Below are 55934 nucleotides of genomic sequence, written 5' to 3' on the forward strand. Positions count from 1 at the left end.
TTCTCATAGTTAGCAAGCAGTTGATCCAGCAGTTCAGGTGTAATCGTCGTGTCGGTCGTCATGTGAGTCTCCTCGGTAAGGTAAACTCACAGAAACCTGCTTACACATTCTTTCTGACACCCTCCGAGGCCACAGGCGGGGCCTCATCCTTCGAGACGCGGCGAAGAGGCCGCTCCTCAGGATGAAGGTCTAGCAGCACCCACCAACCCTCTCACGACAGCTTGCGCTTGCTGCGCAGCCGCAGCCGCTCTTCGGCCTCGAGCTTCGCCATGCCCAAGAGATGGCTCAAGACCTCCAGGCGGTGGCGCTCCGCGAGTTTCACCAACTCGGTAACAGTCTCCGCAATGAAGGCCGCAGCCTCGTCAGGGCCGCCCTCCTCGCCGGTCTCATCCAGTTGCGATCGCTTTTCCCGACCGGAAGCCGAGCGCTTCCGGCGGCCTCCCGCCCTAGCCAAAAATTTTTTCCAAAGGCACCATTTTGAATCAAGGATAGGCCCTTTTCGGCCGCAACTCTAGGACGCATTCTGCAACTTCCTAGATATTAAGTCGTAGACCCGCTCCACCCTCTCAATATCCTTCGATTTGACAGGGGGCCCCTCAACACCCATGTTCGCCCCGACAGAGCGGATCGCGAGTCTCGCGGAGCTCGCTTTCAGTTCCTCCCCTAAGCTATTGGAATGACATGAATATCGTCATTGTGGAGTCGCCGGCCAAAGCCAAGACTATCAACAAATATCTGGGCTCCTCCTACGAGGTCCTGGCCTCGTTCGGCCATGTCCGCGACCTCCCCGCCAAGAACGGATCGGTCGATCCGGACGCCAATTTCCAGATGATCTGGGAGGTCGATCCCAAGGCTGCCGGCCGACTCAACGACATCGCCAAGGCGCTGAAAGGTGCCGACCGCCTGATTCTCGCGACCGACCCTGATCGCGAGGGCGAGGCGATCTCCTGGCACGTGCTGGAGGTGTTGAAGGAGAAGCGCGCGCTGAAGGATCAGAAGATCGAGCGCGTGGTGTTCAACGCCATCACCAAGCAGGCGGTCTCGGAAGCGATGAAGGCGCCGCGCCAGATCGATGGCGCGCTGGTCGACGCCTACATGGCGCGCCGCGCTCTCGACTATCTCGTCGGCTTCACCCTCTCCCCTGTGCTCTGGCGTAAATTGCCGGGCGCGCGTTCCGCCGGCCGGGTGCAGTCGGTGGCGCTGCGGCTGGTCTGCGACCGCGAGCTCGAGATCGAGAAATTCGTGCCGAGGGAATATTGGTCGCTGGTCGCGACGCTTCTGACCCCGCGCGGCGAAGCCTTCGAGGCACGGCTCGTCGGCGCCGATGGCAAGAAGATCGCGCGGCTCGACATCGGCTCGGGCGCGGAAGCCGAAGATTTTCGTAAAGCCATCGAAGCCGCGCTGTTCAAGGTCGCGACTGTCGAGGCAAAGCCCGCGCGGCGCAATCCGCAGGCGCCCTTCACCACCTCGACGCTGCAGCAGGAGGCCAGCCGCAAGCTCGGCTTCGCGCCGGCCCACACCATGCGCATCGCGCAGCGGCTCTATGAAGGCATCGACATCGGCGGCGAGACCACCGGCCTCATCACCTATATGCGTACCGACGGCGTGCAGATCGATCCGTCCGCGATCACCCAGGCGCGCAAGGTGATCGGCGAGGACTTCGGCAACGCCTACGTGCCCGATGCCCCGCGCCAGTACCAGGCCAAGGCCAAGAACGCACAGGAAGCGCACGAAGCGATCCGCCCGACCGATCTCTCGCGCCGGCCCAACGACCTCCGCCGGCGCCTGGATAACGATCAGGCTCGGCTCTACGAATTGATCTGGACCCGCACCATCGCGAGCCAGATGGAATCGGCGGAACTGGAGCGCACCACCGTCGACATCGAAGCCAAGGCCGGCTCGCGCGTGCTGGAATTGCGCGCCACTGGCCAGGTCATCAAGTTCGACGGCTTCCTCGCACTCTACCAGGAAGGCCGCGACGACGAGGAAGACGAAGACTCCCGCCGCCTCCCCTCGATGAGCGCGGGCGAGCCGCTGAAGCGGCAGGATCTTGCCGTCACCCAGCATTTCACCGAGCCGCCGCCGCGCTTCTCGGAAGCGTCGCTGGTCAAGCGCATGGAAGAACTCGGCATCGGCCGGCCCTCAACCTATGCCTCGATCCTGCAGGTGCTGAAGGACCGCGGTTATGTGAAGCTCGAGAAGCGGCGCCTGTACGGCGAGGACAAGGGGCGCGTCGTGATCGCGTTCCTGGAGAACTTCTTCCGCCGCTATGTCGAATACGACTTCACCGCCGATCTCGAGGAACAGCTCGACCGCATCTCGAACAATGAGATTTCCTGGCAGCAGGTGCTGAAGGATTTCTGGCGCAACTTCATCGGCGCGGTCAACGACATCAAGGATTTGCGCGTCGCCGAGGTGCTCGACGTGCTCGATGAGATGCTGGGTCCGCACATCTATCCGCCACGCGCGGATGGCGGCGATCCCCGGCAGTGTCCGACCTGCGGCACCGGCCGGCTGAACCTCAAGGCCGGCAAGTTCGGCGCCTTCATCGGTTGCTCGAACTATCCGGAATGCCGCTACACAAGGCCGCTCGCCGCCGATTCCGAGGCCGCCGCCGACCGCGTTCTCGGCCAGGATCCGGACACTGGCTTCGACGTCACCGTGAAGGCGGGCAGGTTCGGCCCTTATATCCAGCTCGGCGAGCAGAAGGATTATGCCGAAGGCGAGAAGCCGAAGCGCGCCGGCATTCCGAAGGGCACCTCGCCCAACGACGTCGATCTCGAGCTCGCGTTAAAACTTTTGTCGCTGCCGCGTGAGATCGGAAAGCATCCGGAGACGGGTGAGCCGATCACCGCCGGCATCGGCCGCTTCGGTCCGTTCGTGAAGCACGAGAAGACCTACGCCTCGCTGGAAGCCGGCGACGAAGTCTTCGACATCGGCCTCAACCGTGCGGTGACGCTGATCGCCGAGAAGATCGCGAAAGGTCCGAGCGGCCGGCGCTTCGGCGCCGATCCCGGAAAACCGCTCGGCGATCATCCGGCGCTTGGCGCGGTCGCACTGAAGAACGGCCGCTATGGCGCCTACGTTACCGCTGGTGGCGTCAACGCGACGATCCCGAGCGACAAGACGCCCGACGAGGTGACGCTTGCGGACGCGATCGCGCTGATCGACGAGCGCGCAGCCAAGGGCGGCGGCAAGGTGAAGGCGAAGAAAGCCAAGGCGGCGAAGCCTGACGGCGAAGCCGGGGCAAAGCCAGCCAAGAAGGCAGCGGTTAAGAAGGCCGCAAGCAAGCCGAAATCGGATGCCGCCAGCAAGGCGCGCGAGCCGGTGAAGGCAGCGAAGACATCAGCGGCAAAACCTGCCGCAACATCGAAAACGCCCGCGAAGAAAAGCGCGGGCAAGGCTCGAGGGTAAGTGAAACAAAAGCATGACCATGGCTTTCCGGCCCGGGACGCCATTGTCGCCTTTATCCGATCCAATCCCGGAAAAGTCGGCACGCGGGAGATCGCGCGCGAATTCGGGTTGAAGAACGCCGATCGCGTCGAGCTGAAGCGCATGCTGCGCGAGCTCGCCGACGACGGCACCATCGCCAAGCGCGGCCGCAAGATTCACGAGCCGGCCGCGCTGCCGCCGACGGTCATGGCCGACGTCACCGGCCGCGATGCCGACGGCGAGCTGATTGCGACGCCCACCGAGTGGGATACGGAAGAGAACGGCACAGCGCCGAAAATCCGCATCGTCACACCGCGCCATCAGAAACGCGGCACCACCGCCGGCGTCGGCGACCGCGCGCTGCTCCGCATCGAGATGACGGATGAAGCCGACGGCACGCCCTATCGCGGCCGCATCATCAAGGTCATCGACCACGCCAGGACCCGCGTGCTTGGCATCTTCCGCGCGCTGCCAGAGGGCGGCGGCCGGCTGGTGCCGGTGGACAAGAAGCAGGCCGGGCGCGAACTCAACATCGCCCAGGCCGACGCCGCCGGCGCCAGGGATGGCGACCTCGTCAGCGTCGATCTCGTCCGCAGCCGCGGCTTCGGCCTCGCGTCGGGCAAGGTGAAGGAGCGGCTCGGCTCGATCGCGAGCGAAAAGGCGATCAGCCTGATCGCGATCCACGCCCACGAGATCCCGCAGGAATTTTCGCGTGGCGCCTTGCGCGAGGCCGAGGAAGCTAAACCTGCGACGCTGCAGGGGCGCGAGGACTGGCGCGACGTGCCGCTCGTCACCATCGACCCGCCGGATGCCAAGGATCACGACGACGCGGTGCATGCGGAAGCCGACCCCGATCCGCACAACAAGGGCGGCTACGTCATCCACGTCGCCATCGCCGACGTCGCCTATTATGTGCGTCCGGGTTCGGCGCTCGATCATGATGCGCTGATCCGCGGCAATTCGGTCTACTTCCCGGACCGAGTGGTGCCGATGCTGCCCGAGCGCATCTCCAACAATCTCTGCTCGCTGGTGCCGGGCGAGCCGCGCGGCGCACTCGCGGTGCGTCTGGTGATCGGCGCCGATGGCCGCAAGCGCTCGCACACGTTCCACCGCGTGCTCATGCGCTCGGCCGCCAAGCTGCATTACGCGCAGGCGCAGGCGGCGATCGACGGCCGGCCGGACGATGTCACCGGCCCCCTGCTCGATCCGATCCTGGGGCCGCTCTGGACCGCCTATAGGCTCGTGAAGCTGGCGCGCGACGAGCGCGATCCGCTCGACCTCGATCTGCCCGAGCGCAAGATCCTCTTGAAGGCGGACGGCACGGTCGACCGCGTCATCGTCCCCGAACGTCTCGACGCGCACAAATTGATCGAGGAGTTCATGATCCTCGCCAATGTCGCCGCGGCCGAGACGCTCGAGAAGAAGGGCCTGCCGCTGATCTATCGCGTGCATGATGAGCCGACGCAGGAAAAGGTTTACAACCTCCAGGAATTCCTCAAGACGCTCGATCTGCCCTTCACAAAGGCCGGCGCGCTGCGGCCGTCCGTGTTCAACAGCGTGCTGGCGCAGGTCGAAGGCGAGGATTACGAGACGCTGGTCAACGAGGTGGTGCTGCGCTCGCAGGCGCAAGCCGAATATTCCGCCGAGAATTACGGCCATTTCGGCCTGAACCTCAGGCGATACGCGCATTTCACCTCGCCGATCCGCCGCTACGCCGACCTGATCGTGCACCGTGCGTTGATCCGCGCGCTTGGGCTCGGCGATGGCGCCCTACCTGACAGTGAGACGCCGGAGACGCTTGCGGAGATCGCCGCCGAGATTTCGATGACGGAGCGGCGCGCGATGAAGGCCGAGCGCGAGACCGCCGACCGGCTGATCGCGCATTATCTTGCCGATCGCGTCGGCGCGAGCTTTCAGGGTCGCATTTCCGGCGTCACCCGCTCCGGACTGTTCGTCAAGCTGGATGACACCGGCGCCGACGGCTTGATCCCGATCCGGACGCTTGGCACCGAATATTACGACTATGATGAGACACGGCATGCCTTGATCGGCTCCCGCAGCGGTGCCATGCACCGATTGGGTGACGTGGTCGACGTGCGTCTGGTAGAAGCTGCTCCGATCGCAGGCGCCTTGCGCTTTGAATTGCTGTCGGGCGGACAAGCCATTCCGCGCGGCAGAAAAAGCGAGGGCCGGCGCGAACGGAAGAAAGAAGTGCGTGGCGCGAAAGCGGGGCGCGCACCGAGCAAGAAGGATCGCAAGCCGGGCAAGCAGAAGTCCGACAAATCGAAGCGAGGCAAGTCATGGAAACGCTGAAGCCCGCAACGACGGTGTGGACCCGCGACGCCGCGTCGATCGAGCGGCGGGACCTGTGGACGGCGTTGAAGCGCGGCTTTCGTTGCCGCTGTCCGCGCTGCGGCGAAGGCAAATTGTTCCGCGCCTTCCTCAAGGTCGATGGTCACTGCCCGGTCTGCGACCTGGATTTTTCGCACCATCGCGCCGACGACCTGCCGGCCTATCTCGTCATCGTCATCGTCGGCCACTTCGTCGTGCCGCTCGCGCTGTGGATCGAGACCAACTATTCACCGCCGATCTGGCTGCAGCTCTCGATCTATCTGCCGCTGACCCTGATCTTGTCGCTGCTGCTGTTGCAGCCGATCAAGGGCGCAGTCGTGGGTTTCCAGTGGGCGATGCGGATGCACGGCTTCGATGAGAACGCGCCGGACGATATTCCGCCGGTCTGACAGCCTTAAGTTCAAAAAATAACAAACGGGGATGGAATGACTGAAGCAACGACCGCGCTCAAGCAAGTCGAGGAAGGAAAAGAGGCCGATCATCACCCGTATTTCCGGCCCAAGGATGCCGCGACGCTGATCCTGATCGATCGCTCCAGCGCGAGGCCGAAGGTGCTGGTCGGCAAGCGCCACGACAAGGTCGTGTTCATGCCCGGCAAATATGTCTTCCCCGGCGGCCGGGTCGACAAGGCCGACAACCGCGTGCCGGTCGCCGCTCCAATCAGCAATGAACTTGAAGCCAACCTGCTCAAGGGCAGCCCGAAGATCACGCCCGGCCGAGCTCGCGCGCTGGCCAATGCGGCGATCCGCGAGGCCTGCGAAGAGACAGGTCTGTGCCTCGGCCGCAAGGTCGAGAAGCCTGGCAAGCTCGATGGTCCCTGGGCGCCGTTTGCCGATGCCGGCCTATTACCCGATCCCTCCGGCCTGTTCCTGATCGCGCGCGCGATCACCCCACCCGGCCGCGTCCGCCGCTTCGACACGCGCTTCTTCACGGCGGATGCCTCCGCCATCGCCCACCGCGTCGAGGGCGTGGTGCATGCCGATGCGGAATTGGTCGAGTTGGTCTGGGTCGAGATCGGCTCCGAGCCATTGGCGGATGCGCATGCCATGACCAAGAACGTGCTCGCCGAGCTCGACCGACGGCTCGCTACTGGCCCCCTCAGCCACGACGCGCCGGTGCCGTTCTTCCATTTCTACGGCGGCAGGATGCAGAAGGACATTTTGGGCGCGTGACAGGCATGTCGCGAAAGTGTGCAAAAACAAAATAATCTTCCCGGTGGCGCCGTCCCGCTTCGTGCCTATCTGGTTTTGAACGACCCACATGGAAACGGGGCAGATGGCACAGCGTCAACTCAAGCTCGGCGCGTTCATGCGGCCGATCAGCATCCACACCGGCGCATGGCGCTATCCTGGCGCCTGGCCGGACGCCAATTTCAACTTTTCCCATATCAAGCAGCTCGCCCAGAAGCTGGAAGCCGGCAAGTTCGACGCCTTCTTCATGGCGGACCATTTGGCCGTGCTGAACATGCCGATCAATGCGCTGAAGCGCAGCCACACCGTGACCTCGTTCGAGCCGTTCACGCTACTGTCGGCGCTCGCGACGGTCACAGAGAATATCGGCCTGGTCGCGACCGGCTCGACCACGTTCGACGAGCCCTATCACGTCGCCCGCCGCTTTGCCTCGCTTGACCATATCAGCGGCGGCCGTGCGGGCTGGAATATCGTCACCACCTCCAATCCGGATGCGGCGCTCAATTTCGGCCTCGACGACCATATGGAGCACGCCGAACGCTATCGCCGCGCGCGGGAGTTCTACGACGTCGTCACCGGCCTCTGGGATTCCTTTGCGGATGATGCCTTCGTGCGCGACGTCGAGTCCGGGCTCTTCGTCGATCCCGAGAAGATGCATGTGCTAAATCACGAGGGAAAATACCTGAGGGTTCGCGGTCCCCTGAACATCGCCCGTCCGGTGCAGGGCTGGCCGGTGATCGTGCAGGCGGGCGCCTCGGAGGACGGCAAGCAGCTCGCGGCGGAGACGGCGGAAGCGGTGTTCACCGGCGGCGGCAGCCTCAGCGACGGGCAGAAGCTTTACGCCGACATCAAGGGCCGCATGGACAAGCTCGGCCGCGACCGCGAGCATCTGAAGATCCTGCCCGGCGCCTTCGTCGTGGTCGGCGACAGCGCCGAGCAGGCCAAGGAGAAGCGCGCGTTGCTCGACAGCCGGGTGCATTACGACAGCGCGATCGCCTCGCTCTCGGTGATCCTGGGCACCGATGCGTCCGGCTTCGATCCGGACGGGCCGTTGCCGCCGATCCCGGAAACCAATGCCAGCAAGAGCGGGCGCCAGCGCCTGGTCGACGTCGCCGCGCGCGACAAGCTCACCGTGCGCCAGCTCGCGCAGCGCGTCGGCGGCTATGGCGGGCTAGCGTTCGTGGGGACACCGAAACTGATCGCGGACCAGATGGAGGAATGGCTGACGAGCTACGCCTCCGACGGCTTCAACATCATGTTTCCCTATCTGCCGGGCGGGCTCTACGATTTCGTCGACAAGGTGGTCCCCGAACTGCAGAAGCGCGGGATTTTCCGCAAGGAGTATGAAGGCAAGACGCTGCGGGAGAATCTGGGCCTGCCGCGGCCGAAAAACCGGTTTTTCGCGCACTGATCCGCCCGAATTGGGCCGGTTTGGGTCTGGAAAACCTTGACTTTGGGCCGATTCTGACTAGTTTGCCGGCCAAACGCGGGCCGCTTGGCCGGCTCCAGATACCCCATTATTTTCCTGAGGTTTTGACATGGCCAAGGCGGTCACCATCAAGGTCAAGCTCGTGTCGTCCGCCGACACCGGCTACTACTACGTCGCCAAGAAGAATTCGCGCACCATGACCGACAAGCTGGTCAAGAAGAAGTACGATCCGGTTGCGCGCAAGCACGTCGAATTCCGCGAAGCCAAGATCAAGTAAGATCGCGGGACACTACCCACTCGAACGGGGCCTCGCGGCCCCGTTTTTATTTTGTGGCCCGGGGGCATAGGGCTCACATGATCGCGACCTTGAACGAAGGAAATGCTGGCGGCTACTCGGTCGCATACGGCCGCGAGGACATCTACTTTCCTGTCTACATCACCGCCGCCCTCGCCGCGATCTTCTTCACAGCCGCCTGGATCACCGGCGCGGTTTACTGGCTGGCGCTCACGGTAACGGCGGCCGGCTTTACCTACTACAACATCCCGTTGCTGGAGACCGGGCGCCCGACCATCGGCGCCAATCAGTACGGCATCTTCATCCAGGCTTTCGGCTTGATCCGGTGGCGCGCCATCGAACGCATCGACCTCGTTCAAATCGCCGAGCGCGCGATGACCGTTCATGAATTGCAGATTGCGCTCAGCATGCCCCTCAGCGGCGCGCTCGTGGCCGACTGGCGCAAGCAGCCGGCTTATCGCCGCTTGATGCGGCTGCCATGGCGCATGGACCACCGTGGCGTGGTGTGCATCAACCTGGAGCCATTCGACCGGACGCCCGACGAGATTCATCGGACGTTCCTCAGGATGTGGCGCTACTATCGGAGCTAGTGCACCACTTCACCATGCAGCGCGAGGTCGAGGCCATCGCGCTCGGCGTCCTCGTGCACGCGGAGGCCGACGAACACCTTGACCGCGGCGAGGATGATCAGGCTGACGACGGCATCGTAGACGATCACAGTGGCAACACCGACGCACTGGTTGAAGAACTGACCAGCGTTGCCCTCCAGAACGCCCGGCGTCCCCCCGTATTGCTCGACCGCGAATACGCCGGTGAGCAGTGCGCCGACGATGCCGCCAATCGCATGCACGCCAAAGCAATCCAGTGCGTCGTCATAGTGGAACGCGCGCTTCAAGCCGGTGCACCCCCAATAGCAGAAGACACCGGCGCCGATTCCGATGGCGAAGGCACCGATCGGCGCCACGAAACCGGAAGCCGGCGTGATGGCAACAAGGCCGGCGACCGCGCCCGAGCAGATCCCGACGACGGTCGGCTTGCCCTTGAGCGTCCATTCCACCAGCATCCAGGTGAAAGCAGCAACCGCCGTGGCGATCTGCGTCACCAGCATCGCCATGCCAGCCTGCATCCCTGCCGTGACGGCGGAGCCGGCGTTGAAACCGAACCAGCCAACCCACAGCAGAGAGGCGCCGACAAAGGTCAGCACCATGTTATGGGCAGGCCCCGTCTCCTTTCGCTTGCCGAGCATGATGGCGCACATCAGACCTGCCACGCCGGCATTGATGTGCACGACGGTACCTCCGGCGAAATCGAGCACCTTCACCCATGCGTTCTCGTTGGCAGCGGCGAAGACTCCGTCGGGCCCCCAGACCCAGTGCGCAACCGGCGCATAGACCAGGATCGCCCACAGCCCGATGAACCAGAGCATGGCCGAGAATTTCATGCGCTCGGCAAATGCGCCGGCAATCAGCGCGGGCGTAATGATCGCAAATGTCATCTGAAAGCAGATGTACACGGCCTCGGGGATGGTCGGAGCAAGCGGATTGGGATTGCCAATTCCGCCCTTGCCGATGTCGCTCAGGATGTCCTTGAGAAACATGCGATCGAGCCCGCCGACAAAGGGCGTGCCAGTACGAAAAGCCATACTGTAAGTCAGGATGGCGAACAGAATGGTGACGAGGCAGGTGACCGCGAAACTAGTCATCACGGTGTCGCCGACATTCTTCTTGCGCACCATGCCGCCATAGAACAGGCCGAGGCCCGGGATCGTCATCATCAAGACGAGCGCGACGGAAGTGAGCATCCACGCCGTATCGCCGGAGTTCGGCGTGCACTTTTCAAGGACCTTGCCGCCGCAGGCCGGCGGCGCCGCGTCCTGGGCAAACGCAATGTCGCCCAGTGCGAGACTGAGGAGCGCAATTCCCAAGAAAGTCGCCAGGAAAGCAGCCGCGAATTTCACGAGCCTTTGGCTCGCAGATGTTCTTGCGTGCATCATCTTCCTCCCGTGGCAAGAGAAGTCAGCGAAAGGCTTGAGGAGAGGCTTGCCGCGCCGGCAATGCTCGCGGCTTGCTGCTCGACGGACGTCACCAAATGCCTGGCGTCGCCCGCTCGTCCGGTTCTCGCAGTGTTTTGGAGCGCCGCAATTGGCCCGCAGTGCTTGCCCAGAATTGGCAATGTACCCCCGACCTTGGGCACAAAGCTTAGGGAGCTCGGCGCCGCGGCAAGGCCGTCGAGCTTCGATGGCTGGAGATTGGCGGCGACTAGGCTCATGGCCTGCCAGCCTCTATCAGGGACGCCAAAGTCGGAAGACGCCCGTGCCGGTCTCCGACTCCCAATTCTTAGCCAGAATCAATCAAGTTTCGTGCCACCAACCATGCAGAGAAAACCTGTTGAATCAACATCGTCTCTAGTTCACCAACGCGTGAACTGGCTTGGCTACTGCCGATTTTGAAAGCACCTCACTGACTATAATTTAATCAGCCGCGATTGCCGTCCGCGTGGGCAGCAGTCCTCTGCGGAAAATTAGCCGCCGGCGCGGACCTTACGCCGCCTTCAATAGCGGCGGCTGTGAGGGCCGCATCAGCGCGAACGCCACCTGGATAATGCCGCCGGCGAGCCCGAGCGCGACGCCGATGCGCCAGGCCATGGTGTAGGAGCCGAGCGCGTCGTACAGCAGCCCTCCCCCATAGGCGCCGAGGAAGCTGCCGATCTGGTGGCTCATGAAGGCAAGTCCCTGGATCATCGCCTGCCAGCGCAGCCCGAACATCTCCGCCACTGCGCCCGCGACCAGCGGACCGACGCCCATCCACAGGAAGCCCATGATGGCGCCGAACAGCAGCGTGGAGGCGGGCGTCGCCGGCAGCATGAAATACCAGGCGAGCGCCAGCGAGCGCAGGATGTAGATCATGCCCAGCAGCGCAAGCTTGTTCCAGCGCTGGCCGGCCCAGCCGAAGAAGAGAGAGCCGAGTACGTTAAAACCGCCAATCATGCCGAGCGTCTGCGCGCTCAGCATTGGATCGAGGCCGCAGATCGCGAGATAGGACGGCAGATGCGTGGTGAGGAAGACGAGCTGCATGCCGCAAACGAGATAGGCGCAAGTCATCACCACAAAGGAAGCATTACCGAACGCCGCTCGCGCGGCGATGGCTGCGGTGGCCTCGCCGATGTCTTCGGATGACGTCGGCTTGGGCAGCGGAACCTGGTCGATCCGACCCGCGTACCAGGCGGCAGGGATCATCGCGAGCGCCAGCACCACGAAGCCGATCAAACCGACACGCCAGCCGAAACCCTCATTGAGGAGCTGTCCGATCGGAGCCGACAGAAGGGCGCCGAGCGATCCGGCACCGGAGACAATGCCAAGCACCGTTGAGCGCACCGTCTCCGGCACCGCGCGGGCTGCGACCGACATCGCGATCGCGGCTGCCGTGCACGCAAGCGAGGTACCGATCAGGACCCCACCGCCGATCATGATGCTGATGACGCCGTGCGCGCCCGCCATGAACCCAAGGCCCGCGATATAGAGCAGCGAACCAACCACCATGATCGGGCGAAAGCCGTACCGCACCGTCATGGCGCCGGCGAGCGGTTGCAGGAAGCCCCAGGCGAGGTTCTGCACCGCCAGCGCCAGCGTGAAGTCGGACACTGAAATCCTGATGTCATGCGTCAGCGGCTGCATGAAGATGCCGAGGCTCTGCCGCAGGCCCATGCTCAGCGTGAGCATGATCGAGGCGCCGATCAGGATCGGCAGCGTGGGACGCAGGATTTGCAGCAAGGGCATTGTTTTTGTTCTCCCTATCGATGGCGGCGCAGCAAAGCCGACCTGCGATTCACGAAATTTTTTGTTACACAGACCTGTGTAACTTGGCTATAAGAGGGAGGTGCTGTCAAGCGAGTGAGATACGGAGCCGTTGCATGGCTTCTCCGCACCAGAAACAGACGATGAAGGACCGGATCCTTCAGACGGCTGACCGGTTGTTCTACCTGAAGGGCATTCGTGCCATCGGCGTCGACACGATTTCCGCCGAGATCGGCATCAGCAAGCGCACGCTCTACAACCACTTTCCGTCCAAGGACGCGCTGATCGCGGCCTATCTGGAGCATCGCTTCGTGCAGCCGAAGCCGTCGGACAAGTCACCGGTCGAGCAGATCCTCGGCACCTTCGATGCGCTGGAGCGTCGTTTCGGCGCCAAGGATTTTCGCGGCTGTCCCTTCGTCAATGCGGTCGCCGAACTCGGTGGCGAAGACAAGTCGGTGAAGGAAATCGCCATCGCCTTCAAGGAAAGTCGGCGGCTGTGGTTTCGCGATCGATTGGTCGAGCTGGGCGTTGCTGATCCGGAGAGACTTGCGACCCAACTGCAATTGCTGGTCGACGGTTCGATCGCACAGGATCTCGTCCGCGACGACCCTGCGATGGCGCGTGCCGCGAAAGATGCTGCACGAGTACTGCTGGAGAATGCTGGGGTAAAGGTCAGTAGCCCGGATGGAGCGGAGCGAAATCCGGGGAGCCTACGCGAGGATTGAGACGAAACCCGGATTGCGCTTCGCTTCATCCGGGCTACGCAACTTCATCCGAGGCGGCTACGCTGCCGCTGAGACCACCCTGTTCCGGCCATCGTGCTTGGCGCGGTAGAGCGCGTTGTCGGCACGCTTGAGCACGTCGGAGACCGACTCGCCCTTGCGCTCCAGCGTGGTGAGGCCGATCGAGATCGTGACCTCGATGCGGTTGGCGCCCTTGTTGATGGCGAAGGATTCACCGGCGATCGAGCGGCGCAGGCGTTCGGCGACCATGCTGGCGACGTGAAGGTCGGTTTCCGGCATCACGATCACGAATTCCTCGCCGCCATAGCGGCACGCGAGATCAATGCCGCGGATCGATTTGCGGATCCGTGTCGCGAAGTCGCGCAGGACGTCGTCGCCGGCGTCATGACCATAGGTGTCGTTGATCGCCTTGAAGTAATCGATGTCGAGGATCATCAGCGCCAGCGGCTTGCCGCGGGCCGAGGCCTGTTCACCAAGCGTCGCCAGATGGCTCTCCATGTAGCGGCGGTTATGCAGCCCGGTCAGCGCGTCCGTGATCGCCATCTCGATCGAGTTCTGCACATTGTCGCGCAGATGATCGGTATAGCGCCGGCGCCGAATCTGCGTGCGCGCCCGCGCCAGCAGTTCGTTCTTGTCGATCGGCCGCAGCAGGTAATCGTTGACGCCGATCTCAAGCCCGCGCAGCAGCCGCGCATTGTTGTCGGCATCCGAGATGGCGAGGATCGGCAATTGGCGGGTGCGCTCCAGCGAACGTGCCTGGCTGCAGAGCCGCAGGCCGTCGTAATTGTCGAGGCTGAGCGAGACAATGAGCAGGTCGTAATTGCCCTCGGCGGCATTGAACAGCGCTTCGGCCGGGTTGGTCTCGACATCGACCGTATGCTCGGCGGACAGCATCGGCGCGAGCCGTTCGTAGGACGACGGCCGGTCATCGACCAGAAGGATGCGGCCGCCAAGCCCCTTGTCGGCAATCGCGCTGCGTTCGGGCGCCTGCATGCCGATCTCGAGCGAGGTGATCGCACGCATGCGCAATTCATCGGTCATCATCTTCAGTCGTGTCAGCGAGCGCACGCGTGCGATCAGCACGACGTCGGACACAGGTTTGGTCAGGAAGTCGTCGGCGCCGGCTTCCAGCCCGCGCACGCGGTCGGCCGGGCTGTCAAGCGCAGTGACGATGACCACCGGAATGAAGTGCGTGGCCGGGTTGGACTTGAGGCGACGGCATACCTCGAAGCCATCCATGTCGGGCATCATGACGTCGAGCAGGATGATGTCGCATTCAGCCCGGGCGCAGATCTGCAGAGCCTCAGTGCCGTTGGAAGCGGTCAGCACGTCGAAATATTCGGCCGACAGTCGTGCTTCCAACAACTTGACGTTCGCGGGAACGTCATCGACCACGAGGATACGCGCAGACATCGAAACTCAACTCCCCTACCCGATAAAGCGTCGGACAGTCTCAATAAATTTGCCGACCGAAATTGGTTTGGACAAATAGGCCTCGCATCCGCCCTCACGGATGCGTTCCTCATCGCCCTTCATCGCGAACGCCGTGACCGCGACCACCGGGATCTTGCGCAGATCGGGATCGTCCTTGATCCAGCGCGTGACTTCGAGCCCGGAGACCTGCGGAAGCTGGATGTCCATCAGGATCAGGTCGGGATGCAGCTTGCGGACGAGATCGAGCGCCTCGAAGCCATTGCTTGTGCCGGAGGTCTGATAACCGTGCGCCTCCAGCAGGTCGCGAAAGAGCTTCATATTGAGCTCGTTGTCCTCCACGATCAGGACGGTCTTGGCCATCCCGTCCCTCCAAAGCCGTAGGAAACAGTCCCTGATACGGTACGTCCGGTACCGCGGTCGAGCGCGTCGAAATGTAAATTCAAACTAGCGCCAGATTCGCTCAAACCCGTTAAGCCCGACCGCTATCTTGTGTGGCGTGGTTTCCACTTGCTTGAACAGGTCCGAAAGACTCGGGCATGATGCGTGTCATTAGAGAACATAAGTTAACGGAAAGGCAAACCGACCATTGAAAAAGCCTGTTCAAAACCCCCGTGAAGTAGCTGAAATCGTTGCGGTTCAGGCGCTGGGTTTCATCGCCGGCGACCCCGAAAGGCTGGGCCTGTTCCTGGCCGAGACGGGAATCGGACCCGAGACGCTCCGCTCCGCCGCCTCCGACCCAAAGTTCCTTAGCTCGGTGCTCGATTTCGTGATGCGGGACGATGCGACCGTGCAAGCGTTTGCCAAGGCTTCCGAGCTGCACCCAACCAACATTGCCGCGGCCCACCAGGTCCTGAACGATCCCAAATGGGAACGCGACGTGCCGTGAGCGCGGCGCTCACGAGCAACGGCCCCCGCTGCTTCTGCCGGGATTGCCTCGGCGACCTCGACTTCAAGGCAAGGCGCTGCAGCCATTGCGGCTCGCCGCGCCTGGTTCGCCATCACGCCCTGCCGCGGCTTGCGCTGGCGCATATCGATTGCGACGCCTTCTACGCCACGGTCGAGAAACGCGACAACCCTGATCTCGCCGACAAGCCCGTCATCATCGGCGGCGGCAAGCGCGGCGTGGTTTCGGCCGCCTGCTACGTCGCGCGGACCTTTGGCGTGCGCTCGGCCATGCCGATGTTCAGGGCGATCGAGCTGTGCCCGTCCGCGACCGTGATCCCGCCGGATATGGCGAAGTACGTCCGCGTTGGCCGCGAGGTGCGCCACGCGATGCAGGCGCTGACGCCCCTGGTCGAGCCCTTGTCGATCGACGAGGCCTTCCTCGATCTCTCAGGCACCGAGCGCGTCCACGGCATGATCCCGGCGAAGGTGCTGGCGGGCTTTGCCCGCGACGTCGAGCGCAATATCGGCATCACGGTGTCTGTCGGGCTGTCCTGCAACAAGTTCCTGGCCAAGATCGCCTCCGACCTCGACAAGCCGCGCGGCTTCGCCACGCTCGACCAGGACGAAGCGCGCGAGATGCTCGCGGACAAGCCTGTTGGTTTCATCTTCGGCGTCGGGCCTGCGACCCAGGAAAGGCTGATCCAGCGGGGCTATCGCACCATCGCCGACCTGCAGCGCGCGGACGAGAACGAGCTGATGAAGCAGTTCGCGAACGAGGGCCGTAGATTGTGGCGGCTCGCGCGCGGCATCGACGACCGTCGCGTGGTAGCCGATCGCGGCGCCAAGACGATCTCGAGCGAGACCACGTTCGAGAACGACATCCGCGATTTCGTCACGCTGGAAAGGCTGCTGTGGAGATTGTCCGAGAAGGTCTCGGCGCGGCTGAAGAACAGCGAGCTTGCAGGCTCCACCATCACGTTGAAGCTGAAGACCGCCGATTTCCGCCCGCGCACCCGCTCGCAATCGATCGCGGCGCCGACCCAGCTCGCCGGAAAGATCTTTGCGGTGTCGCGCGAGATGGCGGCGAAGGAGATCGACGGCACCGCCTTCCGCCTGATGGGTGTCGGCGTCAGCGCGCTGCGGCCGGGATCGGCGGCCGACGACACCGACATGCTCGACCGACGCTCCGCCCACGCCGAGCGCGCGATGGACGACCTGCGGAAGAAATTCGGAAACGCCGCGGTGATTAGGGGAATTTCTTACAAGGGGCCGGCGAAGACGGAGTGACGTCGTCCGTCTTTCCGTTGTCATTGCCGGGCTTGACCCGGCAATCCATCCACTCCGAAAGGAATCTTCTGAAGGGTGATGGATGCGCGGGTCAAGCCCGCGCATGACGAGGTGAGCCCAACGGCCCCCTATCACTTACAGGGCTTCGCGTCCTTGACGTCGAACTTGCCCATCGCGCCTGATATCACGAAATCATTGTAATCCAGCACCAGCGCACGGGAGACGCCGTTCTCGTAGAGCTCGAACGACATCGCGTAGACCGGCGTCTGCTCGCCATCAACGGCCTTGGCGTCGCGGTCGTAATAGCTCACCGTCACCGGCCACCGGGTCATCGATTTCATCGCATCGTTCGTGCTCGAAGCATCGGGTGATGTCGGCGCGCGCTCGCCCGGGATCGGCTGTCCGATCACAGAAAGCGTGTTGTAGACCTTTTCGCCATTGTCGGAGCCGTCATAGACCGTGAGCTCGAGCACGCTCTTGCCCTCGCGCGCGGCGGCGATGATGTGCTGGATCTGCTCGGTCGGGAATACGACTTTGCCGTCGAGCTGAAAGGTCTTCGCCACCGGCTGCTTCAGCTTGACTGTGATGTGGTCGCCCACCCGCTCCGCCACGCCATCCACCGGCGCGGAATCGCCGTCGTTCATCCGCGTATCGATCTTGAACCGGTAGCTCTTGCCGGCGGCATCCTCCCAGGACGAAGAGCGCAGGTCGGAGAGCGTGACCTTGCCCTCGCCGCTGTCAAGCTCCGATACCTGGCGGAATTCGGATGTGTAGCCCTCGCAGGTGCTGCCGGAGAAATTATAGAGGATGCGCCCGCGCACGCTGCTGATCGCGTTGGAGCCGCGCGACTTCACGAGATTGAGATCGTAGAGCGCCTGATGCGACAAAAACGGCACCGTTCCGGCCGTGGCCGCTCCGTTGGTGAATCCCGATCCTGCGGCTACGGCAATGGTCATCGCCAAAACGCGAGGCGGAATCCGGAACAGGCGGGCCATGTATATCCCTTTAGGAAACGGACGATTCGTCACAATAGTGACGGCTCTATTGCGCCGCAACTGGGGCAGTTTCACAAAAAGGTAACGCCGAGAACGCGAGCGACGCGTTTTTTGGCATATTTCATCAGGGTTTACGCAGCAAAGCGCCGTTCTTGACCGATCCGCGGCCGACTTGAAAGCGGCGGCGCGATGCGCGAAACAGTGCGCCCTGATTGTCACTGAACCCGGGGACGGAAAACATGGCAGGTACGGTCGAACAGAAACTGGCGGCACAGGGGATCACCCTGCCCGAGCCCGCCGCTCCCGTGGCGAACTATGTCGGCTTCGTTCGTACCGGCAACCTGCTGTTCGTCTCCGGCCAGCTTTGCTTCGATGCCCAGGGCAAGCTGATCGCCAAGGGCAAGCTGGGTGCGGGCGTCACCATCGAGCAAGGTAGCGCCGCCGCCCGCGGCTGCGCGATCAACCTGTTTGCCCAGATCAAGGCCGCGCTCGGCGACCTCGACAAGGTCGCGCGTGTGGTGCGGCTTGGCGGTTTCATCAATTCGACACCCGACTTCCTGGACGCACCGAAGGTGCTGAACGGCGCCTCGGACCTGATGGTGGCCGCCTTCGGCGACAAGGGCCGGCACGCCCGTACCGCCGTTGGCGTCGCTTCGCTGCCGGCGGACGCCGCCGTGGAAGTCGAGGGATTGTTCGAGGTCACCTGAGCGATGCGGGCCCCCGACTGGCTGACGGCACGGCCGGTCGCCCATCGCGGCCTGCATGATGTTGCGCGCGGCATCGTCGAGAACATGCCGGCGGCGGCCGAAGCGGCCATCGCGGGCAATTTCACCATCGAGTGCGATATCCAGCTTACTGCCGACGGCGAGGCCATGGTGCATCACGACGATGCGCTCGGCCGGCTCACCGAGGGCTCGGGCCTCCTGCTCACCAAGACGGCGGCCGAACTGAAGGCCATCCGCTTCAAGGACACCGGCGAGCGCATGATGTCGCTCGGCGACCTCTGCGCGCTGGTTGCCGGCCGCGTGCCGCTCCTGGTCGAGGTGAAGAGCCATTTTGACGGCGACCGCAAATTGGTGAAGCGGATGGCGGAGGTGCTGAGCAGCTATTCCGGGCCCGTGGTCGGCATGTCTTTCGACCCGGACCAGGTGCTGGCGCTGCGTGAGATCATGCCAAGGCTGCACCGCGGCATCACCGCCCAGCGCAACTATGACGACGGGTATTGGGCCAAGCTGACGCCGGCACAGCGCGACAGCATGCTGTACCTGCGCCATGGCTTCCGCACCGAGCCGCATTTCGTCGCCTACTGGATCGACCAGTTGCCGGCGCCCGCGCCCTGGATCGCGCGCAACCTGTTCGGCTGCCCGCTACTGGCCTGGACCGTGCGCACGCCGGAGCAACGCGCGAGAGCGGCGCGCTATGCCGACCAGATGATCTTCGAAGGTTTCATGCCGGGAACCTGACATGTGGCTGGCGGCCTTGAAGTCGGCATTGCGATGCACGATCTTTGTAGGGCGCAGGTCACCATGGGCGATGGCCGCTCGCACGGGGGACCGGTTCAAACTCTCAATGGCCTCATCCGAAATCACCCTCGAAGCGGTTCCGTCCGTCAGCGATATCAAGGCTGCGGATTGGGACGCCTGCGCCAATCCGACGGTCGATCCCGGCTCGCTTGACGCCCTCGACACGCTGGCTTTACCCAGTGCTGGAGGCCTCGCATGCATCCACGCAAAACCCGCCTATAACCCCTTCGTTTCGCACGCCTTTTTTGCGGCATTGGAGGCTTCCGGCTCGGCCGTCGCGCGGACCGGCTGGGGGCCACGGCATCTCCTGGCCAGGCTGGACGGCGAGATCGTCGGGATCGTCCCCTGCTATCTCAAGTCCCACTCCCAGGGCGAATACGTCTTCGATCGCGGCTGGGCCGACGCCTATGAGCGCGCCGGCGGCCGGTATTATCCGAAGCTCCAGGTGTCGGTGCCCTTCACTCCCGCCACCGGGCCGCGTCTCCTGCTTCGCAACGGCATCCACCGTGAGCAGATCAGGTCGGCGCTTGCCCATGGCCTGATGGCACTATGCGAGGCCACCGAGGCCTCCTCGGCGCATGTGACCTTTGCAAGCGAGGACGAAGCGAAGTTCCTCGGCGGACATGGTTTTCTGCAGCGGACCGACCAGCAGTTCCACTGGCACAATGACGGCTTCAAGACCTTCGACGATTTCCTCGCCACGCTGAATTCACGCCACCGCAAGGCGATCAAGCGCGAGCGGCGCGAGGCGCTTGCGGCCGGTGTCACGATCCACTGGCTGACGGGCGAGGAGATCACCGAGGATGCGTGGGACGCATTCTTCGACTTCTACATGGAGACCGGCTCGCGCAAATGGGGCCGGCCGTACCTAAACCGGAAATTCTTCTCGCTGATCGGCGAGAGCATGGCCAAGGACGTGCTGCTGGTCATGGCGAAGCGCAATGGACGCTGGATCGCAGGAGCCATCAACTTCATCGGCTCGGACACGCTGTTCGGCCGCAACTGGGGCGCGACCGAGCACCATCCCTTCCTGCATTTCGAGGTCTGCTATTATCAGGCGATCGATTTCGCCATCCAGAGCGGATTGCAGGTGGTCGAGGCCGGCGCGCAAGGGGAGCACAAGCTCGCGCGCGGATATCTGCCGCAGACGACCTATTCCGCCCATTACATCGCCGACCCCGGCCTGCGCCGGGCGATCGCCGATTACCTCAAGCGCGAGCGCGCCTATGTCGCCGAGGTCGGCCGCGAGCTCTCCGAGGCTGGCCCGTTCCGCAAGGGCGGCGACGAGAGTTAAGCTTTCTGCTAGGAGCTGTGTCTTCTGCAAGACACGTGATTTGAGGAGCCGACGCCATGCCCGCCGCCTATGATCCCAACAACATCTTCGCCAAGATCCTGCGCGGTGAACTGCCCTGCCACAAGGTCTATGAGGACGAGCATGTCTTCGCCTTCCTCGACATCATGCCGCGTTCGCCCGGCCACACGCTGGTGATCCCGAAGGCCCCGGCCCGCAACATCTTCGACATCTCGCCCGAGGACTACGCCCATGTCGCGCGCGGCGCGCAGAAGATCGCCGCTGCGGCGATGAAGGCCTTCCAGGCCGACGGCATCACCGTGCAGCAGTTCAACGAGCCGGCCGGCGGCCAGGTCGTCTTCCACCTCCACATGCATGTGATGCCGCGCCAGGACGGCGTCGCGCTGTTGCCGCCGGCGAGCCGCAAGGAGGATGTGAAGGTGCTGGAGGACAATGCGACCAAGCTGATCGCCGCGCTGGGGTAACGGCTCTCTCCCCTTGTCATTCCGGGATGCGCCGTCAGGCGCAGGCCCGGAATCCATCGGATGCATGCGCTGCGGAGAAATGGATTCCGGGTTCGATGCTTCGTATCGCCCCGGAATGACAGGATCACTCCGTCTCGAAATCACCGGGCTGTGGCGGCGCAAGCGGCGTGAACTCGCAGCGATCGGGCTTGATGTCGAGCAGCGGCGTCTCGTCGAGACAGTCCAATCCGCGCACCAGGATGACGTTGCCCTCGACGCCGACCAGCTTTACGATCGAAGTCGCGATCGGGTTCGGCCGCACCGGCGAGCGTAGCGAGAAGGCGCCGCGGGTTTTTCCGTTGCTCTTCGGGCTCTGCAACACGAGGTCGCGGCGCGACTGGTGCAGCCAGTAGAGCACCTCGAGATTCTCGTAGAAATCGACGCCCTTCATGGCGGGCACCCATGGCTCGAAAATCTCCAGACGACAGACGGGGCCGTCATGGCGGCCCTGCCGCGGCGTCATCAGCCGCGAGGTCCAGGGCGTGCGGATGCGACCGATGAAGATCAGGCCGGCGTCCTGTGCCGGCGGCATCTCGATGGCGACTTCGCCCGGGCGTATCTCACCTTCTCGAACCATGTCTCAATCCACAGATAGCTGCTTGCCTATCGACAGTAACGCATTGCGCGGCGGCTGCAATCAGCCGAGCCACCATTGGCCGCCGACCAGGATCACTTCGCCGATGGCCACGCCTGCGAAGATCGATTTCCGCGACAGCGTGAACGCGGCAAAGCCTGCGGCCACGGCCCCATAGCGCAACAGGGCCGGAACGCCTGCGAGCGCGCCGGGCGGCTGCACCACGATCTGCGCGATGACGCCGGCGAGAATCGCGGTCGCGACCGCCCTCACCCACACAAGAAGCTCCGAGCCCTCGTCGAGCCCGCCGCCGAACCACAGGCCCAGCATGCGCCAGATCTGGTTCGGGATCACGCCGGCCACGAACAGGACCACGAGCGCATGCCAGTCGCCGATGAAGGTGCTCATGCGATCGCCTTTGCCCTTGCCCGGTGCACGCCATAGGCGATGGTGCCGGCGACGACGCCGCTGACCAGAATGTCGAGGCCGCTGTTGAGCAGCGTCGCCAATGGATACAGCGCCAGTCCCAGCGCGAGCGCGACACCGTCGGCAAGCTCGCGGCAATTGCGCGCGGTCGAGAACAGGAACGCCAGCGGCGTCAGCATCAGGATCGCCGCGGCGAAAAGCTGCGAGAGATTGGCGGCCAGCAGGTAGCCGATCGTGTTGGCCACCACAGAGAGAAAGACCAACCCGCAACCGAGCCCATGAATGAAGGCGATGCGGCGCTCCCGCGGCACCTGCGGCAGAAAGCGATGGCATTCGACCCACAGCGTGACGGCGGTGAGATGCGCCACCAGGATCAGGTGCCGCCGTTTTGTCTTTGGCGTCCGCATCATCGGCAGGACGGACACCACCATCGGAAACAGGCGGATGGCGCTGACGCTCACCGCGATCGCCGATTGCAGGATGGTCGCGCCGGAGCCCAGCGTCGACACCAGGATGATCTGGGCCGGTCCAGCCCAGACGAACACCGTGCTCGCCAACGTCCAGGCCAGCGAGAAATGCGTGTCATGCGCCAGCGCCCCGATGCCGAGATAGGTCGCGAACAGCACCAGCGCCAGGATGGTCGATCCGACCGACCGCACGCCCCAGAAGAAGGCGCGGAATGAGCTGTGCCATTGCGGGGAATCGAGCGGAGGAAGCGCCACGGAGGACCAGAGAGAGGTTTGAATTGAGCGGCATAGGGCGCGGATGAAGCGGGGCGGCGTCAAGCAAGCGCGCCTCAGGGCTGGCATGCAGCAGCGCCCCACCTTCATTGCGAGCGGAGCGAAGCAATCCATGCCGCCGCTTGCGGAGAGATGGATTGCTTCGTCGCTTCGCTCCTCGCAATGACGAGCCCTACCCTCTCACACCCTGTTCCGCAACACGAAACAGGCACCGCCGGCTTTGCGGATGCGGCTGCAGAGATTGTCGGCCTCGGGCCGCGTGTCGGCGCCGATGCGCACCTGGTAGAAAGTGGCGGTCCCGCGCGTGCGCAGAGGTGCGCTAAGCAGGCTCGGATCCTGGTCGCCGATCACGGCGCCCAGGCTCTTCATCGCACGCGCATACATCGCCAGCGCCTTGTCGCGGTTGAAGCCCGCGGCGAGCTGCACGCCCCAGACCTTTGCTGCGGCGAGCGTGACATGCTGCTCGAGCCCAGCGACGAACGGGTTCGGCGCGCGCTTCAGAAGCGCCATCAATTCGCGGCAGCTCGACGTCGGCGGACGCGCGGGCATCTTGCCGCCGCGGCCGGCGGACGCCCATTCGTCGACGCTGGAGCCGGTGATCGCGTATACATAGTTGCGCGTTTCCTGCGGCATGTAGCCGGTGCCGGCGAGCCAGTCCTGCACGCGGCGCGGACCGGCATTGTAGGCCGCGGCGGCAAGGCCGAGATTGCCGAACTGGCTGCGAAGCTCGCTGAGGAATTCCGCCGACTTCGGCAGCGCCTGTACAGGATTGAAGGGATCGAGCAGGCCGCGCTCGTTCGCCGTTCCCGGCATGAACTGCGCGATGCCCTGCGCGCGCTGGCCGTTCCGCGTCATCGGGCCGACCGCATCGGGCTGAAATCGGCTCTCCTGCCAGATCACGCGGGCAAAGAATTCGAGCGGCAGATCGTTCGCCCGTGCAGCAGATTCGATCATCAGGCACATCGCCTCCCGCGCCTCACTCTCGCGCGCGGTCTCAGACTTTTCCGGGGGTTGCGCGAGTTCCTCGACGCTCGGGTGAACGACGCGGCTGTCAGGCTCCTCGGCCGCCGCCGGTGCCAGCCACAGCAAGATCACGAGAGCAGCGCTGAAATGCGGGATTATTCGCATCATCTCAGACCTGACAAATCAGTCCTTGACTTAGGCGGCGGGCCAACTAGCAAACTTGGGCATTATCAACGCGCCAGGGCCGAAATGCGCACAATCTATTTTGATCTCGACGGCACGCTGACCAACCCCAAGCCCGGGATCACCCGCTCGATCCAATATGCCCTCGAGCGACTGGGCAAGGCGGTCCCAAGCGAAGACGAATTGACCTGGTGCATCGGCCCTCCCCTGCACGCGAGCCTGAAGAAACTGGTCGGCAGCGATGCGCTCGCAGATCGGGCTCTGACACTTTACCGGGAGCGGTTCGCCGATATCGGCCTGTTCGAGAACGAAACCTATCACGGCATCCAGGAGACGCTGTCCGCGCTGGCCGCCTCGCATCCGCGCATGTTCATCGCCACCAGCAAGCCTGCGGTGTATGCCGAGCGGATCATCGATCATTTCGGCCTGCGTCCCTATTTCGAACAGGTGTTCGGCTCGGAGCTCGACGGCACGCGCACCGACAAGACCGAGCTGTTGCGACATGCGCTCGAAATGGCGAAGGCGGATCCCACGCAGGCGATCATGATCGGCGACCGCAGCCACGATATCGTCGGCGCGCGGAGCAACGGCATGACAGCCATCGGCGTCCTCTACGGCTATGGCAGCGAAGAGGAGCTGAAGGGGGCCGGCGCACATCATATCTGCGCGACCCATCCGAATTTGCTCGACCATTGCCTATCGCTTCCGGCTTGATCACTCGGAGCACACGAGATGACAACAACGTCCGACCAGCAGCTCGACTTCGCACCCGACGACGACGCGCCGATCGGCTACATGAAACGCACGCGCGACTACTATGCTGCGATCGGCTACACGACGCCCTATCGGTGGGCGCATTACACCAGCGCGCCGTTCCAGCCGCTGCGCAAGCCGCTCGCCGAATCCCGCCTCACCATCATCACCACGGCGGCGCCGTTCGATCCCGCCAAGGGCGATCAGGGACCAGGGGCGAAATATAACGGCGGCGCCAAGTTTTATCAGGTCTATGACGGCGACACATCGAAGCAGCACGATCTGCGCATTTCCCACATCGCCTATGACCGCGTGCACACCTCGGCCGAAGACAGCGGCACCTGGTTCCCGTTGCCGCAATTGCGGCGGCTGGCGGAGGAAGGACGGATCGGCGAGATCGCGCCGCGCTTCTTCGGCGCGCCCACCAATCGCAGCCACCGCGTCACCATCGATACCGATGCGCCGGAGATCCTGGCGCGCTGCCGCGCTGATGGCGTCGATGCCGCCGTCCTGGTACCGAACTGCCCGGTGTGCCACCAGACCGTCAGCCTGGTGGCACGGCATCTCGAGGCGGGCGGCATTTCGACCGTCGTGATGGGCTGCGCCAAGGACATCGTCGAGCACGCCGCCGTGCCGCGCTTCCTGTTTAGCGATTTCCCGCTTGGCAATTCAGCCGGCAAGCCGCACGATCCGGCTTCGCAGGCGTTCACGCTGGAGCTTGCGCTGCGCGTGCTGGAGTCCGCGCCGGGACCGCAGACGACGGTGCAGTCGCCGCTGCGCTGGAGCGCGGACCATTCCTGGAAGCGCGACTACAGCAACGCCGACGCGCTGAGCGCCGAGGAACTGGCGCGGCTCCGCCGCGAGTTCGACGCGCAGAAGGAAATCGCGAAGGGCATCCGCGAGAGCGCGGCGTAGTCCCTCAATGAAAAAGGCCGGCTTTGCAGCCGGCCTTTTTTGATGATCGATCACAACGCTATCACACCTTCACCAGCGGTCCGCGCGCTGGCCCCTTGGAGCCACCGCCGTTGGGACCGCCCGGCTTCGGCTTGCGCTTGCGGGCGCCGGGGAGCTTCTCCGGCTTCGGCGTGACCGGGCCTTCGACGAACTCGAAGCCGATCTTGTCCTTGCCGGTTGCCTCGTCCTTGACCAGGACGACACGGACATGGCCGCCGCCCTTGAGCTGACCGAACAGCACTTCATCGGCCAGCGGCTTCTTGATGTGCTCCTGGATCACCCGCGCCATCGGGCGGGCGCCCATCTGCTCATCATAGCCATTCTCGATCAGCCATGCCTTTGCGGGCTCGGACAGCTCGATGGTGACGTCGCGGTCCGCGAGCTGCGCCTCAAGCTGAAGCACGAACTTCTCGACCACCATGCCGATCACCTCGGCATTGAGATGCGCAAAAGAGACGATCGCATCGAGCCGGTTGCGGAATTCCGGCGCGAACTGGCGATTGATCGCCTCGTGGTCGTCGCCTTCCCGCTTGCTACGGGTGAAGCCGAAGGCCTGCCGTGCAAGATCGGCCGCGCCCGCATTCGTGGTCATGATCAGGATCACATTGCGGAAGTTGACCTGCTTACCGTTATGGTCGGTCAGCCTGCCGTGATCCATGATCTGCAGCAGCACGTTGTAGAGATCCGGATGCGCCTTTTCGATTTCGTCGAGCAGCACCACGCAATGCGGATGCTGGTCCACGCCGTCGGTCAACAGGCCGCCCTGGTCGAAGCCGACATAGCCGGGAGGTGCACCGATCAGGCGCGACACCGTGTGCCGCTCCATGTACTCGGACATGTCGAAGCGCAGCAGCTCGACGCCGAGCGACGCCGCGAGCTGTTTTGCCACTTCGGTCTTGCCGACGCCGGTCGGGCCGGAGAACAGGTAGCAGCCGATCGGCTTCTCCGGTTCGCGCAAGCCGGCACGCGCCAGCTTGATCGAGGCCGACAGCGACTCGATCGCCTTGTCCTGGCCAAACACCACACGCTTCAGGGTTTGCTCGAGGTGCTTCAGCACCTCGGCATCGTCCTTCGACACGCTCTTCGGCGGGATCCGCGCCATGGTCGCGATCGTGGTCTCGATCTCCTTGATGCCGATCGTCTTCTTGCGCTTGTTCTCGGCGACCAGCATCTGCGCCGCACCGGACTCGTCGATCACGTCGATCGCCTTGTCAGGCAATTTGCGGTCGTGGATGTAGCGCGAGGAAAGCTGCACCGCCGCCTCGATCGCCTCATTGGTGTATTTCAGACGATGGTAATCCTCGAAATAGGGCTTGAGGCCCTTGAGGATCGCAATCGCGTCTTCCACCGTCGGCTCGTTAATGTCGATCTTCTGGAACCGGCGCACCAAAGCGCGGTCCTTCTCGAAATGCTGGCGGTATTCCTTGTAGGTCGTCGAGCCCATGCAGCGGATGGTGCCCGATGCCAGCGCTGGCTTGAGCAGGTTGGACGCATCCATCGCGCCGCCCGATGTGGCACCGGCGCCGATCACGGTGTGGATCTCGTCGATGAACAGGATCGCGTTCGGGTGCGCCTCGAGTTCCTTCAGCACCTGTTTCAGGCGCTCTTCGAAATCGCCGCGATAGCGCGTGCCGGCGAGCAGCGTTCCCATGTCCAGCGAGAACACGGTGGCAGCGGCCAGCACTTCCGGCACTTCGCTGTCGACGATGCGCTTGGCCAGTCCCTCCGCAATCGCGGTCTTGCCGACGCCGGCTTCGCCGACGAACAGCGGATTGTTCTTCTGCCGGCGGCACAACACCTGGATCGCGCGGCTGATCTCGGCATTGCGGCCGATCACGGGATCGATCTTGCCGTCACGCGCCTTCTTGTTGAGGTTGACGCAATAGGTCTCGAGCGCCTCGCCCTTCTTCTTGGAGTCCTCGTTGCCCTTGGTCTCGGTCTCCTCGTCGACGCCGCGCACCGGCCGCGCCTCGGAGACGCCCGGCCGCTTGGCGATGCCGTGGCTGATGTAGTTGACCGCGTCGTAGCGCGTCATGTCCTGCTCTTGCAGGAAATAGGCGGCGTGGCTTTCGCGCTCGGCGAAGATCGCGATCAGCACATTGGCGCCGGTCACTTCTTCGCGACCCGAGGACTGCACGTGGATCACCGCACGCTGGATTACGCGCTGGAAACCGGCGGTCGGCTTCGCGTCATCAGCGCCATCAGTCACCAAATTTTCGAATTCGGTCTCGAGATAGTTGACGAGACTGGTCCTGAGCTTGTCGAGATCGACGCTGCAGGCCCGCATCACCGCGGCCGCATCCGAGTCGTCGATCAGCGACAGCAGAAGGTGTTCAAGCGTCGCGTATTGATGGTGACGCTCGTTTGCAATCGCCAATGCACGATGCAGGGATTGTTCAAGGCTTTGGGAAAAAGTAGGCATTCGCTTCCTCTATGGCCCCCGGCCATCATGATCGCCATTGCCCGGTCAGGCAACAACAACCTTCGTCATCCCCTGTCATATAGTCACGCACGATCGTGGCAAAAGCCCGGCTTCGCGCAGCGGTCAGCCAATCGAGCAAAGGCGCCGCGACCGAGAGCCACATCCCGCCAGCCAGCGGGAACGCCATCTGCTTCCGTCAGGCAAACCATTTCCATCAGGCAAATCGGAAGCAAGACCCGTTCCGCTTCGTGGCGGGTCTGCTCGACGCTGGGCCCGCGTTACTTTTTTTCCATCACACATTGCAGCGGATGCTGGTGCTTCCGCGCAAAATCCATCACCTGGGTTACCTTGGTCTCGGCAATCTCATAGGTGAAAACCCCGCACTCCCCGATGCCATGGTGGTGCACGTGTAGCATGATCTTGGTCGCCGCTTCCGCGTCCTTGTTGAAGAACTTCTCTAAGACATGAACGACGAACTCCATCGGCGTGTAGTCGTCGTTCAAGATCAGGACGCGGTACAGATTGGGGCGCTTGGTCTTCGGCTTGACCTTGGTGATGACCGAAGTGGACGGACCTCCGGTCGTCCCCCCACTACGGCCCTCGTCGTTGCCCATCCGGGGCGCTAATGGTGCGGCAAGCGCCGATAAGGGCGAATTGGTTGCAAAAACTGTCTGCGACATGGCTCAGGCGTTCGACATCCCCAAAGGAAACACGCAACGCACTTGGAGGTTGCGCAACGCCGAAAACAGCCGTCACGGAACTTCCAGCACGCTCAAGAGATCGCCGCTTCCCGGTCCGATCCTTTGCTGGGTCGGCGAAACGCAATATGGGCCCGGCTCCGTCCTGCTGCAAGCACAGATGCGTGGCTCACACGAGGACGGCCGGCCCGACTCCCGGGTCTCGGCGCTCATGCGAAGGTTAATCGTTTCTGGCGGGTTTGACAAAGGAAGCCGACCACTCGTTTAGCGACCATTGACAATAGGTCCGCTTTCGTCCCCGTCGTTCGGCTTTTGCCTTGGCTTTGACCCGTTTTTATGAGGACCGGTTTACCACCTATTTAGCGGCGCACTGAGAAATGGCGGCACCAACCAGATTGCGGTGAACGCCATGCCCGTCACAACCATTTTCGACCGTCTTCGCACGGCGGCCCGCCGGTTCGCCGGCGCGGATCAAGGCAATATAGCGGTAATCTTTGCCCTAGCTGCGGTTCCGATCGTCACCTTCGTCGGCGCGGCGATCGACTATTCTCGCGTCAACGCCGCCCGCTCTTCGATGCAGGCGGCGCTCGACTCGACGGCGCTGATGCTGTCCAAGGATCTCACCAACGGAACCATCACAACCTCGCAGATCCAGGCTCAGGCAAAGATCTATTTCGCGTCCCTCTACACCGACAAATCCGGGACGGTCTCACCCGACAGCGTCCAAGCTTCCTACACGCCGAAAGACAGCAGCGGGATAACGAAGATCCAGGTGACCGCTTCCGGTAACCTGCCGACCGATTTCCTAAGAATGGCCGGCTACCCGACCCTCGATTTCGGCACCAGCTCGACCGCTGCCTGGGGCAATACCCGCATGCGCGTAGCAATGGTGCTGGATAACACCGGATCGATGGCCCAGAACGGCAAGATGGCGGCCTTGCAAACGGCGGCCAAAGACATGATCGATACGTTGTCCACCTACAACAAGCAGGAAGGCGACGTCTATATTTCCATCATCCCGTTCGCAAAGGACGTCAACGTTGGAACCGGCTACGTCGACGCGCCGTGGATCAACTGGGCGGAATGGGAAGCTGAGCCGCCTATCTTAAACGACAAATCCACCAGCGCTAACGCGGCCTTTAAAACGGCCGTAGCCGGATCGGACTGCCCTTTCACGAAAAACAATCACGGCTTCGTTTGTATGGACCGGCCTGCAACAACGTCCGGAGCCAAGACCGCAAGCAAAATACCTTCGAGCGGCTACATCTGTCCCGGCCTTGATAGCGGCAGGAAACTTCCCGGCAAAACCAATATTTACTACAATGGGTGCTACACGACCGTCAGCGGCGCGAGCGCAAGTTGCGGATCATTCGGTCCTAACAGATGCTCGTGCTATGGGAGCGGCTCAAGCAAGATATGTCACCTTTGGCGCGGTGACGATACCCCTGCGACGGCTGCAGCAAGGCCTGCGCACAGCACTTGGACCGGCTGCGTCAACGATCGCGACCAGGACCACGATACGGAGAACATCGATCCGGGATCAGCCGTCAATGATGGGACACCGTCAAAGCGGTTCTACGCCGAACAGTGGTCCGATTGCCTTCCCGCCACGATAACTCCGATGAGCAATCAGTGGCAGACTCTCAAGAACCAGATCAGCGCAATGACTCCCAGCGGCAACACCAACCAGGCTGTTGGGCTAGCTTGGGGGTGGCAGTCCCTGAGCACGACGAATGGTCCCATCGCGGCAAAGGCGAAAGAGAGCACCTATGTCTACAAGGATTACATCGTCCTGCTGTCCGACGGATTGAACACCCAAAACCGCTGGAGCACATCCCAGTCGAGCATTGACACCCGTCAGGATATCCTCTGCGGGAACATCAAGAAGGACACGACCAACCCCGTCACAGTGTTCACGATTCAGGTCAACATCAACAACGCAGACCCGAAATCGCAGGTGCTGCAGGATTGCGTGACCACCCCCAACGGCAGCTTCCAAATGATCACGGACCCGAACGAGACTTCGACTGCATTCAAGAACATCCTCACACAAATCTCCAAGCTGCGAGTGGCGAAGTAATCCGATTGCCCGTACCAAGAAAAAAGCCCGGCCATGACGGCCGGGCTTTTGTTTTCCGGAAGCTGGTGCTGGCAGCGTCGATCAGTGCGCCGGGCCGAATTTGGCGACCAGGCCCTCGAACGGCTTGAAGGTCTGCTTGGCGCAGTCGCTGTAGAGGCCGGCGATCTTCTGCGATTCCGCAACGAAGGTCTCATAGGCCGAGCGGGCATACTCGGTCTGGGCTTCCAGCGCCTTCTCGAGCGACTTCACGCCGGACAGCTTTTCCACAAACGACTTGGTGTCCTCGAACGACTTCTTCGCGTAGTCGCCATAGGCGGTCGCGATCGCCTGGACGCCGCTCTGCAGATTGTTCGCCGAAGCTGTGATCGTCTCAATCTGCTCTTTTCCGTAGTTCTGAATGTCTTCAACCTTGACCATTGGAATCCTTTCCCAAGACTTTTTCGCGCAAACCCATTGTCGGCACGAGCCGACTCCCCGAACGCGCCGTCAAACTAGTGCGGCGCACAATCAAGTCAAGGGATATTGTGCATCGCACAAATTGTTCGAATTTGCCGTAAACCCCGGGTCTTTACGCAACGCTTAATTAAGCTTTTGGAAACTCGGCAGGCCTAACCTTGATTCCCGAACGGGTTCATCTTCCGACAGGCAGCCTGAAAACTGTTTGTGAACAGCATCTTAGCCAGAACAGCGACCCTGGCCGGCCGATGCAACCGGAGCCTCGTTTCCGGAAGCCATCGTCGAACAGGGGGATGTCAGCGGCCCGTCGGGCACAATTTTGCCTCACGGGCCGGTGATCAAGATAGAAATTGGGACGGGGAAGTAAATGCTTCGTACAACTTTCGCTTCCTCGCGCGTCTTGCGAGTTGGCGTTCTCGGGCTCATCACCTTCACCACAGCGATCCTGATCTCCAGCGAGAGCGCCGAGGCGCGTCGCTCGCGCCACCGTCATCACGTGCGCTCTCATCAGGTGGATCGCGACAGCTATAGCCCCCAATTCTCCTCCATCATCGTCGACGGCAATTCCGGCTCGGTGCTGGCATCCAACAATCCCGATGGTCTTCGTCATCCGGCCTCGCTGACCAAGATCATGACGCTTTATCTGCTGTTCGAGCGCCTCGAAGCCGGCAGGATGAAGCTGGATACGGAGATGCAGGTATCGGAGCACGCCTCAGAACAGGCTCCCACCAAGCTTGGCCTCCGCCCCGGCCAGACCATCAGGGTCGAGGACGCCATCAAGGGCCTGGTGACGCGTTCCGCCAATGACGCCGCAGTCGTGATCGCCGAAGCCATTGGCGGCGATGAGGATGACTTCGCCAAGATGATGACGCGGAAGGCCCGTTCGCTCGCCATGAGCAAGACGGTCTACCGCAACGCCTCAGGCCTGCCCAACGATGAGCAGGTGACGACCGCGCGCGACCAGGCCACCCTCGGCCGCGCGATCCAGGATCGGTTCCCGCGCTACTATCGGTACTTCTCGACCTCCGTGTTCAATTATCGGGGACAGTCGATCCGCAATCACAACCACCTGCTCGGCAAGGTCGAAGGTATCGACGGCATCAAGACCGGCTACACCCGTGCCTCCGGCTTCAATCTCGTCAGCTCGATGCGCCGCGGCAATCGCCATCTGGTCGGCGTGGTGTTGGGTGGCCGCAGCGGCGGCTCGCGCGACGCCATCATGCGCAGCCTGCTCGCCGAGAATCTCGAGAAGGGCGCAACTATCCGCACCGCCGCCGCCATCACCGAGAAGAACGTCGCGGATGGCAATACCAATGTCGCGGAAGCTGATACTCCGTCCCGCGGCAACGACCAGCCGGCGCAAGTCACTTCCAGCGCCGCCGCCTCCGCTGAGCCCGCAATGGCAGCGCTCACGCCGGCGGCTCCGCGCCCGGCCGCAAAGGCATCGCTGATGGCCGCAGCGGCCGCCGCCCTTCCTCCGCCACCGGCGAAGGTTGAGCCAGCGGCGAGGCCGGAGCCCAAGTCAGAACCCGCGCCCCTGACCAACGGCGTGATCCAGAGCCAGCCGATGGCCATTATCCCGGGCTCGGCCGAGCCGATGAAGCCGGTCAAGGTGAAGACGGTTCAGGTCAAGGCCGGCAGCACGAAGCTCGCCTCCGCCGCTCCGTCCCAGCCGGCCCCACCGATCACCAATGCGATCCCGGCGCGTCCGGAAGTGGCAGAGACCTCCAGCGCCGTTGTGGCGAGCGCCGATGTCGCCAAGACCGACGCGTCCAAGACCGAAGCCGCCAGACCCGCAGCCCGGACCGAAATGCCGCCGCAGCCCGCCGGGTTCGGCACCGGCAACGGCATCCTCGGCGTGTTGCCCGCGTCGAGCCTGCAGCAGCCCACCTCCTCGCCGCAGACGGTCGCCGCGTTCCAGCCGCAAGCGGTGCAGCCGGTCGCGGTCGCCAAGCCTACGCAGCCTGCCATGCACACCGGCTGGATCATCCAGGTCGGTGCGCTCGAAAGCGAGGACGAGGCGCGCCAGCGCATCGATCTTGCGCGCAACCAGTCGCGCGGCCTCCTCGGCAAGGCAGATCCCTTCACCGAGCCGGTCGTCGGCAAGGATAACCGCAAGCTTTATCGCGCCCGCTTTGCCGGCCTCGAGCGCGAGCAGGCCGAGGCGGCGTGCCGGACGCTGAAACGCGCCGACATCTCCTGCATCACCATCCGCAACTGATCTTTCGGCTAGAGCATTTTCGGTTCTGATTGAATCAGAACCGAAGCTCTAGATTCTTGTTTTGACGCGTTTTCTTCACGCGAACCGGTATCCACTTCCCTCGAAGACGCTCTAACCTGAAAATCGCAAAGCCGGCGCCCACCAGCGCCGGCTTTCTTGCGTCGGCCCGTGGCAGCGGCGGCTACTTGTTCCCTCGCGAAACTTCTCGGCAAGGATTTACGGTTAAGCTTTCGAGAACAGGGGATCGACCACGCTGGACAACGGCGGGGTGAGATCGGAGCGTCAACACAGAGAAGCAGCGGCAACTCTCGGTTTGTAGCGTTTGGTAGCGTGCCGGAGTTAGCTAGAATGCGTGCGAAGCAAGGTATCCTTGGCCTCGTTTACACGGGCAGCGAGGTACGTCGACCCCCCTTGATCGGGATGCAGTTTCTTCATGAGAGCGCGGTGCGCCCGGCTGATATCGTCACGCGAGGCTCCCGGCTGCAGGCCAAGGACCTGGTAGGCCTCCTCTTCCGTCATTTTGCCGCCCGGCGCCGCGCGGCGCTGCCCCCCTGCCCCGTTGCGCTGCGTGTCCTGACGCCAAGCGGGAAACCGGCGGTCCAAATAGCTTTCAAGTAACGTGACGCTTTCGGCGTCGAAGCCGGCGGCCATCGCCAGCAATCCCTGCAGGTCGAACTCGTCGAGCGAGCGGCCGGCATTCGGTCCTTCCACGATCTGGCCCGACAGCGCGCCAGTGTCGTGGTCGAGGCTCATGTCGAGATATTTCGAGCGCACGCGCGAACTCTGTCCGGCGGAACGCCGCGCGCCGCCGAAGATGCTGTTGAAATTGCCCAGCACGTTCGGCGACCAGCCGAGCAGGCCGGCGCCAAAGATCCCGAGTGGGATCGCCACCGCAAGTTCTCCCCTGATGCCGGTATAGGCGGCGACTGCGAGCGACAAGACGCCGCCGACGATCTTGATCGCGCGCGCCAGCATCGCCGGGTTGGCGGCCCGAAACATCTGCAGCAGGAGATAAAGCATGACAACGGCGACGACGCCGGCAATCAGAGTTGGCATGGGCGCAATATAATCGCGGCGGCGAGGAAAAGCATCGCGAACCATCGGCGCCGATCTGCCGCTGGAGGCCCTGGTGTGGCAGGAGGCATCCGGCGCCACCTTTCTAGCCTACAATGATCCGCCTGGCTTGCGCACCGCCACAAGCTGTCGGGCGAAGCGGCGACCGCCGTCAGCAACATGTCGGCCGCGCTCAATGCGTGCGAAAGCGGCGACGTCATAGGTAAAGCTGAGGTGCAGTCACTTCATCTGGCCGATCAACTTGGCCGCACCGCTCGCGGTTTTCGACAATTGCAGCAGCGCCTCGCGGCCGCCGGCGGCGTAGGCCGCAGCCGCCCGCAGCAGTTCGCGCAATTGCGCCGCTGCGCCCGGATCGAAGCGGCAATAGGCGCCGCCGGTCAGCCGCGCAATCTCGCGGAACGTCTGCTCGGCGGTGGCGTCGCCGCCTTCCTGGAACATGAAGACGGGTACCTTGAGCAGCCCGAGTTCGCCGGCCTTGGCGCAGAGATCGTCGGCGGACTCCTCCATGGCGTCGCCGACGAACACCACAGCCCGCACCCCGGAGGCGACCGCCTCGCGGCGCGTCTCGGACAACACTTTGCCGATCTGGGTATTGCCGCCCTGGCAATCGATCTTGCCCATCAATCTGGCAAGGTGAGCGCTGTCGGAAATCCATCCAGTCGCCCGGCATTCGTTGAAACCGCGGTAATAGACCAGGCGGATATCGAGACTGCCCAGAGAGGCAGCCTCGCGAAACATGTCCGCCTGCAGCGCACAGGCCATGTCCCAGGTCGGCTGCCGGCTCATCGTGGCGTCGAGTGCAAAAATCAGCCTTCCGCGCCCGCTGGCGTGATGCGGCGACATCGCGCGCGCCTTGGCGACGAAGGCGGCGATATCGTCGGAGCTGGACGGAGATGCTTCCGGCAAGCGACCGGACTGGCGGGCCTCGGCCGCCTGCGCAGCGATGTCGTTACCGGATTTCGGTTTGGTCGGTTCGGCAGCCATGAATCCTCGCCGTTGCTGCGAGGATTATGTGGGCCGGGATCAGGAAAGCGTCAATGCGCTCGCGCGGGTGCGCCGAGCGGAGGGGCAGAGGTCAGTTTGGTACCGCGAAGCGATCTTTCTCGGTCTCGGTCTTCTGGACCTTCTTGGCCGAGGGATCCGGCACGTAGAGTGAGACCGGCCCCGGCTCGAGGATCTTCGGCGGCGCGCTCCTGGTATCGACCGGCGCCACCTCACTGTCGCTATCGACCAGGAACCTGTCGAGCATCGCCTGGATCGAGTTCTTCGCGACGTCCGGTCCGGTGTCGCGCATGTCATTGTGGTGGAAGTTGGTGTTCACCACCGTGATGCCGGACTTCTCGCACTCGTCGGCATCGGGCACGACGCCCGGATCAGGCTTGAACTGCGTGTCCTTCGAGCGGAAGGACAGGATCTTGAACTTGGCGTCGGTCAAGAACGGCACGCGCAGATTGTCCAGCGTCACGACCTTCTTGATCTCGTCGGGATACTGCTTGGCGAAGTACATCGAGATGTCGCCGCCCATGGAGTGTCCGACCATGGTGACCTTGGCATAGTCGGCGTTAGGCTGGAGCTTCTTCATTTCGTCGATGGCGAAGTGGATGTTGGCCACGCCGCGCTGGATTTGCGGCAGGCGGCCGACATAGATCTCGCCAGCCTTGGTCACCATCGGCGGGTCTGTCGGCAGGTCGTGCTGCGGGCTGATCACCAAATAGCCGCGCGCGGCAAAGATGTTGGTCAGGAACGAATACTCGGTGTTCTTGACGGTGTTGCCGTGGTTGAGGATCGCCACCGGCAGGGTGATCATGCCGGCGTTGGCCTGCATCTCCTTGTCCCAGCGCACGGCCACGTCGACGGGAACGAGGCGATTGTCGCGCGCCGGATCATAGAATTTGAGTGTCTCGTGACGGATAGCCCACTTGCTGGCGGTGAAATACGCGCCAGTAACAAGCACGGTAAGTGAAAGCAGAACGGTAATTCCACGTTTCATATTCGTCCTCGGCGCGCCCGCCTCTGGCGCTATATCCCATTTGTCCGGACTCTGACGGTCCGTCTGGATGATATATGTCACAGCGACGTGACGGGAAGTCCAAATGTTGTGTGTTGACCGCCTGATCGTTGTGCGATGCACCTAATCCTTGTGCATCTGCACAAGTCGCTGTGGGATTTGGCTTTCCTCCTAACCCTATGACGGCGCCGCGAAATTCGGGTTCAGGCGCTCGGTACATTTCTAATGAAACGGGCCAGTTTGAGGTTTGTTCCTGGGTTTTTGGCCCTCCCCCGTAGTCGCACGGGGTCCAAGCCGGGGTGACGGGCGAGTTCCATCGGCGGACGACGCGGGCCGTCGGTTTCTGAAGCTGGCGTGAGCCGACCCCGTCAAGTTGCGATGATGTCGTGGATCTCGAGCGGCTTGTCGACCTGGCTGAACCATTCGGCCCGGTTGGCCGCGCGGCGGCGGCCGCGCTCGTCCAGCGGCAGCTTCAATTGGCGCAGGAGGCCTGTCACCTCCTCGCGCGCCGTGACGTGGCCCATACTGGGCCGGGTGCCGAGCGTCTGTTCGTCGATATCGTCGAGCGCGGTCAGGCCGCGCGGGAAGAATTCGCGGTAGACGACGCGCTCGGCAAAGCCGTCGATCGAGCGGAAACCGAGCCGCAGCGACAACTGTTTCAGGCCGCTTGCGACGAGCTGCTTGTTGCGCGACCCAAGCATCGAGAGGCGGTTGCGGACCACGATCCAGTCGGTGGTCGCGCCGTCCACCTGCCGGCGCTTGCGCCTGACGTCGCGCACCATCTCGGCGTAATGGCTTTCGCCCGTCACCGAATAGGTGGCGGGATCGATGGTGCCCAGCACGTCGAAATCGAGGAAGCTGTCATTGATCGGCGTCACCAGCGTGTCGGCCATCGAATGGGCGAGCCGCATCAGGTAGCTGTCGGTGCCCGGCGTATCGATGACGATGAAATCGAAATTGCGCTCGACCGCGCTGATCGCCGCCATGAACTGCTGGAACTCGGCGTTCTCGTTCTCCGCGATCTGCATCGTCTCGCCGTATTTGATGCAATGATGCACGGGGATTTCGAGGTCGAGCTTGGTGCGCCGTGCCCAGGCGCGCCGGTTATTGATGTAGCGGGTAAAGCTTTGCTGGCGGCAATCGAGATCGATGGTGGCGACCCGCTGGCCGGCCTTCATCAGCGCGACTGCGATGTGGAGGGCGCTGGTGGATTTGCCCGAACCGCCCTTCTCGTTGCCAAGCACCACCACATGGGCGGAGCCGGATTGCCCCTGACTAGCCTGTACCAGCATGACCTGATCCCCCTCGATATCTTCAAATCGGGCGCTTCGACGGTCAAGTGAAATGCGCCATGCGCTTAAGGGGCAGCCGACTGTCTTCCTTAATCATGAATCGGTCGCCGGATATGTCAGCCCACAATCGTTTGACGTCACCCAAACGGGTCAGGTGCGCGCGCCTGCCGCCTTGGCGTCGACGCCCTCCCCTTGGTATGGTCGCGCGCCCGCCTCATCGAGCGAGTCAAAGCCCGTCTCGCCCGACCAGACCTTCCCGAACCAGCCCAAGAGATTGAATCCAGATGTCGCGAAGTCCCGTGGTCGTCCGCACCGTCCCTGCCTTGCGCCGCGCCGTTGAGGCTCTACGCGGCAGAAAGGCGATGACAGCGCTGGTGCCAACCATGGGAGCTCTCCATGACGGGCATGTGTCGCTGGTGCGCCTTGCCAAGCGACGCGCCCAGCGCGTCATCGTCTCGATCTTCGTCAATCCGACCCAGTTCGCGCCGACAGAGGATTTCGGCTCCTATCCGCGTACCTGGAAGGACGACGTCGCAAAGCTCGCCGCCGAGAAGGTCGACCTGATCTGGCATCCCGACGTCAAGACGATGTACCCGGATGGCTTTGCCACGCGGATCGCGCCGGAGGGGCCCGCCACCGTCGGCCTCGAAGACCGCTTCCGCCCACATTTCTTCGGCGGGGTCGCAACGGTCGTCGGCAAACTGTTCACGCAGTGCCGGCCGGATTTTGCGATCTTCGGCGAGAAGGATTTTCAGCAGCTCCGCGTCGTGACCCAGATGGCGCGCGACCTCGACCTCGGCGTCAAGGTGATCGGCTCCAAAACCGTGCGCGAGCGCGACGGGCTCGCAATGTCATCCCGCAACGTCTACCTCTCGCCCGAAGAACGGCGCGTGGCGCCGGAGCTCTATCGCGTCATGAAGGAAACCGCCCGCCGCATCCGTGCCGGTGAAGCGATCAAGCCGGCTGTCGCCGGAGGCGCCGAGCTGATCGAAAAGGCCAGCTTCAAGCTCGACTATCTGGAAGTGCGCCACGCCGAGACGCTGGCGCCGATCGTCTCGATCAAGGATGGCCCGCTGCGGATGCTGGTGGCCGCACGGCTCGGCACCACGAGGCTGATCGACAATATCGCGGTGTAACCCGACCGGATATCGGTGTAACCCGACCAGCCGTTACAGCAATCCAAGATCGCGCAGTTCGCGCCGCATCGGTTCGGGCATCGCCGCGACGCCGGAAGCGGCCGATTTGGTCAGGTCGGGCGGCGCGGCATCGGCGGTGAGATAGCGCCAGCCCTGGAAGGGACGCATCGGGCGCGGCGATACCGTGATCACCTTGGGCTGCATCACGATGCGGCAGCGGCCGATGCCGTCCTTGTCGCGGAACGGCTCGATCGCGATGATCTTCTCGCGCGCGGCGATCTCGCCGCGGATCACCCAATAGAGCGAGCCGCCGGCAAGGATTTCCTCCTCCCGTTTCGGCGTCATCCGTGTGATGTGGACATGACGCTGCGGCAGGCCCTTCTTCTTCGCGGTCGCCATCCGTTCGGCGACCCAGGTCTTAAGTTCCTTGACCGAGTCACAACCGACGGCGAGCTTGATGAGATGAAGCGGCATGATCGTTTCGCTTTAGCCGCCGGCACCGGTTTTGAAAAGATCAGTCGTCCGAAGTTGCAGGAGCGGCTGTGGACGCCGGCGGTGGCGGCGTGATCGGCACCGGCGCGGGTGCCGGCGGACGTTTGGCCACCGCCTGTTTCTTGGCAGCGGCCGGCGGCGCGGGCGAAGCCGCTGGCGCGGAACGTGGCGCAGGCGGAGCTGCGGTCGTGGCAGCCGTCGCGGCCTGCGGCGGCTTCGGTGCGGGCTCAGGCGTCATGATGCTGATCGGAGGGGTGTTCGCGGCCGACGGAAACTCGGCGTTGGTAGGTTTGCCGGTCGGGAGGGATGGCGGCAGTGCTCCGAGCACCCCTGCTCCGGCCGCCGCTGCAATGGCAGGCGCCGGCGCGTTCCACGACGGCGCGTAGCGGGTGACCAGGTTCTCATAGAGGCGCTCGTCCATATTGGACGCGATCTGCTGGCTGGTCCCGAGCGAACCGAACGCCGCGCATGAAGCCGGCGTGCAATGGTCTCGTGCCATCAGCACATAGGCCATGAGCCCGTAGCGATCCCGCTCGATCGCGCGCCGCAGCGCCTGCAGTTCGGGCGACGTGTTGCGCTCGGCGGTCGCGAGATCGCCCAACGACGTCAGGCGGGTAATCTGGGAAGCCGCATAGGCGACCGCGGCAGCCGCAGAGTCGGCGGAACCGAACAACACCTTTTCGCAGGCGTTCAGCACGGCATCGCCCGCGAGGTCATCGATGCAGGCCAGCGCGGCTGGCGCCGCGACGACCGGCTGTGCCGAACGCACATCAGCGGAAGCAAGCCGGCTGCCGGAATCGAAGCCACGAATGGTCGCGGCAGCAGCGACCGCAATCGCAAGCAAGGTGATGACCGTCAACGCGCCGTTGGCCACGGATTTCTCCGCGCGCAACAGCGTGATCAACAGGATCACCCCAAAAAATCCTGCAGCGGCCAGCGTCAGCCACATCGGAAAAGTCGCGGAGCGCCAGATATGATCCAGCGAAGAAGCCCAGCTCATACGCGATGTCCCTCAACGCAGCATAAAACACAGTTGCGAAAGGCGAACGCCTCCTTTCGGGCATTCGCCCCTCGGCAGAGTCGTTCTGCGAACGGGGCCTTTTGACGGCGACCCATCAGGGAACCGCGCCAACCGGGTGCTTGCGCACAGCTCTCTTCAGGACAGGGCGAGCTGGCTTTCCTTGGCAACCCGTTCGAAAGCTTCGGTCGAGCTTTTGATGCGGTACTGGCAATCGTCACCGTCGGTCGGCAGCAGCCGGACCACCTGATAGGTCCCGGTAGCGGCCGGACGAGACACGTTGCTCGCAGTGAAATAGACAGTCTCTCCAACGCCGTACTTGTGCTTCAACGCCCTCTCCATTTTCTTGGATCGTCGGCCGCGCCGCCTTAGGTCCCACAGCAGCGGCCAACATTGAGAACCCTGCGTCAAGCTAGCACAGCAACGGCCCCAAAATCCAGCGGGATCGGGGCAAGGCAAATACACGAAATTTGCAGATTTTTCAGCGTGATAGGAGGTTTTCCGGCGACTGAGCCGCGTTCCACGGCGACAACAGCGAAAAGTTCGGGTTCCCGCGATCAGCCGCTATGGGGCAGCTTGCCATTCGCGCTCGCACGGAAGGTACTGGGCCGGCACCTGGGCGAGTTGGTCGACCGGATTAGACGGTCTCGAACCGCTCGATGATGAGCGTTTCAGCAAGCCCGTCGCGCGTCCACTCCTGGAATGCCGGCAGCGACGTCATCGCATCGACATAGGCCTGCGCCTCGGGCTTCACCGGGATCGCATAGGTGCGGAAGCGATGCACGACCGGAGCGAACATCGCATCCGCGCCGGAGAACACCCCGAACAGGAACGGCCCCTGCTTGCCATAGCGCGCGTGGCAGTCCGCCCAGATTTCCTGAATCCTCGCGACATTGGCGCGAGCGTCGTCCGACAAGGGGACCGCCCGGATCGGGCGATGCAGGTTCATGCCGCATTCATTGCGCAGGGGCATGAAGCCCGAATGCATCTCCGCGGAGACCGAGCGCGCATGGGCGCGGGCCGCGCGATCCTCAGGCCACAGTCTTGTTTCCGGATATTTCTCGGCGAGGTATTCGATGATCGCCAGCGAATCCCAGACCGTGACATCGCCATCGATCAGCGTCGGCACCTTGCCGGCACGCGAGAAGCTCAGGATCCGATCCTTGTCCGCCTTCACATCGGTGTAGAGCGGGATGAAGATTTCCTCGAACGGGATGTTGTTGGCGCGCAGCGCCAGCCACGGCCGCATCGACCATGACGAATAGTTTTTGTTGCCGATGACGAGCTTCAACATGTGCGGGAATCCGGTTGGATTGCTATTTTGCCATAGCGCGGCGCGGTCGTCCAACCGGCAAGCGATCGCCGCCCATGGCGACTTCACGCGACAAGCCTAGGAAGGAAAATCCTGCGGCGTGAAGCTGAGGTCGATCGTCTTCCACTCGCCATAGCGATCGGCCGGGAGCATCGTGTAGGGCTGGCACGCCTCCAGTGCACTCATCGCGCCACGCATCAGCATCGGTCCCTTCTCGGACGCACTCGCCTCGATCAGCAGAGGCTCGTCGGCGAGCCGCCCCTGCGGCGTCAAGAACACGCGCAGCGTGACCTTGACGTCGTCGGAAGGCTTTAGCGATGCCGGCAGCTTCGAGCACGTCTTGAGATGGCGGCGAAACTCGGCGACGACGCTCGGGGTGAGGTCGGCTGCCCTAACTGCCGGCGCATCGAAATCGTCGTCGACCTTGCCACCGTAGCGCGCGGCCAGGGGTGGGGCTGGTGCCGCCATCGGCGGGAGGGCCGGCGGCAGGCCGAGCTGGACATGGTATTTGATCGAGAGATCAGGCTCCGGCGGCGTGTAGGCTGGGCCGCCCGCCGGCTTTGCCGCGACCTGCGGCTGAGCCGAAGCTGATTCCGCCGGTGCCGGCTGCTTCTCATGGGGCGGCGGCGCCGACGCTGCCGGCTGCGGCGCCGGTGGAGGCGGCGTGCTTACAGGCGGCTGTTGGAGCGCGGACAGATCGATTGACGGCGACGGAGAAGGCGACGGCGATGGGGTCGGTTCGGGCTTTTTCTCGATGTCCTTCTTCTCGATGTCCTGCGGCGTGACGATGTCGACCGGAACGGTGTCGGCCGCCACGACGTCAAACGGATGGACTTCGGACAGGAGCAGCACCAGGGCCAGCACGGACACGTGCGCAACCGCCGACGCCGTCACGTCCACAGGAATGAGCTCCCGCAGGTTCATTCGCAACTGATCAGGTTTGACAGCCCCCTGCCCGTCATCAGCATAGCGGGCAATCGAGGGGTGTCTCAATCCCATTTCGGCGCGAAGCCGAAATCAGTGAGGCGGCTTGAGGCGCTGCCCATGGCCGAGATCAGGCTCATGTCGTCCTCCGACAATTCGAAATCGAAGACGTTGATGTTCTCAGACAGCCGTTCGAGCTTCGATGTCCGCGGGATCGCGGCAACATTCTGCTGCACCAGCCAGCGCAGGCAGACCTGGGCCGCCGTCTTGCGGTAGCGGTCGCCGATCCGCGCCAATGCACGGTCGTTCCGGATGCGGCCCTTCGCGATCGGGCTATAGGCGACCAGCGCCATGCCGTGCCGGGCGCAGGCGGCCTTCACCTTCGCCTGATCGAGATAGGGATGATACTCGACCTGGTCGCACACTAACGGCTCCGCGCAAGCCGCCACCGCCTCCTCGATCAAGGCGATCGTGAAGTTGGACACCCCGATATGGCGCGCGAGCCCAAGCTGTTTGGCATGCGCCAGCGCACCCATCGTTTCCGCGAGCGGCACCTGCGGGTTCGGCCAGTGCAGCAGCAAGAGATCGATTTCGGTCAGCCGCAGCCGCGCCAGGCTTTCCTTGGCCGAACGCTCCAGGTCGTTGGGCCTGAAATGGGTGGTCCAGACCTTGGTCGTGATGAAGACGTCGTCGCGCCTCACGCCGGACGCGCGCAACCCCTCGCCGACCTCGCGCTCGTTGTCATACATCTGCGCGGTGTCGATGTGGCGATAGCCGAGCCTGAGCGCCCGCTCGACGATGCGCGCGCAGGTGCGTCCGCGCAGTTCCCAGGTGCCGAGCCCGATCGCCGGGATCCTGGCGCCATTGGCTTCGATGATGTTCATGCGCCCATTATGGGCCGCCGCTGCTCCGCTGCCAACTCAGGCCGCAGAGACCTCTGTCGCCAGCGCCGCGAATACCGTTTCCGGCGAATGGGCGATGACCGCCAGAAGCGCCCGTGCTGGTCCGCGCGGGGCCCGCTTGCCCTGCTCCCAGTTGCGGATCGTTTCCACGGGCACGCCGAGCTTGGCGGCGAATTCGAGCTGGGTCAGGTGCGATCGGCGGCGGAGGTCGCGGACCGTGAGCGGCCCGGTTGGCGTCTCGGGTGCGAGCGGGAACTCCTGCCCGTCGCGCAGCTCGACAATCCGTCCATCCGCTTTCAGCCGCAAACGCTTCATGGTCTGCTCCGGAAAGCCGCATTGTCGGCGAACTGACTTAAGAGCCGCTTAACGCTAAGCAAGGTGCTAATTCAGGCCGAACCACAAAGTGGCGATGCCGAGGAAGCAGAAGAAGCCGACCACGTCCGTGATCGTCGTAACGAAGGTGCCGGACGCAACCGCCGGATCGGCGCGCACGCGCTCCAGCACCATCGGGATCAAAATCCCGCCGAGCGCACCGGCAACCAGGTTGCAGACGATGGCGAGCCCGATTACCACGCCAAGGCCCGGAATCTTGAACCAGGCGACCGCGGCAATGCCGGTGATGACGGCAAAGGCAAGGCCGTTGACGAGGCCAACCATGACCTCGCGCAGGATGACGCGAACGGCGTTGTAGGATCCGAGCTCGCGGGTGGCCAGCGCACGCACGGCGACCGTCATGGTCTGGGTCGCGGCATTGCCGCCCTGACTGGCGACGATCGGCGCCAACACCGCAAGCGCCACCATCTTTTCGAGCTGGCCTTCGAACAGGCCGAGCACGGAGGACGCAAGAAAGGCGGTCGCGAGGTTGACCAGCAGCCAATTGAAGCGCCCTCGCGCGATCGTCCAGACATTGTCCGACAACTCTTCGTGGCTGGTGACACCACCGAGCGCCTTGAGGTCTTCGTCAGCCTTCTCCTCGATGACGTCGACGACGTCGTCGATCGTGATGACGCCGACCAGCCGGTTTGTGGTGTCGACCACGGGCGCGGCCACCAGATTGTACTTGCCGAACATCCGCGCGACCTCTTCCTGGTCCTCCAGGGCGGAAACGCGGCGGCGATCTTCGTCGATCAGATCGGTGAGCGGCACCGGGCGGCGCGAGCGCAGCAGCACGTCCAGCGGTACCGCGCCCAGCCAGTGCCTGTCGCTGTCGACCACATAGATCTCGTAGAACCGGTGCGGCAGGTCGGGCGTCTCGCGCATGTAGTCGATGGTCTGATCCACCGTCCAATCTCGCGGCACCGCGATGAACTCGGTCTGCATCCGCCGGCCGGCGGAGTTGTCGGGATACAGCAGGCTGCGTTCGAGCTCGGCGCGCTCCGACGGCGGAAGCCTGTCGAGGATCTCCTCCTTGTCCTCCTCGTCGAGACCTTCGAGAAGCTCGATGGCGTCATCGGATTCCAGCTCGCGAACGCCTTCCGCAACGGTCTCCGGCTCGAGCTCTTCGAGGATTTCCTCGCGAACAGTATCGTCAACCTCGTTCAGTGCCGAGAAGTCGAAATCGGTGCCGGTGATCTCGACAAGGCTGACGCGGTCTTCCGGCGCGAGCGCTGCGATGAGATCGCCGAGATCCGCCTCATGCAGTTCGGCCACGACCTCGCACAGGAACGGCCGGTCGGCCGCGTGGATCGCGCTCGCAATATTTTCGACGAATTCGTGGCGGAGCTGCCCCTCCTCGTCCCGCATGGGCAGCCGCTCGAGGACGGACGCTTCGGCGGGATTGGCAGCGTCGATATTCTCGGCCATGCCGCGCCTCACCGTTTGACAGAAGGAAGGAACTCGTCTGAGTTATCGTTGCACGCATTACCCAATCGGCCGCGTCACGCGCAATGCCAAATATCGCCAATCGCGAAGAACAGGTGTGCTTATGAGAACGTTCGGTGCAGCCATTCTTGCCCTGCTCGCGTGGACCGGCGCGGCGCACGCCGCCGACGAATGCCCGCGCAAGGATGCGCTTGGAACGTCGCGCGTCCTGACCGTCGATCCCGCGACCTATCCGCGCGTCGGCACCAAGAGCTTTCCCGAGACATTGCCCCTGCAGGATCACGAGGTGGTGTTGACGTTCGACGACGGGCCATGGCCGTCAACCGATCGGAAGATCCTCGCGGCACTCGCCCATGAATGCGTGCGCGCCACCTTCTTCATGATTGGAAAGCCGGCCTCCGAGCATCCGGAGTTGGTCCGCCAGATCGCCGCACTCGGCCACACGGTCGCCCACCACACATGGACGCATCACAACCTCAAATACATGAAACCGGACGACGCCATTGGCGAGATCGACAAGGGCATCGCCGCGGTCGAAACGGCGCTGCATGGGCGCGCGACCACGACGCCGAGCACGCCGTTCTTCCGCTTCCCCTATTTCGAGATGTCGCCGGAGACGCTCGCGAATCTGGAGAAGCGCGGGATCGCGGTGTTCGGCGCCGACCTCTGGGCAAGCGACTGGAACAAGATGACGCCGGAGGAGGAGCTGAAGATTCTGACTGGGCGCCTGAACGCCGCCGGCAAGGGAATCATCCTGCTGCACGATCCCAAGACGCACACCGCGGCGATGCTTCCGGCCTTCTTGCGCTATCTGCGCGATCACAATTACAGGATTGTGCATATCGTGCCGCCGGGCCCGAAAACCGTGTCGGATCAAACACATTGAACCAAAGGACGGCTGTGGGTTACAAAGCATTAAGGTGGCGTTCATGACGCCGCCTGTAAGGATTTGGCGTCGGACAAAGAGAATGCAGCCAGGGTGTTATGATCGCTAGCGTTGGCGAGGGATTTTGGAAGCGGTCGTGGACTGCCCTCCCCCTGCTGATTCTAATCGGCGCGAGCAGCCAGTCCGCAGTCGCGGCTGACTGTCCCGGCCATCCCGACGCGCTCGGCACCTCGCGCACGCTGGTGGTCGATCCCCGCGAGCATCCCCGGATCGGCACCATGCAATATGCCGAGACTCTGCCGCTGGACGATCACGAAGTGGTGCTGACATTTGATGACGGCCCACTGCCGAAATACAGCAACCAGGTGCTGGACATTCTTGCCAGCCAGTGCGTGAAGGCGACCTTCTTCATCATCGGCAGTCAGGCCAAAGCCAATCCGCAAGGTGTCCGCAAGCTCGTCGCCGCCGGCCACACCGTCGGCACGCACAGCCAGAACCATCCGCTGACCTTCAACAAGATGTCGATGGAGCAGGCCAAGCAGGAGGTCGATGCCGGCATCGCCTCGACGGTGGCCGCGCTTGGCGACGCGAGCAAGCTCGCGCCCTTCTTCCGCATTCCAGGGCTGCTGCGCGCCGAAGCGGTCGAGAACTATCTGGCATCGCGTGAGATCCAGAACTGGAGCGCCGATTTCGTCGCCGACGATTGGCGCCATATCCCTCCGGCGCGCGTCTACGAGCTCGCAATCCAGCGGCTGGAAGCGAAGGGCAAGGGCATCCTGCTGTTGCACGACATCCAGCCACGCACGGTGGCGGCGCTGCCGAAAATCCTGCAGGAGTTAAAGGCGCGCGGCTATCGGATCGTCCATGTGGTGCCGGCGACGCCGGAGCGGCCGGCCACGCCGACCGAACCCGTGCAATGGCTGTTGCATCCGCCGTCCGAGACCGTCGCAACGGTGCGCTGGCCGAAGATTCCGAATTTCGTGTTCGTCCAGACGCAGGAACTGCCCGCAGCCGGGCTCTCGAATCTGGATTGGCGTGATCCAGGCCTGTTCGATCGACTGCGCCGCCCGCGCGCCGCGATCGCCTCGCAGACGGCATGGCCGGAGCCATTGCGGGTCTCCGAGAACAGCCGCCCGGCCCTGCCGGTCCCGGCCTCCTCCGTCTTCAGGATGCCCGAAGGCGTGCGTGTGACGCTGCTCGCGTCGCATTTACCCGCCAAACGTCCGCAACAGGTGGCAGCATCTCCTGAAGCCGCCAATGCGATGGGGCCGATCTCCGCGAGAGCCCGCACCATCGGTGCGCGTCAGGCGCCGCATTCCCGGCATGCCGTGCATCAGAACCCGCAAGGAGGCCATGCGGGTCGTGGCGTGCCCAAGCATGCCGTGCAGGCGAAGCCGAACAGACGCGCACTTCAGGTCGCGAAGCGCTGAAGACCGCGGCGGAGATTGCCGCGCCATCCGCTCAATTCGTCACGATCTTGGCGATGCAGAGCAGGATGACGAGCGCCAGGAACAGCAGGTCGATGTAGGACTTGATCTCGCCCGCATGACGCAGCTCGGTAACGGCACCGACGATCTGCTTGCGTGAGGCTGTCGAACTTGGTCCCTCGACCACCGCCGTCCCGAGCCGACGCGCCTCCCCTTCCAGGCGTTCGATTCGCTGGAAGAAATAGAACGAGCGCAAGGCGGACGCCGCATGCATCGCGGCATAAACCAGCACCAGAAGCGCGACGAGCGCGCGATGCTCGTATTTCTCCATGAAGTTGAGGCTGAAATAGACCAGCGCCAGGAACACGAAGTTGGAGACGAAGCGATAGATGTAGCTGAGCAGGATCATCCTGTTTTCCGGATTTCCGCATCGGGCGTGCGATCGGTGAGTGACGGCGCTCGTCGGGTTCGGAATCGCCGGCCGACGAGCTTTCAGACCCTTAGCGTACGCGAAGGGTGTTACGGAAAGCCATCGACCGACTTCGGTCCGGAAAATTTGCCGCCGCGCCAGCACAGACAACGTAAACGTTCGCCAGCCGCCTCGGCTCAACCTGTACGATGCGAACAGTGCGTCCGGCCAGAGCTGAACCATGTCGGGCGCGACGTCGCTTCAGGACGCCGCGCCACAACCCGACTATGGCCGCATCTGACGGCGGCGTTCGGCGATCAGTTGCTTCGCCTCGTCCATCGTCATCTCGCCCGCGCCGAGCACCTGGTAGGCGCTATCAGGGTTTTGGGCTCGTTGGTCGTCACCGCTCCGTTTCTTTTCGGGGCTCGGATTCGGGGCGGGAGAGCCGTCGCCACCGCCAAAGCCGACAAACTCGACGATGATCACCGATGGCCGATCGTTGTTCGACTGCGTCCGAGCCGCGCTTTGCTGAGTGGCGGCAGTGGCGTTCCCGGCCGAACTCAGCGCGGCAACCGGCGGGGCTTGCGCGACCGGAATTCCGGTAGCGCTGCCCTGCACCTGGATATTCGCCGCGTTCACGATCTGCAACGCGGCAAGGTTGACGTTGCCGGAGACGCGGATGCCGGCTTCGCCTGCGTCGATGGTGCCGAGCGGCGCGATCAGATCGACATTGCCGCGCGGCACCTCCAGGATCGGATTGAGCGTCGCGATGCCGGCGCCTGTCGTGGGAACGGTCGGAGACAGCGTCACCGATCCGTAATTGTCATAGACACGCTTCGGCGGGGTATAGACCTGTGTCGTCTTGGATCCGCGGCCGGCGTTGATATCGCCCTCCGCCGACCACGCGATGATATTGCCGCCAAAGGTCGTCATGATCCGCGACAGTCCAAGCAGCAGGCTGCCCTTCGAATAGCTGTGGATGTCACCTGATCCTTGCGTGATCAGTCCGGCCGAAGGCGGCGGCGCCACACCTTCGACTCCGAGCACGATCTGGCCTCCCGGCGCCAGGAGCTCAATGTTGCCGCCGGACAGCGTTCGGATGCCGGAGCCGCCGAACATCGTGATATCGCCCCGATAGGAGATCGGGCGGCCGGCTTCGTCCTGGTCGGGGAACAGCGCCGCGATCGCTTGTCGACCGCGCAGATAGGAGCGCGCGCGTGGACCACTGGCGTCGTTGTATTCCCGGCCGCTGTCGCGCAGCTCGCTGTAGAACACTTGTCGCAGGAACACCGCCTGCTCGTCGGCCGGCAGCAGCGCGAACCGTGCGCGTGCGTCAGCCTCGGTGCCCTTGAAGCCATAGTGCGACGATAGCCAGTGGGCGAGGTCCTTCTCATAGGTCTTCGCCACCTTGCCAGGCTGATCGGCAAGTGGCTTGTCCGCCGCCGCCAGGTTGGCCGGATCGAGATAGCGCGTCAGCGCGCCATAGTCCGGCGCGCCGGCACCGGCCATCATCACGACCGATGCCCCCGGACGCTCATCGCCCGGCGCGACGGGGCCGAGGCTCGTCACCGCGCCCCGATCGGCCTGGTAGACGTTGCGGCCCGCGCCGGAAGGCTCATGCTCGGCGGCTATGATGCGCGCGGGCTTGTCAATGCGATCAGGGCATCGCGCTGCGAGTTCAGCGCCGTTTTCGTGGAGTCGAGCTCGAGCGACACCGTGGTGAGACTGCAGCACGACAGGGTGATCCTTGCGGTACTGGCGAAAGACTCCATGTGGATCTGCGTCAAGTTGCTTGAGGGTGAGAACCGGAAGTGTCGCGCCATGAGGGCTCGCCGCGCCTGTCTCCGCAAAGTTCTGCACCGTCATCGCATAGTCTCCGTTGTTCGAGTGCTCGATCGCGAACACCCAGTGTGAGCCCAACAACTCGCTTCAGCGGGGGAGAGCCGTGGCTGAGAAGAAGCCATCCGGGTCGAAACGACGCTTCACGGCCCGAAGTCTCGTGATGTTGTTCCCGTAAGCCTGAGCGATTTGGTCCTGAGCATGCGGTCCCAGGAGGTTGGGATAGCCGCCCGGCAACGACATGGGAGCCAATGTCTGAGAAAAATCGCGTGCCCAGCGTTTGTGGACGGAGCCGTTGTCGCCAGCAGTGGGATCCCAACAGGATATGATCTCAACCATGACATGTTCACGTCGCAGTCCAAAGGCGGTGCTGTCCGGGGGAAATTGCGTGGGCAGGCCACGGAAATGCTGAAGGATGATGGTCGAGAATGGCGACGTTCGACTGGCGCCACCTTCAATCAAGGCAGACATCGCCTCTGGATTGAGTGCCGGTATCCAACGGGTCTCGAGCGCATAGTGCTTGTCATTCGCCACACGCGCATCAAAGCCCTGAATCAAGTCCTGATAGCCCATTGACGCGATCTGCACGTGCATGGGCTTACCGCAGCGCTTCAGGACCTCCATCACGATTTCGCCGTCGGATATCTCGCCGGTCCACGCTGGCGCCAGGAATAGAGCCGGGCTGCCGTCCGGTAGGGAAATGATTCCGATAACGACGGAGAGATTGTTGCTGGCAGATCCTATTGCCTTGCCATACCGGGCCAGCACTGTCTCTGCTTCTCCCCATGGAAACAAAATCATGCCGCCCAGAACCTGGCGAGCGGGGTGCAAGCGAACTTTCATCGACGTGACTACGCCGAAATTGCCTCCGCCGCCTTTAAGGGCCCAAAGCAGATCCGGGTTTTTGTCCCGGTCGACGGTGAGCCGTTGCCCGTCGGCAAGAACAAGTTCGGCGCCAGTCAAGCTATCCAACGCCAGACCGTGGCTTGCAATCAGAGGGCCATAACCGCCGACGGTCGTCAGTCCAGTCATTCCCGGCACACCATTCCAGCCCGTCACGGCCATGAGGTTGCGCGCGGCAGCGGCGGCGATAACCTTGGCGGCGGTGGCGCCGCCGGCAACGGTCGCGACTTGATCGTCGATCCGGACGTGGTCCATCGGAGACAAGTCGATGACGAGCGCGTCTGACCGGACCGAACGCCCGGCAGCGTCGTGTCCACGGCTACGAACCGATACTGGCAAGTTATGGGCACGCGCTGTTCGCACGGCAGCCTGGACGTCTTCGGCGCTTTCGCAGAAGGCAATCGCGACCGGATGGTGATCCACCGCGCCGTTCCATACCTTTCGGGCGTTCTCGTAATCTTCGTCCCCTCGCGCGGTGACCCGGCCCTGCATCTGAGCCTCGAGATCATGCACCGCCTGCTCGGATTGCCCGATAACGTTCTGCACCATATTTTCGAACTCTCGGTTGTGATACATGCAACATCCGAAAGAATACCGGAGGCGATATCGAAGATCGCAGGATGGATCGTTAGCGCCGCAGCGTTTCGCTCGCGACGCAGTATTCAATCTCGCAGGACGATTCCTGGGCGAACTCCGTATTGCCGCTTATAAGCGATGATGAAACTGGAGGTCGTCGCGTAGCCCGCGTGGCGGGCCGCGTGCTTAACGCTGGCTCCTGCTTGTTTGAGAGCCCGATCGGCTCGTTGCAGCATGAGTGCTGTGCGATAGCCCGATAGTGTCGTGCCATAGACCTGCTTGAAGGCGGATCGGAGCTTGGTTCTGTTCATGGCGGCGACGCGCGCGAGAGCATCTACGTCCAAAATGCGATGCGGCGCCCGGTCGATGATTTGCTTCACCAAGCCCAGCCGGTCAAGAATGCCCGGATCGAAGACACCGCCGCCGGCGCGGAAAGCCTCGCGTCGGGAGAGCCCGCTCAACAGAGCGGAAACCAATTCAAACGTCTTGCCCTCATAGTAGAGCGTAGCGAGAGACGGAAACATGGCCCGTCGGGCAGCAACGTCCCTTGCGATCTCGCCAAAATAGCCGGGGACAAGCGTCTCCATCGCGATCTCCCGCCCCCGGATCGTGCGCAGGAGCGATTTCGGCAATGCCGCAGCAGGAAGGCCACGAGCTTTCATCATGGACATCATGTCGACGACGACAGTAACCGCCTTGAGACCTCGCGAAACACTCGTTACAAACTTGAAGCGCTCGTGTTGCGGCACGAAGACCATCGTCATATCTGCGCCCTTCGCGTCGAAACGACTGTCGCCGACGGCGAAGTCCGTCCAGGCTCCGTCCTGATTGAGCACAGCACTACAGACGATAACGTCCTTCCTTGCCAACGTCTCCAGCTCGACGATTTTCGAGTCTGCGCAGTCGACCACGAAGATGCCCATATCCCGTCCGGCCCACGCTACGTTGCCAACGGACTCTCCGTCTGCAACGTTTGACCATGGGACCTCGATCAGATTTCCTCCGCGGACCTCCATGCCCACGCGACGTAAAGCTTCCTCGAAAGCGACTTGCGACATCACATTCATCCCGATATCAGCGTCGCCTAACCATGACGCGTGCGGATGATGGCGGAGGCCAAGACCCGACAAAAGTCAAATCCCTGTACGTTTCTTCCTAACTGGTTACGCGTGTAATGATTCTTATTGAGCCGCGCTTGTCCGTGCCGATGCCGCCTGCGCAGACATCCGCAGAATGGCGGCGCCTCACCGTTGGCTCCCGCTGATCTCAAGGAGCCGTTGTCGACTTTGCTGCCATCTCCTTCAGCGCGCCCGACATCGCTTCGATGACAGGCCTGGCGGCTTCGCCGATACCATGCCGACGCGTGATATAGGCGGGATCATTGTAGGAAAGGAAAGTCTTGCCATCCTCGTCCTGCCAGACCAGCGCCTTCAACGGCAGGTCGATGCCGATCGTCTGCACCGATTGCATCAGCGGAGTGCCGGCCTTCGCCGCGCCGAAGATCAGAAGATTTGTCGGCCGCAGCGGCAAGCCGACCGTGGCAGCGCCAGCGGCATGGTCGATATGGCTGAATACCGTCATGCCCCTGGCTCGGACCTCAGTCTCAAACCGGTGCATCGTTTCTTCCGGGCCAAAGCTGCTGTGCAGCGTGATCAATCCATCAGCGGACATTGCATGCTCTCCTGATAACCAAGTCGTTGCGATCAGCACGAAGACGACAGTCCTTAAGAAGCCCATTCTCACTTCTTCCTGAACAGCTTGGCCGGATCGAACTCCGGCTCCGGAACGAAACCGTCGCGGTTCGGCATCTTGATCTTTGGTAGGGTGTCGCGATCGAGCTTGCCGTCGGCAGGCAGAATGCCGTTCAAGTGAAGGATATAGGCCGCGACGGCATAGGTATCATCGCTATCAAGCGAACCCGGCGCCTGATAAGGCATCGCTCTGTGAATGTAATCGAAGAGCGTGGTGGCGTAGGGCCAAAAGCTGCCCACGGTCTTCACCGGTGCGTCCGAAGCCAACGTGCCCTGCCCTCCGACGAGGCGGTCCTTGATGCCGCCAACGCCGTTGTCGCCATGGCAAGCCGCGCAGTTATCGGCGAAGACCTGCTTTCCTCGCGCTACCGTACCGCTGCCCGGTGGCAGTCCCTTGCCATCCGGCCTGACGTCGATATCCCATTGCGCTATCTCGTCGGGTGTCGCGGGACGGCCGAAATCATATGCAAGTACGGGAGAACCAAGCGCGAGCGCGATCGCGCCAGTGAGGAATGCCTTGCTAGTCGAGGACATTTCGAACCCTCCCGGTCTCGTCAATGCTCCAGGGCTGCTGCGCGCTGTAGTGAAAAAGTGCGTTGGTCCCGATCGCGGCGATGAAGGATTTGCGGTCGGGCTGGACATTGCCCTTATCGTCGGTCGAACGGCTGACAATCTTGGTCGGCTTACCGTCCCAGGTCCAATCCATCTGAAAGCGCGTTTGCGCCTTCGGCAATGCCGGCAGATTTAGCTGCGCTTCCTTCCAGCTCTTGGCGCCATCGGTCGAAATCTCGACCTTGGCGATCTTGCCGTGACCACTCCAGGCGAGCCCGGTGATCCGCTGGTAGCCGGGCTTGATCACCATCGTTCCGGAGGGCGATGTGATCACCGAGTTGGTTTCCATGCGGAGCTGAAATTGGGTGGCTTTGCCGTCGGCCCGAAGCTGCGTGTAGCGCGCCGTTTCCCAACGCGTCATCCAGGGCCGGTCGCCGAATTTCAACCGGCGCAGCCATTTGATGTTCAGGTTGCCCTCGAAGCCCGGCATTATCAGCCGCATCGGAAAGCCGTGCGCGGGCCGCAGCGGCTCGCCGTTCTGCCCATAAGCCACGAACGCCTCGTTCAGGATTTCGTCGGTGAGCGGGATGCTGCGTGCGACTCCCGCGGCGTCGCCGCCCTCGGCGAGCATCCAGTTGGAGCCGCGGTCCTTTTCAACAAGTTCGACCAGGAATTTCAGCGGGACGCCGGTCCATTCGTTGGTGCTGACGAGACCGTGCGTGTTCTGCACGGTGAGGTTCTCGTCAGCCTTCTTCCAGTTCTCCCAGCCATTGCCGGTGCATTCAATGAAAACCACGCGCGACACCTGCGGCATCGCCTTGAGGTCATCGACGTTGAACACCAACGGCTTCCGCACCATGCCATGCACCAGCAGCCGGTGTTTGACCGGATCGAGATCAGGCACACCGGAATGGCTTCGCTCGTAGTGCAGATCCGATGGCGTGATGCTGCCGAAGAGCTTGTCGATCGGCGTCTTCGAATTGATCGCATCGCTCGGATCGACGTTGCGCTTGCCTGGACCGGCTTCGGGAATGCGGGAGATATTGACGTATTTCGATCGCTCGCTGTGCCCGCCGAGGTCGGCGCCAACCTCGCGGGGCGGCACGTCGGCAAGGGAGTCGGCCGCCGCACGGTCCGCAACGATGCTTCCCGCAAGGCCCGTGGAAGCTGCGATGAAATTCCTGCGTGACAGGCCGCTTCGTCCACGGTCGGCGTCCCTCTCTTCGACGGGGATATCGCTCCGATTGGTCATTGTCGATGTCCTCGGTTGTTCGGGATTGATCGATCGCTCACTTGCGCATGGCGCCGGCGATCTGGCCGACGAGCGTGGCCCAGCTCCCCGGTCGAGATATCCCGGACCCCGGTCATCAGCCCGATCTGATGGTCGACCAGAACGAGGGCGGCGTTCTCAGCGGTCAGTGGTTCGTAGGCGCGATTGGTCATTGCGTTCTCCTGGTTTGTCCAATGCGGCTTCCAGAGCGGGGCGAAGCCCGATATGCGGCCTTCGTGCGGTTTGGGAGAATCTGAACAGAGGCCGGTGGACTATTGGATGCCCGCGCGGCGCATTCGCATGGCCGCCCGGATCAACGTGTCGAGTGGGAGGTACGCACCCGACGATCGGCCCAAAAGTCATCGAAATCCGAACCCAGCGTCCCGAAGGTTGGACGACGGTGACCTATGCTGGATCTGAACGATTTCTTTCTGTTCGTGCAGGTCTCGCACGTTCGAACCGTGTCGGGTGCTCCTACGCTTTTCTCCGAAATTGTATCCTGGAGCGCGCCAGCGCCGCCGACTGTGCGCCGGCTCGATCGGCATTGGCGCCGGCGCCAACGTCCGGCTGCGACGCTCGGGCATCGCATCCGGCGCGCAACTCTTGCCGCGCCCCAAGCCCGCGTATATAAAGCATATACGAATCGTATATTTTGGAGCGCTCAGTGGGTATCGTCAATATCGAGGATGAGCTGCACGA

General features: G+C 63.1%; 56 protein-coding genes (1 of these 56 running past the window's edge). 23 read left to right on the plus strand and 33 right to left on the minus strand.

The genetic code is table 11. The annotated features are described in order from the left end of the window. Positions 1-211: 211 nt before the first annotated feature. Positions 212-454 carry a hypothetical protein gene (locus tag ACZYOF_RS15535; RefSeq protein ID WP_165421243.1) on the minus strand — a complete coding sequence of 81 codons (243 nt, stop codon included), beginning with the start codon at positions 452-454 and terminating at the stop codon, positions 212-214. A gap of 227 nt (positions 455-681) precedes the next feature. Between ACZYOF_RS15535 and topA the strand changes: the two genes are divergently transcribed. From topA to ACZYOF_RS15570, 7 genes are all read left to right on the plus strand, one after another. Beyond that, the gene (gene topA, locus ACZYOF_RS15540) at positions 682-3414 is read left to right on the plus strand and encodes a type I DNA topoisomerase (RefSeq protein ID WP_463716299.1); all 2733 of its coding nucleotides are present in this window, start codon (positions 682-684) and stop codon (positions 3412-3414) included. Continuing rightward, positions 3415-5745, plus strand: coding sequence for a ribonuclease R (gene rnr, locus ACZYOF_RS15545; protein WP_463716300.1), 2331 nt, complete (start codon positions 3415-3417; stop codon positions 5743-5745). Beyond that, a complete protein-coding gene (locus ACZYOF_RS15550) occupies positions 5733-6173 on the plus strand; it encodes a DUF983 domain-containing protein (protein WP_130580390.1) in 441 nt (146 codons plus the stop codon). The genes rnr and ACZYOF_RS15550 overlap by 13 nt, the downstream gene beginning before the upstream one ends. A 36-nt stretch (positions 6174-6209) precedes the next feature. Then, positions 6210-6956 (plus strand): NUDIX hydrolase, encoded by a 747-nt coding sequence (locus ACZYOF_RS15555; protein ID WP_463716301.1) that lies wholly within the window; start codon positions 6210-6212, stop codon positions 6954-6956. A 103-nt stretch (positions 6957-7059) separates the two neighbouring features. Continuing rightward, positions 7060-8385 carry an LLM class flavin-dependent oxidoreductase gene (locus ACZYOF_RS15560; protein WP_463716302.1) on the plus strand — a complete coding sequence of 442 codons (1326 nt, stop codon included), beginning with the start codon at positions 7060-7062 and terminating at the stop codon, positions 8383-8385. Between the two features lie 127 nt (positions 8386-8512). Further along, positions 8513-8680 carry a 50S ribosomal protein L33 gene (gene rpmG / locus ACZYOF_RS15565; RefSeq protein WP_027581235.1) on the plus strand — a complete coding sequence of 56 codons (168 nt, stop codon included), beginning with the start codon at positions 8513-8515 and terminating at the stop codon, positions 8678-8680. 89 nt (positions 8681-8769) lie between these two features. Continuing rightward, complete coding sequence (locus tag ACZYOF_RS15570; RefSeq protein ID WP_463716303.1) at positions 8770-9288, plus strand: hypothetical protein; 519 nt, start codon at positions 8770-8772, stop codon at positions 9286-9288. Here ACZYOF_RS15570 and ACZYOF_RS15575 read toward each other — a convergent pair. Both ACZYOF_RS15575 and ACZYOF_RS15580 read right to left on the minus strand, forming a co-directional pair. Further along, entirely contained in the window at positions 9285-10691 is a 1407-nt protein-coding gene (locus ACZYOF_RS15575; protein WP_282532103.1) for an ammonium transporter, read from the minus strand. The genes ACZYOF_RS15570 and ACZYOF_RS15575 overlap by 4 nt on opposite strands. A 546-nt stretch (positions 10692-11237) precedes the next feature. Then, positions 11238-12473: an MFS transporter gene (locus tag ACZYOF_RS15580; protein WP_130580384.1), complete on the minus strand. Its 1236-nt coding sequence runs from the start codon at positions 12471-12473 to the stop codon at positions 11238-11240. 134 nt (positions 12474-12607) lie between these two features. On the opposite strand from ACZYOF_RS15580, the gene ACZYOF_RS15585 reads away from it, so the two are divergent. After that, positions 12608-13216: a TetR/AcrR family transcriptional regulator gene (locus ACZYOF_RS15585; protein ID WP_463716304.1), complete on the plus strand. Its 609-nt coding sequence runs from the start codon at positions 12608-12610 to the stop codon at positions 13214-13216. Between the two features lie 57 nt (positions 13217-13273). Here the strand turns inward: ACZYOF_RS15585 and ACZYOF_RS15590 are convergent, their stop codons facing one another. Both ACZYOF_RS15590 and ACZYOF_RS15595 read right to left on the minus strand, forming a co-directional pair. Continuing rightward, positions 13274-14647, minus strand: a complete 1374-nt coding sequence (locus tag ACZYOF_RS15590; protein WP_282532104.1) for a PleD family two-component system response regulator — start codon at positions 14645-14647, stop codon at positions 13274-13276. 15 nt (positions 14648-14662) lie between these two features. Continuing rightward, on the minus strand, positions 14663-15028 hold the full coding sequence (locus ACZYOF_RS15595; RefSeq protein WP_027581229.1) for a response regulator: 366 nt from the start codon (positions 15026-15028) through the stop codon (positions 14663-14665). A 226-nt stretch (positions 15029-15254) separates the two neighbouring features. Between ACZYOF_RS15595 and ACZYOF_RS15600 the strand changes: the two genes are divergently transcribed. After that, complete coding sequence (locus ACZYOF_RS15600) at positions 15255-15554, plus strand: DUF3572 domain-containing protein (RefSeq protein ID WP_028163956.1); 300 nt, start codon at positions 15255-15257, stop codon at positions 15552-15554. Beyond that, positions 15533-16840 carry a DNA polymerase IV gene (locus ACZYOF_RS15605; RefSeq protein ID WP_463716305.1) on the plus strand — a complete coding sequence of 436 codons (1308 nt, stop codon included), beginning with the start codon at positions 15533-15535 and terminating at the stop codon, positions 16838-16840. Before ACZYOF_RS15600 ends, ACZYOF_RS15605 begins: the two co-directional genes overlap by 22 nt. A gap of 131 nt (positions 16841-16971) precedes the next feature. On the opposite strand, the gene ACZYOF_RS15610 is transcribed toward ACZYOF_RS15605, so the two are convergent. Beyond that, positions 16972-17835, minus strand: coding sequence for a cell envelope integrity EipB family protein (locus ACZYOF_RS15610; RefSeq protein WP_463716306.1), 864 nt, complete (start codon positions 17833-17835; stop codon positions 16972-16974). 239 nt (positions 17836-18074) lie between these two features. Between ACZYOF_RS15610 and ACZYOF_RS15615 the strand changes: the two genes are divergently transcribed. From ACZYOF_RS15615 to ACZYOF_RS15630, 4 genes are all read left to right on the plus strand, one after another. Further along, a complete protein-coding gene (locus ACZYOF_RS15615; protein WP_463716307.1) occupies positions 18075-18542 on the plus strand; it encodes a RidA family protein in 468 nt (155 codons plus the stop codon). 3 nt (positions 18543-18545) lie between these two features. Beyond that, positions 18546-19298 carry a glycerophosphodiester phosphodiesterase gene (locus ACZYOF_RS15620; RefSeq protein WP_463716308.1) on the plus strand — a complete coding sequence of 251 codons (753 nt, stop codon included), beginning with the start codon at positions 18546-18548 and terminating at the stop codon, positions 19296-19298. Between the two features lie 106 nt (positions 19299-19404). Beyond that, positions 19405-20652, plus strand: a complete 1248-nt coding sequence (locus ACZYOF_RS15625) for a GNAT family N-acetyltransferase (protein WP_463716309.1) — start codon at positions 19405-19407, stop codon at positions 20650-20652. Positions 20653-20708: 56 nt separating this feature from the next. Next, positions 20709-21134 carry an HIT family protein gene (locus ACZYOF_RS15630; protein WP_463716310.1) on the plus strand — a complete coding sequence of 142 codons (426 nt, stop codon included), beginning with the start codon at positions 20709-20711 and terminating at the stop codon, positions 21132-21134. Positions 21135-21258: 124 nt separating this feature from the next. Here ACZYOF_RS15630 and tsaA read toward each other — a convergent pair whose 3' ends face one another. The 4 genes from tsaA to ACZYOF_RS15650 all read right to left on the minus strand — a co-directional run bounded on the left by tsaA (position 21259) and on the right by ACZYOF_RS15650 (position 24041). After that, positions 21259-21750 carry a tRNA (N6-threonylcarbamoyladenosine(37)-N6)-methyltransferase TrmO gene (tsaA, locus tag ACZYOF_RS15635; RefSeq protein ID WP_463716311.1) on the minus strand — a complete coding sequence of 164 codons (492 nt, stop codon included), beginning with the start codon at positions 21748-21750 and terminating at the stop codon, positions 21259-21261. A 60-nt stretch (positions 21751-21810) separates the two neighbouring features. Beyond that, the gene (locus ACZYOF_RS15640) at positions 21811-22155 is read right to left on the minus strand and encodes an AzlD domain-containing protein (RefSeq protein ID WP_282532111.1); all 345 of its coding nucleotides are present in this window, start codon (positions 22153-22155) and stop codon (positions 21811-21813) included. Beyond that, positions 22152-22895, minus strand: coding sequence for an AzlC family ABC transporter permease (locus tag ACZYOF_RS15645; RefSeq protein WP_130580373.1), 744 nt, complete (start codon positions 22893-22895; stop codon positions 22152-22154). Before ACZYOF_RS15645 ends, ACZYOF_RS15640 begins: the two co-directional genes overlap by 4 nt. A 198-nt stretch (positions 22896-23093) precedes the next feature. Then, positions 23094-24041, minus strand: a complete 948-nt coding sequence (locus ACZYOF_RS15650; protein WP_463716331.1) for a transglycosylase SLT domain-containing protein — start codon at positions 24039-24041, stop codon at positions 23094-23096. Between the two features lie 84 nt (positions 24042-24125). Here ACZYOF_RS15650 and ACZYOF_RS15655 point away from each other — a divergent pair, with 84 nt between their 5' ends. Further along, a complete protein-coding gene (locus ACZYOF_RS15655) occupies positions 24126-24773 on the plus strand; it encodes an HAD family hydrolase (RefSeq protein ID WP_463716312.1) in 648 nt (215 codons plus the stop codon). A gap of 18 nt (positions 24774-24791) precedes the next feature. Beyond that, on the plus strand, positions 24792-25727 hold the full coding sequence (locus ACZYOF_RS15660) for a glycine/sarcosine/betaine reductase selenoprotein B family protein (RefSeq protein ID WP_463716313.1): 936 nt from the start codon (positions 24792-24794) through the stop codon (positions 25725-25727). Positions 25728-25788: 61 nt separating this feature from the next. Here the strand turns inward: ACZYOF_RS15660 and clpA are convergent, their stop codons facing one another. After that, entirely contained in the window at positions 25789-28188 is a 2400-nt protein-coding gene (gene clpA, locus ACZYOF_RS15665; protein WP_282532115.1) for an ATP-dependent Clp protease ATP-binding subunit ClpA, read from the minus strand. 278 nt (positions 28189-28466) lie between these two features. Continuing rightward, positions 28467-28802, minus strand: a complete 336-nt coding sequence (clpS, locus tag ACZYOF_RS15670) for an ATP-dependent Clp protease adapter ClpS (RefSeq protein ID WP_282532119.1) — start codon at positions 28800-28802, stop codon at positions 28467-28469. 493 nt (positions 28803-29295) lie between these two features. Between clpS and ACZYOF_RS15675 the strand changes: the two genes are divergently transcribed. After that, positions 29296-30966 carry a pilus assembly protein TadG-related protein gene (locus tag ACZYOF_RS15675; RefSeq protein ID WP_463716314.1) on the plus strand — a complete coding sequence of 557 codons (1671 nt, stop codon included), beginning with the start codon at positions 29296-29298 and terminating at the stop codon, positions 30964-30966. A gap of 81 nt (positions 30967-31047) precedes the next feature. Here ACZYOF_RS15675 and ACZYOF_RS15680 read toward each other — a convergent pair whose 3' ends face one another. Beyond that, complete coding sequence (locus ACZYOF_RS15680; RefSeq protein WP_130583037.1) at positions 31048-31383, minus strand: phasin family protein; 336 nt, start codon at positions 31381-31383, stop codon at positions 31048-31050. Positions 31384-31789: 406 nt separating this feature from the next. Here ACZYOF_RS15680 and ACZYOF_RS15685 point away from each other — a divergent pair, with 406 nt between their 5' ends. Further along, on the plus strand, positions 31790-33643 hold the full coding sequence (locus ACZYOF_RS15685) for a serine hydrolase (RefSeq protein WP_463716315.1): 1854 nt from the start codon (positions 31790-31792) through the stop codon (positions 33641-33643). Between the two features lie 339 nt (positions 33644-33982). Here ACZYOF_RS15685 and ACZYOF_RS15690 read toward each other — a convergent pair whose 3' ends face one another. Further along, a complete protein-coding gene (locus tag ACZYOF_RS15690; RefSeq protein WP_282528291.1) occupies positions 33983-34699 on the minus strand; it encodes a DnaJ domain-containing protein in 717 nt (238 codons plus the stop codon). Positions 34700-34742: 43 nt separating this feature from the next. On the opposite strand from ACZYOF_RS15690, the gene ACZYOF_RS15695 reads away from it, so the two are divergent. Next, positions 34743-34919 carry a DUF302 domain-containing protein gene (locus ACZYOF_RS15695; RefSeq protein ID WP_463716332.1) on the plus strand — a complete coding sequence of 59 codons (177 nt, stop codon included), beginning with the start codon at positions 34743-34745 and terminating at the stop codon, positions 34917-34919. 17 nt (positions 34920-34936) lie between these two features. Here the strand turns inward: ACZYOF_RS15695 and ACZYOF_RS15700 are convergent, their stop codons facing one another. The 3 genes from ACZYOF_RS15700 to ACZYOF_RS15710 form a co-directional block, all read right to left on the minus strand. Then, positions 34937-35701, minus strand: coding sequence for a vWA domain-containing protein (locus ACZYOF_RS15700; RefSeq protein WP_130583607.1), 765 nt, complete (start codon positions 35699-35701; stop codon positions 34937-34939). Between the two features lie 91 nt (positions 35702-35792). Next, a complete protein-coding gene (locus ACZYOF_RS15705; RefSeq protein ID WP_463716316.1) occupies positions 35793-36707 on the minus strand; it encodes an alpha/beta fold hydrolase in 915 nt (304 codons plus the stop codon). A 386-nt stretch (positions 36708-37093) separates the two neighbouring features. Next, positions 37094-38017, minus strand: a complete 924-nt coding sequence (locus ACZYOF_RS15710) for a division plane positioning ATPase MipZ (protein WP_463716317.1) — start codon at positions 38015-38017, stop codon at positions 37094-37096. 284 nt (positions 38018-38301) lie between these two features. On the opposite strand from ACZYOF_RS15710, the gene panC reads away from it, so the two are divergent. After that, the gene (panC, locus tag ACZYOF_RS15715) at positions 38302-39153 is read left to right on the plus strand and encodes a pantoate--beta-alanine ligase (RefSeq protein ID WP_463716318.1); all 852 of its coding nucleotides are present in this window, start codon (positions 38302-38304) and stop codon (positions 39151-39153) included. A gap of 33 nt (positions 39154-39186) precedes the next feature. Here the strand turns inward: panC and ACZYOF_RS15720 are convergent, their stop codons facing one another. The 8 genes from ACZYOF_RS15720 to mgtE form a co-directional block, all read right to left on the minus strand. Then, complete coding sequence (locus ACZYOF_RS15720) at positions 39187-39627, minus strand: DUF1489 family protein (protein WP_130583611.1); 441 nt, start codon at positions 39625-39627, stop codon at positions 39187-39189. 40 nt (positions 39628-39667) lie between these two features. Continuing rightward, entirely contained in the window at positions 39668-40645 is a 978-nt protein-coding gene (locus ACZYOF_RS15725; protein ID WP_463716319.1) for a hypothetical protein, read from the minus strand. 156 nt (positions 40646-40801) lie between these two features. Continuing rightward, positions 40802-41005, minus strand: coding sequence for a hypothetical protein (locus ACZYOF_RS15730; RefSeq protein ID WP_130231764.1), 204 nt, complete (start codon positions 41003-41005; stop codon positions 40802-40804). 295 nt (positions 41006-41300) lie between these two features. Continuing rightward, positions 41301-41957 carry a glutathione S-transferase family protein gene (locus tag ACZYOF_RS15735; protein ID WP_130584194.1) on the minus strand — a complete coding sequence of 219 codons (657 nt, stop codon included), beginning with the start codon at positions 41955-41957 and terminating at the stop codon, positions 41301-41303. A 96-nt stretch (positions 41958-42053) separates the two neighbouring features. Then, on the minus strand, positions 42054-42899 hold the full coding sequence (locus ACZYOF_RS15740) for a hypothetical protein (RefSeq protein WP_463716320.1): 846 nt from the start codon (positions 42897-42899) through the stop codon (positions 42054-42056). A 65-nt stretch (positions 42900-42964) separates the two neighbouring features. Next, positions 42965-43783, minus strand: a complete 819-nt coding sequence (locus ACZYOF_RS15745; RefSeq protein ID WP_463716321.1) for an aldo/keto reductase — start codon at positions 43781-43783, stop codon at positions 42965-42967. Positions 43784-43819: 36 nt separating this feature from the next. Next, positions 43820-44116: a helix-turn-helix domain-containing protein gene (locus ACZYOF_RS15750; RefSeq protein ID WP_463716322.1), complete on the minus strand. Its 297-nt coding sequence runs from the start codon at positions 44114-44116 to the stop codon at positions 43820-43822. A gap of 66 nt (positions 44117-44182) precedes the next feature. Next, positions 44183-45604 (minus strand): magnesium transporter, encoded by a 1422-nt coding sequence (gene mgtE, locus ACZYOF_RS15755; protein WP_463716323.1) that lies wholly within the window; start codon positions 45602-45604, stop codon positions 44183-44185. A gap of 121 nt (positions 45605-45725) precedes the next feature. Here mgtE and ACZYOF_RS15760 point away from each other — a divergent pair, with 121 nt between their 5' ends. Together ACZYOF_RS15760 and ACZYOF_RS15765 are read left to right on the plus strand one after the other, a co-directional pair. Then, positions 45726-46508 carry a polysaccharide deacetylase family protein gene (locus tag ACZYOF_RS15760; RefSeq protein WP_463716324.1) on the plus strand — a complete coding sequence of 261 codons (783 nt, stop codon included), beginning with the start codon at positions 45726-45728 and terminating at the stop codon, positions 46506-46508. A gap of 98 nt (positions 46509-46606) precedes the next feature. Beyond that, positions 46607-47938: a polysaccharide deacetylase family protein gene (locus ACZYOF_RS15765; RefSeq protein ID WP_463716325.1), complete on the plus strand. Its 1332-nt coding sequence runs from the start codon at positions 46607-46609 to the stop codon at positions 47936-47938. A 31-nt stretch (positions 47939-47969) separates the two neighbouring features. Here the strand turns inward: ACZYOF_RS15765 and ACZYOF_RS15770 are convergent, their stop codons facing one another. The 8 genes from ACZYOF_RS15770 to ACZYOF_RS15805 all read right to left on the minus strand — a co-directional run bounded on the left by ACZYOF_RS15770 (position 47970) and on the right by ACZYOF_RS15805 (position 55408). Continuing rightward, positions 47970-48344 carry a hypothetical protein gene (locus ACZYOF_RS15770; protein WP_130583685.1) on the minus strand — a complete coding sequence of 125 codons (375 nt, stop codon included), beginning with the start codon at positions 48342-48344 and terminating at the stop codon, positions 47970-47972. A gap of 285 nt (positions 48345-48629) precedes the next feature. Continuing rightward, the gene (locus tag ACZYOF_RS15775; protein ID WP_463716326.1) at positions 48630-50210 is read right to left on the minus strand and encodes a filamentous hemagglutinin family protein; all 1581 of its coding nucleotides are present in this window, start codon (positions 50208-50210) and stop codon (positions 48630-48632) included. Between the two features lie 63 nt (positions 50211-50273). Further along, positions 50274-51662, minus strand: coding sequence for an FAD-binding oxidoreductase (locus ACZYOF_RS15780; RefSeq protein WP_463716327.1), 1389 nt, complete (start codon positions 51660-51662; stop codon positions 50274-50276). Positions 51663-51748: 86 nt separating this feature from the next. Further along, positions 51749-52720: a helix-turn-helix transcriptional regulator gene (locus ACZYOF_RS15785; protein WP_463716328.1), complete on the minus strand. Its 972-nt coding sequence runs from the start codon at positions 52718-52720 to the stop codon at positions 51749-51751. A 208-nt stretch (positions 52721-52928) separates the two neighbouring features. After that, positions 52929-53333: a DUF302 domain-containing protein gene (locus ACZYOF_RS15790; RefSeq protein ID WP_207234535.1), complete on the minus strand. Its 405-nt coding sequence runs from the start codon at positions 53331-53333 to the stop codon at positions 52929-52931. A gap of 68 nt (positions 53334-53401) precedes the next feature. Continuing rightward, the gene (locus ACZYOF_RS15795) at positions 53402-53947 is read right to left on the minus strand and encodes a c-type cytochrome (protein WP_282528281.1); all 546 of its coding nucleotides are present in this window, start codon (positions 53945-53947) and stop codon (positions 53402-53404) included. Then, positions 53934-55217, minus strand: a complete 1284-nt coding sequence (soxC, locus tag ACZYOF_RS15800) for a sulfite dehydrogenase (protein ID WP_282528280.1) — start codon at positions 55215-55217, stop codon at positions 53934-53936. Before soxC ends, ACZYOF_RS15795 begins: the two co-directional genes overlap by 14 nt. Continuing rightward, positions 55214-55408, minus strand: a complete 195-nt coding sequence (locus tag ACZYOF_RS15805; protein ID WP_207234536.1) for a hypothetical protein — start codon at positions 55406-55408, stop codon at positions 55214-55216. The genes soxC and ACZYOF_RS15805 overlap by 4 nt, the downstream gene beginning before the upstream one ends. 491 nt (positions 55409-55899) lie before the next feature. On the opposite strand from ACZYOF_RS15805, the gene ACZYOF_RS15810 reads away from it, so the two are divergent. After that, positions 55900-55934: the 5' portion of a ParD-like family protein gene (locus ACZYOF_RS15810; protein WP_130580856.1), read on the plus strand. 178 nt of this gene lie beyond the right edge of the window; 35 of the gene's 213 nt are visible here — the first part of the coding sequence; its start codon is at positions 55900-55902; its stop codon lies off the right edge, out of view.

It is taken from the genome of Bradyrhizobium sp. LeoA1Lang, assembly GCF_055413685.1.

Bases quoted from the DNA above. Each gene is read 5' to 3' on its own strand.
- topA (WP_463716299.1), top strand. From the start codon at position 682: ATGAATATCGTCATTGTGGAGTCGCCGGCCAAAGCCAAGACTATCAAC.
- ACZYOF_RS15550 (WP_130580390.1), top strand. From the start codon at position 5,733: ATGGAAACGCTGAAGCCCGCAACGACGGTGTGGACCCGCGACGCCGCG.
- ACZYOF_RS15555 (WP_463716301.1), top strand. From the start codon at position 6,210: ATGACTGAAGCAACGACCGCGCTCAAGCAAGTCGAGGAAGGAAAAGAG.
- ACZYOF_RS15560 (WP_463716302.1), top strand. From the start codon at position 7,060: ATGGCACAGCGTCAACTCAAGCTCGGCGCGTTCATGCGGCCGATCAGC.
- rpmG (WP_027581235.1), top strand. From the start codon at position 8,513: ATGGCCAAGGCGGTCACCATCAAGGTCAAGCTCGTGTCGTCCGCCGAC.
- ACZYOF_RS15575 (WP_282532103.1), bottom strand. From the start codon at position 10,691: ATGATGCACGCAAGAACATCTGCGAGCCAAAGGCTCGTGAAATTCGCG.
- ACZYOF_RS15580 (WP_130580384.1), bottom strand. From the start codon at position 12,473: ATGCCCTTGCTGCAAATCCTGCGTCCCACGCTGCCGATCCTGATCGGC.
- ACZYOF_RS15585 (WP_463716304.1), top strand. From the start codon at position 12,608: ATGGCTTCTCCGCACCAGAAACAGACGATGAAGGACCGGATCCTTCAG.
- ACZYOF_RS15590 (WP_282532104.1), bottom strand. From the start codon at position 14,647: ATGTCTGCGCGTATCCTCGTGGTCGATGACGTTCCCGCGAACGTCAAG.
- ACZYOF_RS15595 (WP_027581229.1), bottom strand. From the start codon at position 15,028: ATGGCCAAGACCGTCCTGATCGTGGAGGACAACGAGCTCAATATGAAG.
- ACZYOF_RS15605 (WP_463716305.1), top strand. From the start codon at position 15,533: ATGGGAACGCGACGTGCCGTGAGCGCGGCGCTCACGAGCAACGGCCCC.
- ACZYOF_RS15610 (WP_463716306.1), bottom strand. From the start codon at position 17,835: ATGGCCCGCCTGTTCCGGATTCCGCCTCGCGTTTTGGCGATGACCATT.
- ACZYOF_RS15615 (WP_463716307.1), top strand. From the start codon at position 18,075: ATGGCAGGTACGGTCGAACAGAAACTGGCGGCACAGGGGATCACCCTG.
- ACZYOF_RS15620 (WP_463716308.1), top strand. From the start codon at position 18,546: ATGCGGGCCCCCGACTGGCTGACGGCACGGCCGGTCGCCCATCGCGGC.
- ACZYOF_RS15625 (WP_463716309.1), top strand. From the start codon at position 19,405: ATGGCCTCATCCGAAATCACCCTCGAAGCGGTTCCGTCCGTCAGCGAT.
- ACZYOF_RS15630 (WP_463716310.1), top strand. From the start codon at position 20,709: ATGCCCGCCGCCTATGATCCCAACAACATCTTCGCCAAGATCCTGCGC.
- tsaA (WP_463716311.1), bottom strand. From the start codon at position 21,750: ATGGTTCGAGAAGGTGAGATACGCCCGGGCGAAGTCGCCATCGAGATG.
- ACZYOF_RS15640 (WP_282532111.1), bottom strand. From the start codon at position 22,155: ATGAGCACCTTCATCGGCGACTGGCATGCGCTCGTGGTCCTGTTCGTG.
- ACZYOF_RS15650 (WP_463716331.1), bottom strand. From the start codon at position 24,041: ATGCGAATAATCCCGCATTTCAGCGCTGCTCTCGTGATCTTGCTGTGG.
- ACZYOF_RS15655 (WP_463716312.1), top strand. From the start codon at position 24,126: ATGCGCACAATCTATTTTGATCTCGACGGCACGCTGACCAACCCCAAG.
- ACZYOF_RS15660 (WP_463716313.1), top strand. From the start codon at position 24,792: ATGACAACAACGTCCGACCAGCAGCTCGACTTCGCACCCGACGACGAC.
- clpA (WP_282532115.1), bottom strand. From the start codon at position 28,188: ATGCCTACTTTTTCCCAAAGCCTTGAACAATCCCTGCATCGTGCATTG.
- clpS (WP_282532119.1), bottom strand. From the start codon at position 28,802: ATGGGCAACGACGAGGGCCGTAGTGGGGGGACGACCGGAGGTCCGTCC.
- ACZYOF_RS15675 (WP_463716314.1), top strand. From the start codon at position 29,296: ATGCCCGTCACAACCATTTTCGACCGTCTTCGCACGGCGGCCCGCCGG.
- ACZYOF_RS15680 (WP_130583037.1), bottom strand. From the start codon at position 31,383: ATGGTCAAGGTTGAAGACATTCAGAACTACGGAAAAGAGCAGATTGAG.
- ACZYOF_RS15685 (WP_463716315.1), top strand. From the start codon at position 31,790: ATGCTTCGTACAACTTTCGCTTCCTCGCGCGTCTTGCGAGTTGGCGTT.
- ACZYOF_RS15690 (WP_282528291.1), bottom strand. From the start codon at position 34,699: ATGCCAACTCTGATTGCCGGCGTCGTCGCCGTTGTCATGCTTTATCTC.
- ACZYOF_RS15700 (WP_130583607.1), bottom strand. From the start codon at position 35,701: ATGGCTGCCGAACCGACCAAACCGAAATCCGGTAACGACATCGCTGCG.
- ACZYOF_RS15705 (WP_463716316.1), bottom strand. From the start codon at position 36,707: ATGAAACGTGGAATTACCGTTCTGCTTTCACTTACCGTGCTTGTTACT.
- ACZYOF_RS15710 (WP_463716317.1), bottom strand. From the start codon at position 38,017: ATGCTGGTACAGGCTAGTCAGGGGCAATCCGGCTCCGCCCATGTGGTG.
- panC (WP_463716318.1), top strand. From the start codon at position 38,302: ATGTCGCGAAGTCCCGTGGTCGTCCGCACCGTCCCTGCCTTGCGCCGC.
- ACZYOF_RS15720 (WP_130583611.1), bottom strand. From the start codon at position 39,627: ATGCCGCTTCATCTCATCAAGCTCGCCGTCGGTTGTGACTCGGTCAAG.
- ACZYOF_RS15725 (WP_463716319.1), bottom strand. From the start codon at position 40,645: ATGAGCTGGGCTTCTTCGCTGGATCATATCTGGCGCTCCGCGACTTTT.
- ACZYOF_RS15730 (WP_130231764.1), bottom strand. From the start codon at position 41,005: ATGGAGAGGGCGTTGAAGCACAAGTACGGCGTTGGAGAGACTGTCTAT.
- ACZYOF_RS15735 (WP_130584194.1), bottom strand. From the start codon at position 41,957: ATGTTGAAGCTCGTCATCGGCAACAAAAACTATTCGTCATGGTCGATG.
- ACZYOF_RS15740 (WP_463716320.1), bottom strand. From the start codon at position 42,899: ATGAACCTGCGGGAGCTCATTCCTGTGGACGTGACGGCGTCGGCGGTT.
- ACZYOF_RS15745 (WP_463716321.1), bottom strand. From the start codon at position 43,783: ATGAACATCATCGAAGCCAATGGCGCCAGGATCCCGGCGATCGGGCTC.
- ACZYOF_RS15750 (WP_463716322.1), bottom strand. From the start codon at position 44,116: ATGAAGCGTTTGCGGCTGAAAGCGGATGGACGGATTGTCGAGCTGCGC.
- mgtE (WP_463716323.1), bottom strand. From the start codon at position 45,604: ATGGCCGAGAATATCGACGCTGCCAATCCCGCCGAAGCGTCCGTCCTC.
- ACZYOF_RS15760 (WP_463716324.1), top strand. From the start codon at position 45,726: ATGAGAACGTTCGGTGCAGCCATTCTTGCCCTGCTCGCGTGGACCGGC.
- ACZYOF_RS15765 (WP_463716325.1), top strand. From the start codon at position 46,607: ATGATCGCTAGCGTTGGCGAGGGATTTTGGAAGCGGTCGTGGACTGCC.
- ACZYOF_RS15770 (WP_130583685.1), bottom strand. From the start codon at position 48,344: ATGATCCTGCTCAGCTACATCTATCGCTTCGTCTCCAACTTCGTGTTC.
- ACZYOF_RS15775 (WP_463716326.1), bottom strand. From the start codon at position 50,210: ATGACGGTGCAGAACTTTGCGGAGACAGGCGCGGCGAGCCCTCATGGC.
- ACZYOF_RS15780 (WP_463716327.1), bottom strand. From the start codon at position 51,662: ATGTATCACAACCGAGAGTTCGAAAATATGGTGCAGAACGTTATCGGG.
- ACZYOF_RS15785 (WP_463716328.1), bottom strand. From the start codon at position 52,720: ATGTCGCAAGTCGCTTTCGAGGAAGCTTTACGTCGCGTGGGCATGGAG.
- ACZYOF_RS15790 (WP_207234535.1), bottom strand. From the start codon at position 53,333: ATGTCCGCTGATGGATTGATCACGCTGCACAGCAGCTTTGGCCCGGAA.
- ACZYOF_RS15795 (WP_282528281.1), bottom strand. From the start codon at position 53,947: ATGTCCTCGACTAGCAAGGCATTCCTCACTGGCGCGATCGCGCTCGCG.
- soxC (WP_282528280.1), bottom strand. From the start codon at position 55,217: ATGACCAATCGGAGCGATATCCCCGTCGAAGAGAGGGACGCCGACCGT.
- ACZYOF_RS15805 (WP_207234536.1), bottom strand. From the start codon at position 55,408: ATGACCAATCGCGCCTACGAACCACTGACCGCTGAGAACGCCGCCCTC.